A 57671-nucleotide genomic window follows, 5' to 3' on the forward strand; every position below is an offset into this window, starting at 1 on the left:
GCCGCTATACCGTTAGCGAATGCTTTCGGCACTACTTTTCTTAAGATGTTTGCTGCACCATTAACATCTGCATTTATTAATGTTTTACTATTTATACAGTAGATACCGCGTTTTAATCGTTTTCCACTGAAAATATGATTTGTATAATTCCCCGATTTGTAGGTCGGAAGTTAGTTAACTGTTTCAATGTAACGAGAAGGTTTAAGAAGGTACTTAAATTAATATTGGGTTAGTTAAGCCAGACAGTTACTTATGTTTTACCACAATCGGGTACGAATGTTTAATAAATAAATCACAAAAAATGCCCTTTTTTAGGTCCTTTTTTATTTACAAAAACAGCCATGCAACAACTCTTAGTCGTTGCATGACAACCTAGTGAGTAAAACCCTATAATAAATAATTAAGGAAACGGCACAAACGCTTATTTCTCAAGGCTTTGGCATAGTGCTACGCGAATCCAATTTGGAAAAAACACGCATAGATGCTTAAGTGTTAGAGCCTCAGGACGCGGGTTCGACTTCCGTCGTCTCCAGAGTTAAATATGGCTGATAAATATAGTCGTAACAATGATTTAAAAGATAGGGGTATTGAACGGGAGCTGAACACTCTTGGGCAATATCCCTATTTTTAAGTTATAGGTTAGATAAAACGATTATTAATAAAAGTTTTGCTAGTTCATCTAAAAGTACCAAGCACATTAGAATGAAAGTTCCTACACCATCAATCAGTAGACTACTAGAGGTAAAAGGTATACTTCAGTAAAACAGGGTACATTATATTTGTTTGGGTAGGTTCTTTTTAAAGACGAGAAAAGAAAAGTAGGTGAACAAATTGGGAAAATATATATGTACGCAAAAGAAGCCATTCCAGAATTGATAGGAATGACTTCAGCTTAAAGACAGTTCTTATTTCGATAAATGTTTTGGCAAGTAAATCATCGCTTTAAATAAATCGCCGTCTACATGGATTTCGAATTTTCCTTTTTGAATTTCAACGAGATTTTTTGCAATGGAAAGTCCTAATCCGCTTCCTTGACTGTTTCTGGATTCATCGCCTCTTTTAAAACGCTCTATTAATTCATCTGCTGTGATATTCAATTCATAGGCCGAGATGTTTTTAAAGCTAATACGTATCTCATCCCTTAAATCCTCTATATCTATATATACCCTGGACTGTGTAAGTGTATATTTAAAGATATTCGATAATAGGTTCTCGATCGTTCTCCACAATAATCTTCCATCCGCTGTAACGTACACCTTTTCTTCCGGATAATTGAGTTTGATGTCTAAACCATTTGCTTCAATTTTGTCATTCAATTCGCCAAGTCCTTGGGTAATTAAAGACACGATAGCAATTTTCTCTAAAGACACGGGGATATTTCCACTTGAGGCCTTAGAAGCTTCAAATAAATCATCGGTTAACAGTTTGAGCCTTTGTGCTTTTTGATCAAGTACCTCAATATAGTTATCGACTTTAGTTCGATCCTTTTCATTTTTCAATAAATCCACGTAGGTGATAATGGAGGTCAAAGGATTTCGAATATCATGTGATACATTGGTAATCAGCTCCGTTTTTAATCGCTCGCTTTTTAACTCGCTATCGACAGCCTTTTTCAACCCATTGGTAATGCTGTTTACATTCGTAGAAAGCCTTGCGAATTCTCCATTCCCTCCGACTTCAATCCGGTGATGTAGATTTCCTTCCTTAATAATTTCAATTCCTTCCTGAATATGTTGAAAGGCCTTCACCTTTTTAAATGCAAACCAAGCTGCGATTCCGATTGTGATCGGGAACATGAAAAATGTTAATGCGATCAATAGTGGATACCCGATGACGATGAGTACTGTCTTTACGGCCACGTTACCGCTTTTATATACCTCTCCAATAAATTTCGCTAATCGAGAAATCAACGTATACAGCAATGTATGTTTGAAAAACGTCCTATTTTTTAAATGCTTCACTAGGATTAGAACTAGGGTAAGTTCAAAGGCAGCAATAAGAAACGTGATGATTATGATCATTACAGCCATATTTCCAAAAAGATCATCTACCAAGACGATCCATAGCGGAAACAGAAGAAAACATAATGCAAGATTGACGTCATTGTACAGGTTATCTACTGGACGGAAGTGTAACGCCTGATCATGAAATGACCTTCTGCCAACGACAGTCACCAAATAAATAAACGCAAGAACGAATCCTACTAAATATCCTAATATTTGATATAAGTTTGTTGTGGCAATGGCTTTTTCTGCTTGCCACTCTTCCATTTTTTGATTTAAAAATGTTTCTGAAAATGCTATAAAAACAACGGTGTTTTCAAGTTCTAATTCATCCATTCGTTCTGTAACCCAATGCAGAATTTGATTCTTCTCTGTTACTTTTGGGTAAAACTCTCGTTTGTATTCCTCAAACAGCATATATGCAGGGTAAGTTTCGAACTGTTCCTTTTTAGTCTTTGTACTGTTCGCGAACTCATGGATGCCATCACTAGCATAAAACAATGGCTCATATTCATCGAGATTTTGCGAAAGTATATGATACTGTCTCAAATCATCTTTTATCATCTGTTCTTTCACTTGAGTAAGTTCGTTTTTATATTCTTCTTTAAAAATTTCGAAGTTCTTCTTTTCACTTAGCTCATGCTGGAATTCTCTAGAATGATGAAACTCCGAATAAAACAAGTCATTTTCAGCCGATTCCAATTCATCCTGACGAATGCTTTTGCCACTTAAAATATGTTCCTCACTCTTATACTTCCCTAACAGTAAGGTGAGATCACGAATCAAACCCTCACTTTCCTGAACGTAAGCCGAGCTCTCGAAGTAATGATCTTCAGTGATGCTGCCAAAATTTCCATCATTCACAATCTCTACCTCAACAAAAGCTTGTACAATTCCCATTACACATAAAATGGCAATGATGAAAACAACAATTTTCGTTATCATCGAATGACTATAACTTTTCAACTTTATATCCAACTCCCCACACCACCTTCAAATACATTGGTTCTGAAGGATTGATTTCTATTTTCTCTCTGATTTTTCTAATATGAACAGTCACAGTGTTTTCCGGATTAAAGGCCGGTTCCTTCCATACCTTTTCATAAATTTCCTCGATGGTGAATACCCTTCCGGCATTTGCCGTTAGAAGCTTTACGATCTTATACTGAACTGGTGTAAGATGAACTTCCTCGCCATCGACGGTGACCTTTTTACTTTCATCATCGATCACCAGTCCACCGGATTGAAAGAGATTGCTATTCTTTTCAAGTGCTCCAAATGTTGTATATCTTCGCAGCTGGGATTTCACCCTGGCAATCAGCTCCAACGGATTAAATGGCTTACCCATATAATCATCCGCACCTATGTTTAAACCTAGGATTTTGTCATAGTCCTCTGATTTGGCAGAAAGCATAATTAAAGGAATACTATTTCTTTTTCTAATTTCCATCGTTGCACGGATCCCATCCATCTTCGGCATCATAATGTCCATAATAATGAGATGAATGTCATGTTCATTGATACCTTCAATTGCCTCTAGCCCATTAAAGGCTTTGAAAACGGTATATCCCTCATTCTCTAAGTAAATGCCTATCGCATCAACAATAGCTTTGTCATCATCACAAACCAATATATTCATGCAGGTTCACTCCTATATGTACGGTTCAACATGTCTTTCACTCCTCTTAGTATTCGCTTAAAGAAATCATATCAACCAAACCTTAACAAACACCCGACGCCTTTCTTAAGATTTCCTTAACAAAAGGATTCCTCCGATAATAGTAAGGTTATATTAAGAATTCTATCAAGCATTTCTTAAGTTTTCTTATTAGAGTCATAAAAGAAGGGTAACGGGAGATGGAAAGGAAGATATAGATGAAAGGAAAAAAGATTTTTCTACTATTAACGGATACAGATACGATGTTAACGAGGCTGATTAAGGCATACACGAAAATGCCCTATAACCATGCCTCAATCGGGTTCAAGTTTATAGCTTTGAGAGGAAAACGGTTTATAACCCGTTTATAGGGGAATTTGTTAAAGAGGATATTCAATCTATTTTGTTTCAACAAATATTAGAAAGAGATTTACCGGCAAGTATATATTTTTCGATTAATACACGTTACCGTGGTAAAATGCATATATAGCTCATCGGGAGGACTCCTAAATTTGTTGATAATGAATCAGCAAATTTAAGATCGTAAAGATAAGTGTAATGAATACCATTTGGCTATGAAATATTTTACTAAGTTTTTACTGATCTTTGCAAGGTTAGGCAGTACACAAATAAAGTAAATAGGTATACTTCATTAAATAAGGTATATTATATTTGTTGAATGGATTCTCTTTAAAGACAAGAAAAGTAGGTGAACTAAATGGGAAAATATCAATTGGATACCAAAGGTAAGGTGGCTGTGGCAAAGTATCATGAAAAAAACAAGCCTGCCATATTTGATAAAAAGCAGCAACTTGAAAAAATACGTGCGGAGTATTTGAAAAAAAAGCAAAAACAAACAGATAAATAATATGAATGAAAACATAGGAAGACTAAAATTTCCCTATGTTTTTCTTATTAAAAGTTCTTTTTTTCAATTGATTATTATCCTTACTGGGTAAGTGGTGTTCATTAATGCATTCTTACTCTGCGACAATTCAAAGTGCAATGCGAAGAAATATAGTAATCCCGTTGGAAATTTTAACCTTCTTCTATACAAATATACGAGTACAATGATGTCCAAAATCAGTTGCAAGTTTCCGGTATATACAACCACAACCAATCCTCATAATACTTGAGTAACCATAACGCAAATGTTATAAATAGTTATCAGTAATCTTAAAAGATTGTCATATCAAGGGCGAAAAAGACACCTCCAAAGTGGTTATCTTAAATAACCACGCTGGAGGTGTCTTTTTTATTATCAAAGCAAGCCTATATTTGATATACTTAACACTATCGCAAGGAGGCTTTTTGAATGCAACAATATTTAGATTTATGTAAACATGTACTTGAAACGGGTACAAAAAAACAAGACCGAACAGGCACTGGTACTGTCAGTGTGTTTGGATATCAGATGCGATTTAATTTGAAAGATGGATTCCCTCTCATGACCACAAAGAAAACGGCTTTACGCCTTATTACTTCGGAACTACTGTGGTTTCTTAAAGGAGATACAAATGTCAAAACGCTCATTGAAGACAGGAATCCAATTTGGGATGAATGGGCTTTTGAACAATGGGCGACGAGTCCCGAATACACTGGGCCAGACATGAGTAATTTCGGGCGTCGAGCATCAACGGATTCAGACTTCGCGGCTGTATATAAAGTTGAAATGGATGCATTTAAAGCACGTGTTCTGGAAGATGAAAAGTTTGCAGCGAAATATGCTGACCTAGGACCTGTGTATGGTAAACAGTGGCGATCGTGGTCCGGTGGGGAAGAATCAATTGATCAGATAGCAAACTTAATTGATGGTATTAAAAACAATCCGGATTCTAGAAGGCATATCGTTACTGCTTGGAATCCTTCTGAAGTCGATGAAATGGCACTTCCCCCGTGCCATTTACTATTCCAATTCTATGTGGCAGATGGAAAGCTGTCATGCCAGCTCTATCAGCGAAGTGCGGACATTTTCCTAGGGGTACCATTTAATATTGCATCATATGCACTTCTTGTTCATTTGATTGCACATGAATGCAATCTTGAGGTTGGAGAATTCATCCACACACTAGGCGATGCACATATTTATGCAAACCATATTAATCAGGTTAATGAACAATTGACACGTGAACCACGACCACTACCAACATTAAAGCTGAATAGTAAAGGGAAATCAATTTTCGATTTGGAGACGGAAGATATTGAACTTGAAAATTATAATCCTTATCCAAAAATCAAAGCACCAATTGCTGTCTAAGAAAGGCGGAGTTTAATGATTTCTCTACTTGTAGCACATGATACGAATAAGGTTATTGGATTGAATAACGAATTACCTTGGCACATACCTGAAGACTTGGCTTATTTCAAAAAAATATCAATGGGGAAAGCCATGGTGATGGGACGTAAGACTTACGAATCGATTGGAAGACCATTGCCTGGAAGACTCAGCATTGTTGTTACACGTAATAAATCATTCACGGCTGAAGGGGCTATCGTTGTACACAATTTGAAAGATGCGATTGACAGAGCTGAAGAATATGCAGAAGAAGTGATGATTATCGGAGGGGCAGAAATATTTCGCTTGGCGATGGAAATAGCGGATCGCCTTTACATAACGGATATTCGGAAGCCTTACAAAGGGGATACTTTTTTCCCGGATTACGGTCCAGAATGGAAAATTGTATCTGCTTCAGAAGATCATTTTACAGAAGATGGAGTCCCGTATTCATTTGTAGTATATGACAAACTTTCTGCTGAGGGATAAGCCTGTGATGCGCATACTCTTTATTAAATTAATTTGAATGAGGAACTTTTAATACCCAAGGGGAGTGCTAACTATGAAAAAGATTCATATAGTCACGGATTCGACAGCCGATTTGAAAGAAGAAGATATTCTTAAGTACTCTATTCATATTGTTCCGTTAACCATCCAAATTGATGGAAGAACATATATTGATGGTGTTGATATAAAACCCGAAGCATTTCTAGGGTTGATGAAAAAGTCCACTGAATTGCCGAAAAGTTCGCAGCCTGCCGCAGGTGTTTTCAAAGAATTATATGACAGACTTGGTGAGGATGGAAGCGAAATTATCTCCATCCATATGACAGGCGGTATGAGTGGTACTGTTAAATCTGCTCAGGCGGCAGCTGAAATGACAGATTCAAAAGTGACTGTCATCGATTCTATGTATATCTCACACGCTTTGGCATTTCAGGTGATTGAAGCAGCTGAAATGGAGAAAAAGGGAAGTTCTGTCACAGAAATTATTGACCGGTTGAATACAATCCGTAAGAAGACCACGCTTTTTGTAGTAGTCGATACACTAGACAATCTGGTTAAAGGGGGCCGGGTTGGAAAGGGTAAAGCGCTGATTGGATCACTGATGAATATTAAACCGATTGCTACTTTACAGGACGGAGTCTATACGCCGGTTGCGAAGGTACGCAGTCATAAACAAGTAGTCTCACATTTATTCAAAGTTTTCAAAGAGGAAACTGCGGGGAAAATTGTTCGCGGGGTCGGTATATCTCATGCACACGGTTTGGCTATGGCAGAACCATTGAGAAAATTGATACAAGACTCAGGTATAAAAGATGTGAAACTTACATTCACTGCACCAATTATTAGTACACATACTGGAGAAGGTGCAATAGGTTTCATGTATTATGCCGATTAATAAATGATTCTTTACTGAAGAAAAGGGGAACTCTATTTATGAGAAGAGTATTCTTGATTGTGATCGCCTTCTCATTGTTTTTGTCTGGCTGTCAGCAAACGTTTACAAAAAAAACAAATTCATTCTCCGTGCGAAACGAAATTTCATTTACTGGATGGGAAATCCCAGGTTACTTCATTCCACAACAGATAAAAGTGCTTGGTTTAGGTGATTCACTGACGCAGGGTGTCGGAGACGAACTAAAAAAAGAAGGTTATTTTGGACGTGTTACCAGCAAAATGGCTGATTGGAAAGGGGTAAAGGATGTCGACGTGACCAATTTGGCGAAACGTGGTCGAAGAAGTGACCAACTTATTACCAAATTAGATGAACGCGACATTCAATTATCAATAAAAAATGCCGATTTCATTTTCCTAACAATTGGTGGAAACGATGTTATGAAGGTCGTCAAGTCTAACCTATTCAATTTAAAGATGGGTCCATTTTATATCGAACTCGGTAAGTTTGAAATTAGATTAGATGAACTCCTTAGCATCATTCGTGACTTGAATGGTGATGCAATCATTATTTTGTCTGGTCTATATAATCCTTTATCAATTGTGACAGATGAAGCAAATGAATTTGATGATATCATTGATGATTGGAATGAAGCGATTGAAGTTCGGACAAATATGGACGATAGATCTTGCTTCATTCCTGTAAGTGACCTGTTCGATTCGAATACGAACATGGTATACCATACAGACTTCTTTCATCCAAACGCCAAGGGATATGAAGAGTTGGCAGACCGTTACCTTGAAAAGCTTCAACAATGTAATTTGAAGAAACTGTCAGACGGGGAATTGGAAATGTAGGAGCTGTTCACATGTGGAAAATCAGTTTTTTTGTACTTGCAGGACTAGTGGCTGCAGCAGTCGCAGCATTAATTGTACTACTCGGGGTTTCATCAGAATCCGCACCACTTCCGAAAATGGAAGAACCAGACAGAACAGACCATGTTCTAACATTGACCGCGACTAAAGAAGATTTAGAAGGAATTGCAAATACGTATATCCAAAAAGCGGTAAATGGTGAGCCACTTCCAGTAACAATGGAAATTGGCGACGACGTAGTCCTGATTTCTGAACTGAATATATTCTCCTTTACTTTGCCAGTCTTAATGCATTTCGATCCCATTGTACAGCAAGATGGAAATCTGATTTTGAAACAATCAGCGATGGAAATTGGCCAATTGAATATCCAGCCAGCTGTTGTCTTAAAAATATTAAGGGATTCCGTGAAGCTTCCTGAATGGATGATTGTTCGTCCCTCAGAAGAAGAATTATTCATTAATCTTTCAGAAATTCCTTTATCGGGTAATTTACAAGTAAAGGCAAAAACATTCAACTTAGCGGATGACAAGATTAACTTCGAAATTTATATTCCAAAAGAATAGGGAGGTCTAACGATGACAATGTCATTAGCAACATTTGCAGGTGGATGTTTTTGGTGTATGGTGAAACCATTTGACCGATATGAAGGTGTTACTTCTGTCATTTCGGGTTATACAGGCGGAGATATCGAAAATCCTTCTTACGAACTTGTTTGTACAAATACGACTGGTCACCGTGAAGCCGTTCAAATTACGTATGATGAAAAAATAATAACTTACAATGAACTACTCGACATATTTTGGAGACAAATTGATCCGTCAGATTCAGGTGGGCAATTTTTTGACCGTGGAGAATCATATCAAACAGCGATTTACTATCATAGTTCTGAACAACAAGAAATTGCTGAAAAAACAAAATCCGAACTGGATAGTTCAGGTAAATTTGTGAAACCAATCGCAACAGAAATCCTTCCTGCTAAGGTTTTTTATAGTGCTGAAGAAGGACATCAAGACTATTACATGAAAAATCCTGTACACTACAACAGGTATGCAACCGGGTCTGGACGAGAAAGGTTTAAATCAGAAAATTGGGGTGAAGATAAATGAAAGATGAATTGAAGAGTAAACTAACTGATATTCAGTATCACGTCACTCAGGAGAACGGAACAGAAGCTCCGTTTCGTAATGAGTATGATAGTCATTACGACGATGGGATTTATGTCGATCTTATTTCCGGCAAACCACTTTTTAGTTCCAAAGATAAATATGATGCAGGGTGTGGCTGGCCTAGTTTTACAAAGCCGATTGAAACTGTAGAGGTAGTAGAGAAAATCGATACAACCCATGGAATGCAACGGATAGAAGTGCGTAGTAAAACAGCAGATTCTCATCTTGGTCATGTGTTTCCAGACGGTCCAGGAGTAGATGGACTGCGGTATTGTATCAATTCAGCCGCACTCCGTTTTGTATCTATTGACCGTCTCGATGAAGAAGGTTATGGAGAGTATTTGGAACAGTTCACCAGATAAAAGTATAGAAAAGAGATGAACGGATGGACCGGTCTTTTTACCGTTTTGCCCTCGCCTTCCGCGGTGGGGCGAAAGATGATTTGAAAGCTTCTTTTGCGGAAGCCATGTTTAAAGATTACAGTTTTCCAAAAGAAGAAAAGGCTTTTGATCCTTTATCACGCTATATTGAAGAAAAGGCGGATGCGGAAATGCCATCCGTCATTTTCGATGATTTATTCCAGTTATATGAAGAGCGGTTCTTATAAGTTGAGTTCGCATTATCATTGCAAAATGGTATAGTTAAATGTACGATAAAAAATGAAAATTTGAAAGCGAGGCTATTCAATATGAGTATACATATTAATGCAAAAAAAGGTGATATTGCTGATACAATTTTACTACCTGGAGACCCACTCCGAGCAAAATATATCGCAGAAACGTTTCTTGAAGATGTCACACAATATAATGAAGTCCGGAATATGTTCGGCTATACGGGAACTTATAAAGGCAAACGTATATCGGTGCAAGGCACAGGAATGGGCGTTCCGTCAATTTCTATATACGTAACTGAACTGATGCAAGAATATGATGTTCAAAAACTAATTCGTGTTGGTACTTGTGGCGCGATTCAGCAAGACGTTCATGTACGAGACGTGATTCTCGCGCAAAGTGCTTCGACAGATTCTAAAATGAATGAAATTATTTTTAATGGCGTTAACTATGCACCGACTGCAGATTTTGACCTACTACTAAAGTCATACAATGCAGGTCTTAAAAAAGGACTTGATTTGAAAGTCGGAAATGTATTTACAGAAGATGTTTTCTACAATGAATATGCTCAACATGAAAAATGGGCACAATATGGTGTGCTTGCGGTTGAAATGGAGGCTGCAGCATTGTATACGCTTGCTGCGAAATTTGGGCGACAAGCGCTCGCAATCCTTACTGTTAGTGATCATATTCTTACAGGCGAAGCTACATCAGCTGAAGAGCGCCAAACAACCTTCAATGACATGATTGAAGTTGCACTTGAAGCATCAATCCAAGAGTAATCAGAACGAAGGACCGCCCGCTATATAGCGGTCCTTTTTTTGAATATACTCCTTTATGAAGAGTAGAAAGTGGGGAATGAGATGAAAGAGAATACCGGTAACACGCTAGAAAGCGAACCAAATAAACAACCACCGGAAAAACGTTATATTAAAATAAAACTGTTCTCTTTTGTCATGATTGTATTTGGACTCGTTTTGGCTTCCGCAGCAGTGACTTTCTTCGTATTAACAACAGGTGATGATAAAGTCGTAGAAGTTGTTAGTCCTCAAAAACAAAATGTAAAAGACCGTAAAGAGTTTGAAAAGTTATATGACGCGTATGACCAGATGGAAGCGAACTATTTCCAGGATATCGATGAGACTGCAGTTATTGATGGAGCTATCAACGGAATGATTGATGCACTGGGTGACCCGTATTCTGATTACTTGAATGAGAAGGAAGCCCGACAATTGAACGAAAGTATCTCTTCAAGTTTCGAAGGGATTGGTGCTGAAATTCAGGAACAAAGTGGCTATATTAACGTTGTTTCTCCTATAAAAAACTCACCCGCAGAACGTGCTGGATTACTGCCAAATGATACTATAATTGCAGTTGACGGTAAAAGTATACAAGGTATGTCTTCATCTGAAGCGGTTCTTCTAATCCGAGGTGAAAAAGGTACTACTGTCACTTTAACTATTAGACGTGGCGAAGGAACAGAACCAGTTGATATCAAAATTGAGCGTGATGTTATTCCAATTGAAACAGTATATGCAGAAATGCTTGATGACGGAATCGCACACATTCATATCACGAGCTTTTCTGAAGGGACCTACGACGAACTGATAGTCGCCCTTGATGAGATGGAAGATGCAATTATGAAAGGGCTGGTTGTCGATGTAAGGCAAAACCCTGGTGGAAGACTCGATACGGCGATCGATATTTCAGATCTATTTGTAGAGAATGGGAAAAACATCTTTCAATTTGAAGGAAAAGGGACGACTCCTGAGGTATACACGGCTTCGGGAACTAGGAAAGTCAAAGTACCTGTAGCGCTCATTATTGATGATGGTAGTGCTTCAGCTTCTGAAATCCTGGCAGGCGCAATGAAAGAATCTGCTGACATCCCTCTTATTGGTGTAAAAACATTTGGTAAAGGAACTGTTCAAACACCGCAAGACCTTTCGGATGGCTCAAATTTAAAGTTAACAACAGCAAAATGGCTAACTCCTGAAGGCAACTGGATTCATAAAAAAGGAATTGAGCCTGATTTCAAAGTACCGTACCCATCCTATGCATTGCTTCCATTCCTCGATCCCACAATGGTGATGAAGGAAGGTATGCTTACGACTACTATTAAGTCTGCAGAAGAAATGCTTGAGGCTGTTGGGTATGAGCCAGGCGAAATCGATGGACAGTTCGATGAAAAAACAGAGCTAGCTATAAAAAAACTCCAAGAGGATTTAAATTTGGACACAAATGGTATTCTAACAGGGGATACTACGTACGGTCTAATGGAGAAACTACGGACTAAAATTCAAGAAGACGATCCTCAGCTGAAAAAAGCTCAAGAAGTTTTACTCAAAAAGTGATGAAATAACTAAAAAGCGTCCAGTCCTAATAGGCGGGACGCTTTTTAAATTAAAAAATGAAAGGGGTATACAGATGATTGATGTATATTTAATTAGCGGATTTCTAGGCAGTGGTAAAACGTCACTATTACTCCATACAATTGTTCAATTAAAAGAACAAGGCAAAAAACCCGCTGTATTGATGAATGAATTTGGAGCTTTGCCTTTCGATTCGAATACAGTCGAAGGAGAAGGCGGGGTTCCTCTCAAAGAACTCCTTGAAGGATGTATTTGTTGCACAGGGTCTGAAAAGACTGAAGCGCAACTGCAAGGGTTACTTGAGGAAAATCACGATATTGATGTAATTTTGATAGAAACGACGGGTGCTGCACATCCGGTGGAAGCACTGGATGCCATTTATTCTCCCTTGTTCGCGGATCGACTTAACATTAAGGGGATTGTAACGGTAGCAGATTCTAAACGCTGGTTGGAACGTGACAAACTGTCTCCGCGTATACGGGCTTTATTCATGGAACAAATTCGTCACGCCCATTTAATCATTGCAAACAAAGTAGATCTATTAACTGATGATGAAATGGCAAAAGTTACACTAGAAATTTCGAATTTTAATAATTCTGCACCTATTATTCAGACGACTGGTGCCAAAATCGCCTTTTCCAATATTGAGGATGCTCTGAGCTCATCACAAAACATTAGCAGTAAAGAGATTGTATCTGGAAAAAACCTGCCGCTCTCATCAAAACTTCTAACATTTACGAAAAGCGTTAATAAGGAAGAGTTCGAGAACTGGGTAAAATCATTACCAGAAACAGTATATAGAATGAAAGGTTATGTTCCGATTAACGGATTTAAAAACCCGTATTTATTTCAATATGCTTATGGAATGGTCAACTGGATGCCAGAATACGTTAAAATGGAGGCTCGTCTAGTTGTCATCGGTGAAGGAATAGAATCAATATATTACGAGGGTGTCAACCCCATTTCAGATGAAATATAAAGATAGTCTCCCAAAGTTATCCAATATCATGAATCATGAACTCTCTTGATTAGACACTTGATTAAGAACTGGATAGGTTGGTAATAAAAACCGAAAATCTGATTCTCTCCCGCGTTATGATAGTTTGCGAAGGGAGGAGTAATGAGATGAAAAAATCGATTGCAGTACTCATGCTCGGTTCGGCGCTATTACTGCCGAACAACAATAATGTAGAGGCTTCATATTCAGAAAACAATGTACAGGTGCAAAAAGTACAACAGTATATTCAATTGTACATAGGGGGGGAGAAACAATCTTTTTCCTATAATCCAAAGTTCGGTAAAGATATTGATTTTGAAAAGCTTTACAGCTTGTTAAAATCATATGAAACAAATAAAGAGGTCGCTGTGCCGACCAAACCAGTAGAGAAACCAGTACAGGAAAAACCGGCAGAGGAACCAGTACAAGAAAAACCGGTAGAGAAACCTGCTCCTACTAAACCAGTACCAGCACCAAAACCAGCTCCAACTCCGGCACCGGCTCCGGAAAAACCTGCTGAAGTAGCACCTACTAAACCAGTAGAATCAGCGCAAAACACATCTGTTTCCGCGATTGAAAAAGCAGTTCTTGACTTAACGAATGCGGAAAGACAAAAAGCAGGTCTTAAACCATTGCAAACAGATGATAAGTTGATGAATTCTGCACGTCAAAAGTCGACAGATATGGCTTCAAAAGGATACTTTTCACATACTAGCCCAACATACGGTTCACCGTTTGATCAGATGAAAGCAAATGGCGTTTCGTATAAATCTGCAGCAGAAAACATTGCGATGGGTCAACGTTCAGCTGAAGAGGTTGTAAAAGGATGGATGGAATCTCCAGGACATAGACAAAATATCTTAACACCTGGATTCACTCACATTGGTATCGGTTATGACAAAAACGGTAATTACTGGACACAACAGTTTATCCAAAAATAATATGATTGAAGAGTCGTCCTTTGCACTGGAAGCGTTCCGGTACTGAGGATGACTCTTTTTTATTTTGTTCTAGTTTTGGCTAACCAATAAAATTGTTTTTAACCATTTCATATTTTTCGAGTGTGATAGATAATATAGTTATGTAAACTAAATAGATTTTTGCATCCTAGACACACTTCCGGAAAAAGTTTAAAACTTTTTTACGTTGCGCATACTCTTAAAGAGGTGAGTATGATGAATGAAGTGAAGTCGAATGACAGTTTGATTTTATACATAAAAAATTTATTTCATGATTCGACGGATCTTATCGTACGGGAAGTCAATTGGAAAAATGGGCTCGGCATCGTCTGCTTTTTTAATACGATGATGGATAGTGGTGAAGTCAACAAACAAATCGAGATTATCCGGAAACGCGCGATTGATGAGCTTCCGGATTGGGGTGGAACCGCTGTATCAAGCGTAGAGGCATTTTCGGTGCAGAAATTAGTCGATAGTGTCTCGAACGGTTTTGTAGCGGTCTACTGCCCTGAAACGAATCTAATAATGACAATTACGATACCGTCTTATGAGGTACGATCAACATCCGAACCAACCAATGAATTTGTCATTCGCGGTTCTCATGAAGGGTTCGTCGAAAGCATAGACAAAAATATATCTCTCATCCGAAAACATCTTGCGATTCCAGATTTAGTCGTAAAGGATTTACGGCTCGGCAAAGAGACGAATACGAAAGTTACTTATGTATATATCGAGTCAATCGCTGATAAAGACCTTGTTCAGGACGTAAAAAGTCGTCTGGAAGCTATCGATGCACCTAAAATATACAGTCTTGGACAAATCGAAGATTATTTGGAGGACTCGGTTTGGTCCCCCTTCCCACAGTTCCTTAACACGGAAAGGCCAGATCGTGTTGTCGCGAATTTGCTGGAAGGTAAGATAGCCATTTTCACCAACCAATCACCTGCAGTTCTCGTCGCGCCGGTTACATTTTTTTCGTTTTTCGAGTCACCGGACGACTTTAATGGACGTGTCTATGTCGGAACTTTCTTTCGTATACTCAGATTATTTTGTTTCATGATAGCTATTTTCTTGCCTGCACTTTATATTGCGGTAATCGGTTTCCATTCTGAAATTTTGCCGTTTCAACTAAGTGAAAAAGTCAAAATTGCTGTACAAGAAATTCCGTACCGGCCTATTGTTGAAGCGCTTATTGTGGAGATTTTCATAGAAGTCATCCGCGAAGCGACAATCAGGCTACCGGCACCGATTGGGCCTACAATTGGTATTGTAGGCGGCCTCGTTATCGGAGATGCAATCGTTACTGCAGGACTCGTTTCAAATTTGATGGTCATTGTCGTGGCGATGACCGCAATTGCAAGTTATGTCGTACCAAATCTTGAAATGAACACGGCAATACGACTCATCAGATATCCGTTGATGGTTGCAGCAACTCTTTTTGGTTTTTTTGGCATCGCTATCGCGACACTCATCCTGTTTATCCATATGATGAATCAGTCTTCACTGAAACAACCCTATTTGTCACCGGTGATTCCATTTGACCCTTCTCGATTTAAAAATGTATTCTTTAGGGTTCCATATTATAAAAACCATAAGCAACAACAGACATTAACGCACGGAGGAGGGGGCAATCAGAAGCAGAAGCAGAAGGACGGTGAAGAAACTTGAATTTCAATTTGTCGAGGCTTCAGTTTTTTCTACTTCTTTTCATTATACAGACCGGATCGTCATTCTTTTCCTTTCCATCACCGTTCATTACTGCATCGAGCAGGGAAGCGTGGCTTGTATTTCTTGTTGCCGGAGTCCTTCACTACTTGCTACTACTCTTTTATGAACGGTATTATAAGCGTTTTACTATTGGTCCTGTCGTCGGTTGGTTGTATAAAGGTTACTGGCTTTTTGTTTCGGTATCATATCTTGCATACATCGACTATACACTTGCAGTCTGGGGGTTCCCGGAAACACCTCAAATTATCGCCCTAACGGCGATGGTTAGTGTATCGCTGTATGCAAATTTGAGCAGGGCAGAAACTGTCATTAATTTAACGGTCATTCTTATCCCGCTCATCATTCTTTTTTTGATATTTCTACAGTTTGCTTGGGATGATCTCGTATGGACGAACATTTTCCCTTTAGGGGAAGTGACTGGAAAGGAATGGGTTGGAGGTCTTTTAAAGGCACAGATTGCTTTCATAGGAATTGAATTATATTTGTTTTTCAGAAGGCACGTCGATGTAAAGGAGAAAATAAAAGGTTTCCCGTTATTCGTCTACCAAATGACGTGGTTTTCGTTCTTCTTTATGTCCATCATGATTACAATATTATATTTCACGTTCACCGGCTTGCAAACAATCCCGGAACCGCTTCTTTATATTTTGAAATCCCAGGAAGTAACTTTTGTCGAGCGTCTCGACTTGTTTTTCCTTTACATTTGGATGATTTGGAGCATCATTACCGTTGTAATCCATTCTTTTTCCGCTTTGTATGTTCACCGGCTCCATGCAAAAAAGCATCAGAAAAGGGATGTGATTATTTGGCATGTATTACTTGTTTTATTGCCCGTAATCTTTGTGTCAAAAAAGCAAGTAGAAATATTGAATGACGCACTCCTTTATGTGCATCTCCTATTTGCTATCATTATTCCAGCCATCGTCATCATTGCGAATAGGAGGAAAGAGAAATGAAGAAAATTGCAGTCATTTTCATCACATGTTCTTTCCTGTTGGCAGGATGTTGGGATGAACAATTATACAAGGAGATCTCCATCGTCCCGCTTATGGGTATTGAGGAAGAGGACGGGAAATTCACGGGATACTACTCCTTCTCCGAGATAGCCAATGAATCCATCAGTTATGCGACTGTTGAAGGAACCGGTGTTTCCGCAAGGGATACGCGATTTGATGCAAATGTAAAGACCAGTGAAACTCTTGATTTGTCGCACTTGCAAGTACTACTCATTACTGAAGGGACAGCGAAGTCGGATATAGCAAAGACTTTTGATGCAATCTACAGAACGCCAAGTAACCGGATGAGCAGTAGAGTGGCGGTTGTAGAAGGGGAAATGACTCCATATATGGAGAAGTCAGAAAAGCTTACCATAGAATTACCTGATTACTATCACGACATTTTAGAAACTGACATATCGTTATCTGTTCTGCCAGACATTGATATTCAGAACGTTGCCAGAAGGATAATTGACGATGGAATTAACCTTACACTGCCTTTCATTAAAATGTCCGAAAAGACGGGTGCTCCTGAAGTGTCGGGTATAGCTTTATTCAGTGATAAAGTTTTCACGGGACACACATTAGACAAGAAGGAATCCATAATCGTCCAAGTTCTTGAGAAGAAACCCGGAAAGTATGCGCTGTTCACATATATGTGGAAAAAAGACGGTGAATCTCATCCACTTACGGTTGAACTGTCCAGATATAAACGGAAATGGGACATTCGGGACGGCAAGATCGATGCAACTTATAAAATGAAATTCAATGTAGAGGAATTTCCTTACGATCATCTGGATGAAGAAAAAATAAGGAAAGAAGTAGAAAAATTTCTCTCGAAAGAACTAACAAAGGATTTCAACCAGGTAATCAAAAAATTGCAAGAAGCTAAAAGTGATGCCGTTGGTTTCGGCAGGACAGTTCGCGCCTTCCATCCTAACTTATGGAACAAAGGGAAATGGCATGATACGTTTTCGGAGCTCGACATAAAAGTAAAAGTCGAGGCGGAAATTACGCGGACAGGTATACTGAATTGAAATATTATAAAACCCGCGAGCTTATATGCAACCATCGCGGGTTTTATTTTTTAACTGAATTTGTGTTTTTGAATATAGACAAGCCTTGTTGTAAGTGTAACTGCACCAACCGTTAACCCGGCAATCAATCCTATCCAATAACCGTACGGCCCCAGATCGGTGTACGTCGCCGTCAAATAACCGATTGGCAAACCAAGCACCCAATAGGAAACAATCGCCATGACGAAGGTCATATTCACGTCCTTATAGCCACGTAGTGCGCCTTGTACAGGAGCTTGTATTGCGTCTGAAAACTGGAATAATGCAGCAAAGATGAAGAACTGTGTTGCTAAACCAATAATCTGTTCATCCGTCGTGTAAAGGGAAGCAATCGGCGTCCTGAAAGCAAGTAGAATTGCAATTGATACAAAGCTGAGTGCGATTGCTAAACCAACACCTAGATAACTATATTGTTTTGCATCTCGCAACTGGTTAGCACCCACGGCCTGACCCACGAGTATTGTAGCACCCATTGAAATACTTAGTGGTAGCATATATAGAAGAGATGTGAAATTAAGTGCAATCTGGTGTGCGGAAATGACTGCTGTCGAATAGTTACTCATCATCAGTGTAACAGCTGAAAAGATACTAGTCTCTACAAATATTGAAATTCCGATAGGGACACCGATGAGTAAAATCCCTTTCCATCTTTTGAACGAAACCATTTCCCATCCTTTAAAAAGCATGAACTCGTTAAATGGTTTACGCTTCCACGCGACAAAACAGGCAATGAAGAAAACGAGCCAGTAGGTTATTCCGGAAGCATATCCTGCCCCTGCACCGCCGAGTTCAGGAAAACCCCAATTCCCGTAGATGAGCAAATAGTTTATGAAGATGTTGATAGGAGCAGATAATAAAATGATGAACATCGAGACGCGTGTCGCTCCTAGTGCATCAAAAAACGATCGAAGCACTGTATAGGCAAAGAGAGGAACAAGACCAAAGCTCATTCCTTTCAAATAAGCGGCGGCAACAATACGTACTTCATCCTCGAGTGGCATTGCTTCTAGTATTGGCGCAACTGCGAACTGGATAATGGCAAAGACAATTGCAGCTAATACGACCGCGACGTATAGTCCTTGTTGAACGGATGGCCGGACCTCGTCCTTACGTCGCGCCCCAATATACTGGGCAATGATTGGCGTAAGCCCCATCAAAATTCCGGCGAGCCCTGTATAGACAGGTACCCAAAAAGAAGAACCGATTGTGACGCCTGCAAGGTGGTATGTATCATATCGACCTGTCATAAGGATGTCGAAGAACGTCATCATGTATAGAGCGACTTGTGTAACCAGTATCGGCAATACGATTGTCGCCAATCTAACTGATTTTTGCTTTAGTGGAACTGCTGTTTCCAAACAAATCACCCTTTATTCTTCAATTAAACACTATTATACCATGCTACGTTTGCTATAATAGCAAAGAGGTAACGTAAAGTTGTAGCATATTTCTTAATGTAGAAGAGGTGAGTGGACATTAAAACGCCGGTTATATTATTAACAGGGGGCGGTACAGCAGGACACGTATCTGTGAATGAAGCACTTATCCCTGTATTCAGCGAAAAAGGATATGAAATCCATTATATAGGCTCCCACGAAGGCATCGAAAAGGAATTGATTGGTGATGGTCATCCTGAAGTGATTTATCATGCCATCCAAAGCGGGAAACTGCGTCGTTATTTTTCTATGAAAAATTTCACGGATCCTTTCCGTGTCGGGGCTGGTGTTATCCAGGCATTAGCAGTCATCCGGAAAATCAAACCGGAAATCATTTTTTCTAAGGGCGGATTTGTTTCAGTCCCTGTCGTATTAGCTGCGAAAATGACGAAAGTGCCTGTCGTGATTCACGAATCTGATGTGACGCCAGGGCTTGCTAACAAAATGGCATTACCTTTTTCAAATCATATCTTTACGGTGTTCGAACAGACGCTGAATTATGTTCCTACTGGGAAAGCGACGTGTTCAGGTGCCATCATTAGACCAGAATTGTTCGATGGTATCCGAAAAGAAGGTTTGCGAATTGCGGGTCTATCAGGAGAAAAAAACGTGCTGATCATTATGGGGGGCAGTCAAGGTTCGGCCGTATTAAACGAAGCTGTCCGGCAAGATCTAACTCGAATTATGTCGAAGTTCGACATAATCCATCTTTGCGGGAAAGGGAACCTTGATGAAACGCTCGAAAGTACCTCCGGCTATAGTCAATTCGAGTATGTGACGGAAGATCTACCACATTTATTGGCGGCATCTGATTTTGCGGTTTCAAGAGCGGGTTCGAATGCAATCTTTGAATTGCTGGCATTACGAAAACCAATGCTACTTATTCCGCTCTCCGCTGCAAAAAGTAGAGGGGATCAGATTTTAAATGCTGCTTATTTCGAATCACTCGGTCTTGCGCATGTGTTGAAAGAAGAAGATGTAGGGCTTAGTCCACTATCCGAAGAATTCTTCACTTTTGTAGAAAAGAAGGGTAACTTGATAGAGAATATGAAAAAAGTTGCTACTCCTATAATACCGGAAGAAATGGTTGAAATGATCTTGTCACACCGGAAATAGTCGAAATGGAGATTCTCTCATTCTTCACTTATATCTCGAATAGTTGCAAGGCATGAAAATTCGGTGTATTCTTGTTCGTGGTAATAAAGTTAATGATTTTAACGCTAAACCCTTTCAGTTAAAGTGTTTGCGTGGTAATATTAACAAGAATTAAAATATAAACACAATATGCCTGTTGGCAAATGTGGAGGTCATTTTACATGTCGAATAATGCTGACGCCCATCGTTCCCCGTATGCTGCTTTTTCGGGTCCGAACCTTGGGTATATAATGGAAATGTACGAACTCTTCAAAATGTCACCTGAGTCTGTAGATGCTGAACTTGCCGAGATGTTCAGCCGTTTTGGTGCGCCTGAAATGAACGATTTGGGACATAACAAATCGGTGGAAGCAGTATCTACCGGAGATTTTGGAAAAGTATTATCCGCTTATCAGTTGCAGTCTGCCATCCGTACATACGGACATCTAGCAGCAGATATCTATCCGCTCAGTGATCGTCCAAAAGATTCAACACGACTGGAGCTTTCCACTTATGGACTTTCTGAAAATGACTTGAAGGCAATGCCGGCTTCACTCTTCTTCAAAAATGTCCCATCCAGTGTAGAAAACGGACTTGAAGCAGTAAACTACTTAAAGTCCTTGTATACGGGTAAAATCGCCTATGAATTCGATCACGTAATTGATGAAGAAGAACGAAACTGGATTCAATCCAAAATAGAGAACGGAAATGTATCCACAGTATTTTCCGCTGATGAGAAAAAAGCACTTCTCGAACGATTGACGAAAATTGAAGGTTTTGAGAAATTCATCCATCGTACTTTCGTCGGTGCGAAACGATTCTCTATTGAAGGTCTTGATACACTAGTCGTCTTCCTTGACGAACTCGTTCGTCTTTCTGAAGAACAAAAAATGAAAAAAGTATTGATCGGGATGGCCCACCGTGGCCGCTTGAATGTACTAACACATATTTTAAATAAACCCTATGAAATGATGTTTGCACAATTTGCGGGTGTCCCTGAAGACCCGTTCCTTCCTGCCGACGGTTCACTTGAAACGACACGGGGCTGGTTCGGTGACGTGAAATACCATATGGGTGCTCTCTATAAAGGCGAATCAGGCATGCAACGTTTTCTTGCATATAACCCGTCACACTTGGAAGTCGTCAATCCCGTTGTTACAGGGCAGACAAGAGCTGCACAGGAAAACACGGATAATCCCGGTATTCCTGTACAAGACCCTGATGCTGCGTACGCTGTGCTCATTCATGGAGACGCCGCATTCCCGGGACAAGGTATTGTTCCTGAATCATTCAATTACAGTCGTGTACGCGGTTTTAAAACAGGCGGTTCCATTCACGTCATTGCGAACAACATGATTGGCTTCACGACGGAATATTACGATTCTAGATCGACGCATTATTCATCAGATCCTGCAAAAGGGTATGAAGTGCCCGTCCTGCATGTCAATGCGGATAGCCCGGAATCAGTTATCGCGTCAGCTTCATTCGCATTTGAATACCGTAGAAAGTTTGGTAAAGATATTCTGATTGACCTTCTCGGCTATCGTCGTTATGGACACAACGAGATGGATGAGCCACTTGTTACGAACCCGGTAATGTATCATACAATACATGAGCATCCGACGGTTCGTGAACTTTACGGTTCTGAACTAGCCTCAGCTAACATCATGACTGAAGAAGATGTGACGAAACTCGATTCAGATGTTTTTGCAACGATGCAAGCTGCATACGATAGAGTTAAAGAAGAAACAGCACAAAAAACACTTCTTTCAAATGCTACACCTGAAGAAGTTCTTGCAGGATATCCAAGAGACCTTGAAACTGGTACGGATGAAGCAAACTTGCGTCGCATGAATGAAGAGTTGCTCATGTACCCTGATAGCTTCAATGTGTTCGGGAAACTGGGTAAAATTCTGAAACGCCGTGAAGAACCTTTCAACGGAAAAGGAAAAATCGATTGGGCTCATGCTGAAACGCTAGCATTTGGTGCTATTCTTCAAGATGGAAACCCAATTCGCATGACAGGTCAGGATGTGCAGCGTGGAACTTTCGCGCATCGTCACGTTGTACTACATGACGAAAAAACTGGTGATGAATTAGTACCACTCCATCATATCAGCGGTTCAAAAGCTTCATTCGTTGCATATAACAGTCCTTTGACTGAAGCAGCAATTGTCGGCTATGAATTTGGCTATAATCTAGAAGACCAAAAAGTATTATCTATTTGGGAAGCGCAATACGGGGACTTTTCAAATATGGCGCAAGTCATGTTCGATCAGTTCGTCTCGGCTAGTTACTCGAAATGGGGCCAACAGTCTGGACTAGTCTTGTTACTTCCGCATGGATACGAAGGCCAAGGACCTGAACATTCAAGTGCTAGGCTCGAACGTTACTTACAACTGTGTGCGGAAAACAACTGGACAGTTGCAAATCTCTCCAGTTCTGCAAACTATTTCCATATCCTTCGCAGACAAGCAAAAATGCTTGGAGAAAAGTCAATGCGTCCGCTCGTGATTATGTCGCCTAAATCACTTCTTCGTCACCCGCTTGTCGGTGCTGACGTCAACGATTTGACAGAGGGTCATTTCCAAACCGTGCTCGAACAACCAGGAACAGGCAAGAAGACCGACAAAGTCGAGAAAGTCCTGTTCGCAAGTGGTAAAGTGGCAATTGATCTTGCTGAACGAGTGAAAGATGGCAAAGGCTATGATCATTTGCATATCGTCCGTGTGGAACAACTTTATCCGTTCCCAGCTGAAAAAATCAGTGATATTATTGCACGTTATCCTAATGTAAAAGACCTCGTTTGGGTACAAGAAGAACCTAAGAATATGGGATCATGGCATTTTGCAAACAATTATATCCGTGAAATTGCAGGCGATAAGAAAGTTTCTTACGTAGGAAGAATTCACCGTTCGAGCCCATCTGAAGGCGACGGAGAATCTCATAAAATTGAACAGAACCGCATCTTAGATGAAGCATTGAAGAAGTAAAGTAAAGTGAAGTTATACTAAATAATAGCTATAACTCGTTGTAACGGTAGACTAGAGGAGGAATTTATTGTGGCAGAAATTATAGTACCAGAACTTGCAGAATCGATTACAGAAGGAACGGTTGCACAATGGTTGAAACAACCAGGTGATAATGTTGAAAAAGGTGAGTTCATCGTTGAACTTGAAACAGACAAAGTAAATGTTGAAATCATTTCTGAAGAAGCTGGAGTGGTTCAAGAGCATCTCGCAGCAGAAGGCGATACAGTCCTTGTAGGACAAGTCATCGCAATTGTTGGTTCTGGATCAGGCGCACCAGCAGCGGCAGCTCCAGCTGCACCGACGGCAGAAACTGTTCAAAAAGTAGAAGCAGCACCAGTTGCTCCAGCGGCTACTGAAGATGCAAGCGGTTCTGAAAGAACGATTGCCAGCCCAGCAGCACGTAAACTGGCTCGTGAGAAAGGCATCGACCTTGCAGCAGTATCACCAGTTGATCCAATGGGACGCGTTCGTGTTCAAGACGTAGAAGCTCATGGTACAACTCTGAAAGCAGCACCAGCTGCAGCAGCGGCTCCAAAAGCAGATGTAGTAGATGATGGTCGTATAACTCGTGAGAAAATGACGCGTCGTCGACAAACAATTGCTAAACGTTTACTCGAAGTAAGGCAGTCTACTGCAATGCTTACAACGTTTAATGAAATCGACATGACAAACGTTATGGCACTTCGTTCACGTAAGAAAGACCAATTCTTCGATCAAAATGATGTTCGTTTAGGCTTTATGTCATTTTTCACAAAAGCAGTTGTAGCAGCGCTTAAGAAATATCCTTACGTTAATGCAGAAATCGACGGAGATGAAATTCTTCTTAAGAACTTCTATGATATCGGTGTCGCTATTTCAACTGATGGAGGATTAGTTGTACCGAACGTTATTGACGCAGACCGTAAAAACTTTGCTGAAATCGAAGGTTCTATCGTTGAACTTGCGAAAAAAGCACGCGATAACAAACTTACGATTGCTGACATGACAGGTGGTTCATTCACAATTACAAACGGTGGAGTCTTCGGTTCATTGATGTCAACACCAATCATGAATGGAACACAAGTCGGAATCCTTGGAATGCATACAATCCAAAAACGTCCGATTGCGGTTGGAGACAATGTCGAAATCCGTCCGATGATGTATGTGGCCCTATCTTATGACCACCGTGTTATCGATGGTAAAGATTCAGTTGGCTTCTTGAAAATGGTAAAAGAATTAATTGAAAATCCAGAAGATCTTCTTCTTGGTTCTTAATTCGTAGAAATAGTTACTAATCGACCCGTTACTGTTAGCGGGTCGATTTTTCCTTATTCATTCCACAAGAAAGGCGTGATTGGCTATGACATTCAAAGATTGGACTACTGCACCTGCAATCCGTACTGTTGTTTGTAGACATGCAGAGGCTGAAAAGTATGTAGTTACAAACGTTCTGACACCTGGTAAAGAGTATGAAGTGAAAAATGAAACTGATGAGTTCATTTTTATACTTGATAATTCTGGGAAAGTCGGGGGCTATTACAAAACATATTTTGAATAATGTGATGTGAAGTCTCTATGTTGAAATTTATTTACAAGACAATAACTAAAAGTCCGCTAGCCACTCTATGGCATGCGGCCTTTTTAATAGGAGGACTACCCATGAACGCTCTCGTAGAAAAAGAAAAGCAAATTCGGTCGAAAAAAGCACATGGTCACGAAGCGATTCGATTAATACAAGAAGGGGGTTATGTATCCCCTAATCCTAATTTATGGGAAGATGTGCTAATTAGTATCGTATTAAAAAAACCTGTTCTATTGAAAGGTCCTTCTGGTTCTGGAAAAACGAAATTAGCGCAGACAATTTCAAGTTATTTCAATCAACCAATGCAGAGTATAAACTGTTCTGTCGATTTAGATGCGGAAGCGCTTCTTGGTTTTAAAACGATTATTAGTAAGGCAGGGGAGACATTTATAGAATTCGTTGAAGGTCCTGTAGTGCAAGCCATGAAAAAAGGACATATCTTATACATCGATGAAATCAATATGGCTAGGCCAGAAACGTTACCTATTCTTCATAGTGTCCTTGATCATCGCCGCATGCTGACGAATCCTTTTACTGGTGAAGTGGTTTTTGCACATGAAGATTTTACCGTTATTTCCGCTATAAATGAAGGGTATGTAGGGACCTCTCCAATGAACGAGGCCTTGAAAAATCGTTTTGTATCATTTACAGTGCCCTATTTGAGTGGAGCACAATTGGAAGCAGTCATAACAAATACTCATCCGAATGCATCGAAGAAACTTGTCGAGACATTCCTTCATATCAGTACTGATTTAAAAAAACAGGTCATGAATGGCCTGCTGTCCGATGAAGCGGCGTCAGTAAGAAGTTTGCTGGATGCAATCGGCCTAGCGGAACATATACCCACAAAACGCGCTGTTCAGTACGCTATCGCAGAAAAAATGGATGATGTTATCGAACGCAGACTTGTCATGGAGTTAGTAGATACTTGGGTGAAATGAGGCGATTAGTATGGTGAAAATGAATCGATTCATACAATTCAATGATGAAACTGTTGATGCAAAAACTCTTTTATTATATGAACGGTTAGGGCGTGCATTGGCGGATGCACCCTTTCTTGAGTTAACCGAGCGAAAGTTGCTTGAATTTCGACCTAAAGAGGCAATTATTTCAATGAGCGTATTTTGGCGTCATCGAACAGAAGAAATAATTCATGCTGGAAGACTCTCTGATATATATTTACTGACATTGGGTTATTGGAAGCATTTCAGCGTTAATGCGTGGATTAATTTCAACATAAAAAACACCTCACAACCACTGCGAAATTTCGCCTCAGAACTAGTAATGATGTTGGAAGAGTTTCGATTAAGCGATTTAATTATTAAAGAAAGAGTAGGGACTACAAGCGTTTTTGATGTGAGAAGGGAAGCGTATGTACATTACCATCGTGGTGTTTTGTTATCAAATATACATAAAAACCACTATGCAGATGCTTTGATGAACCAGCTATTTATATGCCTTCATGAAGGCATATTTACGGAGATGACGATTGACTGGAATGAGGAAATATTACCACACAGTGTCGATTTCATAACGATTCAAACTATTTTACAACAAGCATACGATTCAAGAAGTACCGAAGACAATATTATAATTGTAGAAAGAATTTTACAGATTGTTGTGATGTCTTTTAGCAAAGACTTGATGCATCAGTACTATTCAGCTGGAGACTCCATTACTCTGGATAATACGGTATTCCACTATCATAAAGGGATGGCTGACGCCGAACAGGGGGAGGAGGCTCCAAAAGAAACAATTGAAGAAGTATTCCGTTCTTGGCATCGTGAGAGCGAAAGTGAATCAGGTATTCATCTGGAATTTGAACTAGAACATGGACGCTCCGGGAAAAGTGATGCCAACGATGCTGCAAGTGGAGATGAAAGGGCTGCAATTGAAGAAACTGGATCTGGAAATTCAGAAGGTAATGATGATAACCAATGGACAGATGATACGAGTGATAAAACTGAAAAAAAGGATCACAGAATTAAAGCAGGAAAGATGTTCGGTAAAGAGCATATGAACGTGGTATACGAAGCGAAACGGATAGAAGTAGTGGATGAGGTTGACAATCGTCAAAAGTTGTCCATTTGGCGTGAAAATCAAAGGCCATATGTCCGATCTTTTGTAGTAGAAATAAAAAAACGTATCGATTTGAAAGAAGATTCGAGACGAGAGAGACTTATGAAAGGCCGGCTTTCAACAAAGTTAACGACATTAGTCGTCGATGAAAGACCCAAACCCTTTTACAGGAAAAATGCACCTTCTGTCAATTTGGATGCCGTGTTTGGTCTGCTCGTTGATGGGTCAGCATCCATGCTTGATAAATTGGACGAAACAAAGGGAGCTGTACTATTGTTTCATGACGTACTCCGTCATCTTGGGATAAAACATTTAATTTCATCTTATTATGAGGATGCATACCATGCGACGAAGGAGGTACAGCCAAATGTTTTTGGCCTAATGCACACATTTAATGATAGTTATAATGATAACGGACTTTCCATTTTGTCGTTCGATGCGAATGAAGACAATCGCGATGGATTTGCGATTAGATGGATTGCAAATCAGCTGGCAGGAAGACAAGAAAAGCATAAATTTCTGCTTGTTTTCTCGGATGGAGAACCTTCTGCATTTGGCTATGATCGTAATGGAATACTTGATACAGCAGAAGCAGTGATGGAAACTGAAAAAAAAGGTATTTCCGTCATCCATTTATTTCTCTCGACTGAAGAACCCACAGATGATGAAAAGGCTATCTTTTCAATGATGTTTGGTAATAAATCCGCATCTTCCAACTCCGTAGATAGTTTTACTGATCAGACATTACGGATATTGCGAAAACTTCTCTCGATTGTGATTAGAAATACGTAAGTTTTATAGTCAAAGCCCAGGAAGACTGTTTAGCTAGTTTATTTAATGTAAGTCTGAAATTGGTGAAATTTCAAGATAGAAGGGATACACTGTGTGGAAATATAATTTTCCGAGAAAAAAACCGCCTTCAAACTGGGCGGTTTTGTGTTTTGTCATGGACAGCAAGAAGTCGCTGTTTTAGTTCTTCTTCCATACGACCGATTTCTACTTCGGCGGCTTTTCGTTTTGCACGACCATCTGCTTGGATAACAAGCGTCTCTTCAATCGTTTGAATTAAGTTTTCTTGTGTCTTTTTCAATGTATCGATTTCAATAATACCACGTTCGTTTTCTTTTGCAGTTTCAATAGAATTGATTTTCAGCATTTCTGAGTTTTTCAGTAACAAATCGTTTGTTGTTTTGGTAACTAGTTTCTGGGACTCGACTGCTTTCATTTGTCGGTTCAATGTCAATGCAATAGCGATTTGGTTTTTCCACAAGGGAATGGATGTCATAATGGATGATTGGATTTTTTCTGCAAGTGTTTGATTTGTCTGTTGAATCATTCGAATTTGTGGTGCGCTCTGAATCGTTATTTGTCGTGATAATTGCAAATCGTACAATCGTTTTTCCAACCTGTCTAGAAATTGAGCCATGTCATTCACTTCTTGAAATGCCATTTGGTCATTGGATAATTCGGCTTCTTTACGCATTTTCGGAATAATGTCATTAGCAATTTCTTCCTGTTTTAATTCAGCCGCAGCTATAAAAATATTCAATGCTTGAAAATATGTTTTATTTTGATCATATAAATTATCAAGCATCTGAACATCGTCTAATAGGCCGCGTTTTGAATGTTCAAGTTGGATACCAATCCGGTCAATTTGTGTACTTAGTTTCTGATACTTCGTCATCATTTCTTGTACAGATCGTGTAGCCTTATTAAATAACCTGCTTAAACCGGACTTTTTCTTGTCGGACAAATCGTCTGGATCTATTTCCGAAAGTTTGTTCATCAAGTCTTTTAAAACATCACCGACAGGACCGATATCTTTACTTTGAACATGATCAAGCATCTGCGATGAGAACTTTGAGAGTTCGCCTTGTGCACTTGCTCCATACGTAATTATTGCCTCGTAATTGCCAACTGGAATTTGTTCAGCAAGCAATTTTGCTTTATCCCTTTCCTCACTTGATAAACGATCAATCAGTTTAAGACTTTTATCAGGCTCTTTATTGTTAGTTTGCATTTCTTGGGGGAGGAGTGGCTCTTTAACATCAAAAGGACTATTTAGTAAATCATCAATGGTTTTTGAAGTGTTATTTTCTGTCATTGTTTGTATCTCCTTTCAGTTCAAGCGGTGTTTTACTATTTTTCATCGAGATATCGACAAAGTCAATCTCCATTTGGAGCTGTTCAATATCAGATGATAATGCGTTCTTCAAGTCTTGCTCTAGTTGTTTGTTAACGTCGCCAAGCGTTTCGCGCGTATTTTGAAGAGCAATGCGAAGATCTTTATCTTTTAGTGGCTGATTGACCAATAAAGCATATTTTGAAGTCAGTTCAACTGCTGAATCAAGATGGGCATAAAAAAACTTTTCTACATAATAGAACTTTCTTGGGTTGGTACGGACAATACCAAGAATCCTTCGGGACAGATTATTCATTTCATGCAGTTGCTTAAATGCTTGGACTGAGCGTACTTGTCCGTATAGACTGTTTAGTTTTCTGACTTTAATTTTAGCACCTGTAATTTGGTCTTTTATATGACTGTATTCAGAACGGGACATCCCGAGTTTTTTTAAATTGGATGAATGTTGAATTTGCTTCAAAGCGAAGTTTCCGCCAAGATAAATTGCTACGAGAAGGCCAGTGGCCACAACAATATGCAAACCTAATCCCAGAACGAAAAATAGCCAGGATCCAAAGCTGATCGGTGCAGTGATAAAGTGTCTGGTTAAAAATTGTTGGATTTCTTTCATAATATGTTCAAACCTCCTTTGACCTTATACTTTATACGTTTGAAAACGAATAAAGTTTCATGTCAGTACTTCAATTATACCCGATAAATGCACTGTGTACCTACCATTTGAATTTGCATGTAAAAGCAATTTATTGGACATTAGGTAGGAGTTTGTTAAAATGAAGGACATTCACCTACGAGTTACATAGGGAGGTTTCGAAAAATGTTTGAAGTTATATATATGAAAGCTGATTATGAGCCTTGGTGGATGTTTGATGAATGGGAGGAAACAATCCGTTCACGCCATTCATTCGACGATATTGTTTTAGCCGAGGCTCATTTTAAAAAACTGACTAGCGAATTAAGAACAAAACACAAGAGGGAAGCTATGAAAGAAAATTGCTTTTATGCTTTTTGGTCTGAGGATGAAATAAATTTCTGCGATGGCTGTGATGAAGATCTACAATTATATCACGGAGTTATCTTGATGAAAGACGGGAAGCCCGATGCTTTCTGTTGAGATAAATAGAATTTATAGTACTTGGACTTAAGAAACGTACTTTGATTTAAAGAGGCGTCCTGAGAAGGGACGCCTCTTTTTCAAGCCTATTCTTCGATTGTTGACAAAGTTGAAGTAACAACGACTTCACCATCATCCATATGCATTATAGATTCCCGTTTAACTTCACCATAACCTTCAACAATATATTTTCGGTTGGTATAATCCTCAGTCTGTTCCTCAATAACTATCGCATGATCGAACTTCTTATACGGTGTATCTATCGTTGTTTCGGTATCAATAATTGTCCATGTTCCAAAAGTAGTTCCTGCTTCAAGAGGCTTTTGTAGATAAACACCAATCGGCTCTAACTTATCCAATTCTTCTTGAGAAGGGAAATCTTTTTGCAATTCCACAGTCATTTCTTCTAAGATGCTTATTTTGTCAGATTCAATTTTATAAATATGTCTAACAAGTGAACCTCCGTTGTTTTCATGGATGACAATATAATTTTCGAATGGACGTGTCACCTGGATATCAAGTTCTGCAAATTCATTTCCTTCTCCTAGATAATGCGCTTTTGAGCCATCCGGCATAAATAGGTCTGACAGGGGAATTTCACCGTCATTTTCATTTTCACTTTCGTTAACGACATTATCTCCAACTGTACCATGAGTTGATCCTGAATTATCAAGGGTAGTTGGCTCTTTTTTCGAACAACCTGAAAAGACTAAGATCATCACTAACAAAAAGATGGGAAACTTTATTCTCCTCATGAAAAACACTCCTTTCTATATGGTTATACCCATTTATACGGTTATCATACAGAATTTTTTATATTCCAATTAGACAGCAAACACCATTTAGTAGAAAAAATTGCCGTTTCCAGTAAAGAGGAAACGGCAATTGCTTATTTCTTTTTATTTTGTTTTTCTTGTAGGTCTTTCCATTCAAGGTACTCTTCGTAGTTCATTAGTTTATCAAAAATCGAACCGTCTTCACGTATTTCAATGATTCGGTTTGCGACAGTTTGAATGAACTTTTGGTCATGTGATGTGAATATCATTGCGCCTTTGAATGCAATCAGGCCGTTGTTAAGCGCTTGAATTGACTCTAGGTCCAAGTGGTTCATAGGTTCATCCAGAAGGAGTACATTTGAACTTGTTAGCATCATTTTTGATAACATACAACGAACTTTTTCTCCACCTGATAAAACGGATGGTTCCTTGTTCACTTCTTCACCGGAAAACAGCATACGTCCAAGGAAACCACGTAGGAATGTTTCGGTTTGGTCATCAGGTGAATATTGTCGTAACCATTCAACAAGTGATTTTTCCGAGCCTCTAAAGTATTCGCTGTTGTCGATGGGAAGGTATGCATGAGTTGTCGTAACGCCCCATTTAACTACACCAGAATCCGGATCAGATTCACCAGCAAGCAGTTGAAGAAGTGCTGTCTTAGCAAGTGGATCTCCAAGAAGAATAACTTTGTCTTCTTTAGAAATAGTAAATGAAGCATCTTTCAGCAACACATTTCCATCTTGAGTTTTACTAACATCCTGAATGCTTAGTACGTCATTCCCAATCTCACGACCTATTTGGAAGTTGATAAACGGATAACGTCTAGATGATGGTTTAATATCATCCAACTCTATTTTTTCTAAAGTTTTCTTACGAGAAGTAGCTTGTTTGGATTTCGAAGCATTGGCACTAAAGCGGGCAACAAATGCTTGGAGTTCTTTGATTTTCTCTTCTTTTTTCTTGTTTTGGTCTTGTGACATTCTCAGTGCAAGTTGACTTGACTCGTACCAGAAATCATAGTTACCCGGATAAACCTGGATTTTCGAAAAGTCGACGTCTGCAATTTGCGTACAAACTTTGTTTAAGAAATGACGGTCATGGGATACGACAATAAGCGTGTTCTCAAAATTCATTAGAAACTCTTCAAGCCATTGAATTGCTTTTAAATCCAGTGAGTTTGTAGGCTCATCTAGCAGAAGTACATCAGGTTTACCGAACAATGCCTGTGCAAGTAGAACTTTCACTTTATCGGAACCGTTTAGTTCAGCCATTTTCAATTGATGGAATTCATCAGCGACGCCTAGACCTTGTAATAGAATAGCGGCTTCGGATTCTGCTTCCCAACCGTTTAGGTCGCCAAATTCACCTTCAAGTTCAGCTGCACGCATGCCGTCCTCATCTGAAAAATCTTCTTTTGCATAGATAGCATTTTTCTCCATCATAATGTCATATAAACGTTTGTGACCCATAATAACTGTATCAAGAACGACACTTTCTTCGTATTCGAAGTGATTCTGTTTCAAGAATGCAAGTCGTGCTTCCTTGTCCATAATGACATTTCCTGACTGAGGTTCTAGTTCACCTGACAAAATTTTAAGAAATGTAGATTTTCCCGCACCATTTGCACCAATTAGACCGTAACAATGTCCAGGATTAAACTGTATATTCACATCTTCAAAAAGCTTGCGATCGCCGAATTGAAGACTTACATTACTGACTGCTATCATTCAAAATCCTCCTAAATTCACAATGCTCCTATTATAGCACGAAAGAAAACGCATGCGCAACAATGCTAATTCTATATGGTTTCTATAATCGATATATCTGAAATACCTTATATGATATCAACAACTCGGAGACGCTGATTAATCGTATCAGTTCTAATTACCACATAATTTAGAAGTTTAAATCTCTTAGGAATGCCACCATATTACAAACAATCATGTTGCTGACTTGAGAAATACTGACTTTGTAGGAGCACGCAAAGATTGTGTGGGATCAAGGTATATTGTAGCAATACATGCTTTCTAGATGGTAAGCTAAGGAGTATTCCACAATTGTTTTTTACTGCACATACTATTACATCATTTACACTTTCATACGAAATTATGTATTTTGGTTCAAACGGGTACAAGTCTGTAAATCTGAATTTTGAAGGAGAAATAGAAATGCCGAAACAACTGATAGATAGAAAAAATATTTATATCATTATCGCTATATTTGTTCTATCCGTTAATATGAGACCAGCAATTACCTCGATTGGTCCCATGCTGGAAACAATTCGTGAGCAATTGACGTTATCGAACGCACAGGTAAGTCTTTTGACGGCAGTTCCAGTCATTTGTATGGGGTTATTTGCCTCATTGGCCCCTATTATGAACCGTAAGTTCGGTTTAAAACGTACAATTTACTTAATGATAATTATTATTGGGATAATGACTGGATTGCGTGGTTTCGTTTCCGGTTTCCCAGTGCTTATCGTAACAGCGTTTTTTATCGGGATTGCCATCGCTATTATTGGACCACTTCTTTCTGCGATGATAAAACAGTATTTCCCCGAGCGTACTGCATCAGTTATTGGAATCTATTCGTTCGGAATGGGAGTAGGTTCTGCGGCTAGTGCAGGTTTGACTGCAGTATTTTTTGAATCAACTGGGTCTTATCCATTTTCACTAAGTATCTGGTCTATACTTGCTATTGTTGGTATAGCTGTTTGGTACCAGGCAACGAAAACAAGCATGAGCGTTATTCCGTCTAATCCCCAAATTGCCCAGCTGAATTTAAAAACGCTGAAATCTCCGTGGAAAATACGTAAAGCCTGGTTATTTTTACTGTTTTTTGGTTTACAATCATCTGCTTTTTTCTCTATCATTACATGGCTCGCTCCACTCGGTATTTCTAGCGGAATGACATTGTTACAAGCTGGACTGTTACTCTCTATAATGACAACAGTACAACTTTTTTTAAATATCATTATTCCTTTATTAATGCAAAAGTTTCCAGCCCGTAAGTTTTGGCTCTTTCTTATGCTTACTGCAGGTATGATAGCTTTAGGTCTATTATGGACCGGCATACATCCACTGATGTACGCAGGTGCGTTTATAATGGGGATACCACTTGGAGGATTGTTTCCAGTAGCACTTCTTTTACCGCTTGATGAGACAGACACAGTGGAAGAAACAAACTCGTGGACCGCTATGATGCAAACAGGTGGTTTCATCATGGGTGGATTATTACCACTTTTGATAGCCATTGTTTACGATGGTACTGCAAACCATAATTATACACTTGTCATCATTTTATCATTGTATGTGTCGATGTTCATCCTAGCATTCAAGATTGGCGATAAAAAAGTATCAAACAAATAGTAAATAAAACTTATAAAAGTGGACGATGAGCCAGATACTATATCTGATTCATCGTCCACTTTACCTATGTACATATTTGAATAGTGACATAGTTAGATTTGGTGGAAATAGCTGACGGCATTAAATTTGATACTAATGTGAAAAGAGCGCAAGTTAAGCGCTCTTATAGCAGAGAGGTTCCAATGGGTAATTCTGATTGAAATAGCTTTATTCTATTAATAGATGTAGCTGGCGCCAATAATTATCAACAGAATGAAAAGCACAACAATCAGAGCGAAAGAATTACTTTCGCCTCCTCGGTATTCACGTCCCATATCATACACCGCCTTCCTATACGAACATCTATGTAACATATGCATGAGTGCGTAAGAGGGAGTGGGGGAATTATCATTAATCTTCCTGAATAAGTGAATTTCAGGTCAATTTACCTAAATAAACGAATGTTTATTGCTAATCAAACAATAACCGTTAACACCATAGGGCTTCATGGTATAATTGAGATAGATTACTGCAACCAAGTGACCTCCTGTTCGTCCTAACTTAGATATCATTTTTTGGAGGAATTTACTTATGGAAGATAATTATGAAGGACCTATTCCTAAAAGAAGAAGAAAGAAGAAGCTTCGTATCGGCAGGGTCATTTTTTTAATAGTTACGCTCTGTTTTATAGGAATCGGGCTATATTCGTATATTGAATACAATGCAGGAAAATCGTTGGCTGGAAGCAACGGGATTGACCCAGGTCCTTTCAAGGGCGATGCGGTGGATCCAAAGTATACATCAATTGAAAACTACTTGTTACTTGGTGTAGACGATGATGGAAGTGGTAGATCCCGGACTGACACAATGATGGTCTTGTCATGGGACAAGAGTGAAGGGAAAATGCGTGTCATTTCCTTCATGCGTGATATATATGCGGAAATCCCGGGCTTTAAATCATATAAGCTAAATACCGCTTATTATCTTGGTAAATTACAGACGACAAAAGATACCATTACAGGCATGTTTGGTATACCTATTCACCATTATGCAATTGTCGATTTTGCTAATTTCGAATCAATTGTTGATATCGCATTCCCTCAAGGTGTGGAAATCGATGTCAAAAAAGAAATGTCTGAGAAAATCGGCGTTACACTATTGCCTGGCAAGAAGAATTTAAACGGTCAGGAATTGCTTGGTTATGCTCGTTTTCGCGCAGATGAAGAAGGTGATTTTGGAAGAGTTGCACGTCAACAGGAAGTGATTTCTGCGATGAAAGATGAATTAGTCAGTCCAGGAATGTTAGCCAATGTCCCAAAACTTTCTGGTGCGTTGTCAGGATTTATTAATACCGATTTATCATCAAAAGACGAAATTTCAAGAGCAATTTCACTTTTGATGAAGAAGGGTGCGAAAGTCGAAACAATGACTGTGCCTGTGAAAGGCTCGTATTCCTATAATACCTATTCACATGCAGGGTCCGTCATCGAGGTGGATATCGCTAAAAATAAAGAGGCAATCTCAAAATTCCTCTCAATGCAACTGAATTAGTAGAACAATGTTAACCAGAAAAGGGGATGTTTATGGAGTTGAATGAAGAGAAGTTGTCGACTACAGCCCTAGAAATGAAAAAGAACGATGGAATGACTTCAAAAGTAATTCGTTTTTTCGGAGGACGAAGTACATTATTCGTCCTCGTTTCAATTTTGTTAATTGGTTTAATCATTTTTATCTTCAATCGAATATCGTTCATCTTTTATCCGATAACAGTTTTCTTCTCCACTGTTGTGTTGCCTGTCATTCTTGCTGCAATTGCTTACTATTTATTGAGACCGATTCTGCGTCTGTTAGAAAAAGTGAAAATACCCCGAATTTGGGGAATACTAATCATTTTCATTGGAGTGATTGGTCTTATAACGTTGCTGGTCTTTCTGGTTTTGCCTTTTCTGAAAATACAGTTTCATAATCTTATTGAAGAATTCCCTACATATTTTGGTCAATTATTAGTCAATACGGATGCTTTTTTACGTTCATCTATCTTTGCATCTTATTATGAAGGTTTGGATATTAACGTTAATACACTCTTAGATTCCGTGCAAGGTAATATAGGCAAGTTCTTCACTGATACAGTTGGCGGAATTGCGAGTGGTGTAACATCATTCATCTCAGCGCTTACGGGTTTCATCCTTGCTATTGTGACGGTTCCTTTCATCTTATTTTATTTGTTGAAAGATGGAGAAAAGTTACCACAGCTCATCATTAAGATGTTGCCGCCTCGTATGCGTAAAGATGCTAAAGTCATTTTCCATGATGCAGATCACCAAATCAGTTCCTATATTCAAGGACAAATTTTGGTTGCGATTTGTATTGGGGTTATGGTTTCTATAGGCTTTTTAATAATTGGAATGGAATATGCATTATTGCTAGGGGTTCTAGCGATGTTTACGAGTGTAGTTCCATATCTCGGACCTCTTATCGCGATTATACCTGCCGCCATTATTGCGATTGTCACATCACCATTAATGCTTTTCAAATTAGCTGCTGTATGGACAATTGTTCAACTGATTGACGGGAAGTTTATATCACCTCAAATTATGGGTAAATCATTACGTATCCACCCTATAACGATTATTTTCGTGCTATTGACGGCAGGCTCATTGTTTGGGGTTGCGGGTGTCGTCCTAGGGATTCCGGGTTATGCATTATTAAAAGTCCTTGTAAATCATTTATTTAAATTGTTGAAATTACGGTATAATAAGTATGAAGATAATGAGAATCTGCATTATAATGATATTGTTAATCAAGAATCGGGGGAATAGACTATGGTGAGGCAATTTACGTCAACAATCGAATACGGCGAAATGACTGTTAATACAAATGTTGATGGACCAAATATTGCTTTTGGAGAAACACTATCAGGAACTGTTTATATTGAAGGTGACAACAGTGATGAACTTGTCGATTTTATCGTTATTGAATTGTTAAAGAAAACAGAAACTGAGGAAGTTATCATTGCAAAACAATCGATAGAAATGATGAGTGATATCAAATCAAAAGAAACATGGATGATTTCTTTTGAGATGGTACCTGATGAGCGTTGGGAGACAGAAGCTGAAGCCCAGCCGCTCATATTAAAAACAATCGTACATCTTAAAAATGGGATTGATATTCAAGACGAAGACGAAATTATATATGCATGACGGTGAACGCACCCTATTAAACTAGGGTGCGTTTTCTTTTTCATTTGGGCAGGTAACTTTTCTTCCTGTATAATTGCGAAAAGGGTTCATAGGGGGAGATTCATAATGGATAAGATCATTCCTGTTTTCCACTCGCTATCAAAAAGCATGCGTAACATTCATAAAACGAGTTGCTCTGCGATTTCTGTTGTTCAAAGTTCAATCCTATATGAGATATCAATACTGAAAAAGCCATCCATGCAGACAGTTGCTGATGCTGTAAGTATGGATATCACAACATTTTCCAGACAAATTGGTACGCTTGAAAAGAAAGAGATGCTCGTTAGAACACCATATACAGGAGACAGAAGAATATATCTACTTTCTTTAACAAGTAAAGGGTGGGGTATGGTTGAAACTATCAATGGTGAAATTTTAAATAAAATGGAAAATGCTCTCGCCTCTATGAACGACTTTGAGCGCGAGACAGTACTTCGTTCTATGCATGTATTGGAAGTTAAACTGCGGGATTCCTAAACCATTTCACTAATAGAGGCTCCGTTGGCAAAATGGGGATTTCCAACACTAAGCCTACTATCGTATGAATTTGGAATGGCTTTGTCGATTCGAAAAAAATACAAAAAATTCATTTGAAGTTTTACTAACATGGCAATACTAATTTTACAGAACGGAGAGGATATCACTGTGAAGATAAATCAATTAATTGCGAACAATATTAACAAATTAGATGCAGCACTACCAGTAGATAAATCGTTAGGAATTGCTGGTTTATCAGGTTCTGGTAAAACAACTTTTTGCCAAACAATTGGTGAGGAATCTAAGAAGCGTCTCGTTTCCTTATTGCCAAAGGCTGAATATCAGTATTTATTCCCCGATATTATGCAAACAAATTTCAGTGCCATCAAGATGGGAGAAATGCCTCTAGTCCTTTTTCTAGGAAAATCGTCCATATCGTCCAATCCACGTTCAACAATTGGCACACATACTGGCGTGTTTAAAGAGATTCGTGATACGCTTGCTGAAAATTTTAATCTTTCTCCAGAAGTTTTTTCCTTTAATAATGAGCTAGGCTGGTGTCCAGGTTGTAAAGGACGCGGTACTACTAAAAATGTAGAATGTAAAAAGTGTGAGGGTAAACGCTATAATCCAGACGTTTTACAGAAAAGAATAGAATTATTGGGTCAACCATATAGTGTTTCTGACATCAACAATTTAAGCATTGAATCGATTCTTTCCCTTGGAGAGGAATTACATATTGGTGAAGCGAAACAGCATATTCTTAGAAATATTATCAATATGAATATAGGTTACTTAACATTAAACCGCATTATGGGAACATTGTCAGGCGGAGAATTAACACGTCTTTACTTGGCTGAATTCATGGCAACAAGTGAAAACACCGTTATTATTATTGATGAAATCTCCGTGGGTCTTGATCACCAAACCCTATTGAAAATTTTAGAACAGATTAAACAATTAGGGTATAAGAATCAAATATGGCTCATTGATCATTCTGATACGGTACTGGACACAACGGATGAACAATTATATTTTGGACCTGGTAGTGGTAAATACGGAGGGGAAATTGTTGAAGAATCTCCACGTCCAAAACCAATCTCTTCGGAACGAAATCAGGAAATGCCAACAGAATACTATCAGTTTCAGGATTTATACTGTCGTAATATTCAAATGGCTGAAATTCAAATTCCGAGAAATAGACTTGTAACCTTTACGGGTGAGTCGGGATGTGGTAAATCTACTCTTGTCAATGAATGTATGGCCAAAGACTTTCTGAAGCGATATTCAAAAGATAAGCTGGTAATGGTAGGGCAAAATCGAAACCAATCGATTACTAGTCGGTCAACAGTTGCAACTTTTCTTGATATTAAAAGAAAACTCGCAAAGTATAGTGAAGATATTGATGATATTTTTCAACGCTCGATTGAAGATATTATTGACGAATTGCCATATGAAGATATCGCTCATAAACGCTTGAGTTTATTGGTGAAACTTGGACTCGGTTATTTGACGTTAGAAAGAAAAACACAGTCATTATCGAATGGTGAATTTCAATGTGTCCATTTAGTTTCTGAGCTATTTGCTAACTCAAGGAACCCACATACATTATTTATTTTTGACGAACCTTCAAAAGGGTTATCGCAAAATATATTAAATCAATTCATTGATAGTGTCAGGCTTATTTTGCAGGATGAATCTGTCTCGATAATTATGATTGAACATAATGCTTATATGATGGAAAACTCTGATTTCATCGTTGATTTTGGTGAAAGACAGCTTGCGCCTGTAGAGCACCTTGACGTTGTCAGTCATGATGAATATTATCGTCAACCAAACAGCGCGGATAGAGTTGCACCGGTGCAAATTTCTTCAACCATCAATCAACAACATGGAATTAACCGCTTGAATGAAAATCAAATTGCCTATTTTAAAAATGCAGAAAACGTCTATAAGGGCGGAATCTTAAAAAGTTTATCCTCAATGGCTCGTTTGATATACGGGGAGTACGAATCTGAAACAATTGCACCTGTCATTGCCATTGATCTGGAACGTCATTTGTATAGTCAATATAGTTTTCTCTATGAAATTGGCGGCTTGATCAACCATATTGTGGCGTCGCATTCTACCAATAAAGATACGCGAAGCTTCGATTTCTATTATCAAGACAATCATTGTCCAAGCTGTTCGGGCCGTGGGGTGATAGAAGAATTTGATATAGATGTTGTTATTCAGGACAAAACCGTGCCATTCTGGGAGGGGCAATTGCACCCAGACGTGATGGAGGTATTAAAATATTATCAATATCCAAGACTTGAATTCATTTTTAATGAAATTAAGAATGAGCTTGGTCACGATATGAGTAAAAGCTATAATGAAATGACAGCAGAAGAAAAGCATACTTTTTTATATGGGTATTGGGAAAAGTCATTTTATGATAAAGCAGCTAAGGCACAGAGAACATGGCAAGGATTTAATAATGTAATTGGGATGTATATGTTCATTTCGAAATCCATTATTAAAGAGCATATGAAAGCATCTAAAGAGATGATTTCATGTCCGATTTGCAAAGGTTCCGTGTTAAATCATCACAAACAGCTCAAATTTGGCGACACGGATATTCGTGAAATAATAAAGCAGCCACTTGATCAAGTTTTGAAAACAGTAGGGGAGTTACCGGAACTGGTAAAATTGAAAGCTATTGTAGGCGGTGATATGACTTTGACAGAAGATGTTTCACTGTTAAGTAGGGAAACGCAAGTCGCTTTGAAAATGCTTGAATTAGAACTAGCAAGTTTTGCTGGGTATGAAATGGTACTGCAAAATGTATTGCCATTCTGGGACAGTATTAAAGGAAATATCGAATCCATCAGCAACAATAATCAAGTAACTATCTGTGATTTTGACAATATCAATGAGACGAGAGAAAACATCATTGATAAGTATTTCACTAATAAAAAATACAAAAAACTAACATATGTTTATGAAGCGTTTGGTTACAAAAAACTTATTACCCAAATTAATAAGATAAAGAAAAGTCAGCCTTGCCCATTCTGCAAAGGGAAGAAAGTCATTACTGAAGATAATCTACATGAGGGTGTAAATAAATTAACGATACCTTGTGTGAGCTGTAATGCAAGTGGTATCAATGATGAGGGACTTCAGGAAGTTGTCGAAGGCATAACAGTAGAAACATGGCTAAATGGAAATGTAAATCATATAGTTGATGAAAGCTTATATATTGAGACTGTTGCCGATATTCCAATCTTCAATCGTATTCGTGAGTTAAATAAACAAGATTTGATGGCGGTTTATCAATGCCTTGACCACAATAATTAAAGTAGAATTATTGTGGCCGAATTTTATTGCGGGTCTAGACTCGAATTAATAGAAGAAAATCCGAAATATATAAGTATTATTCAACAATGGTTGCTTTAATAAAGTAACGGAAAAGCCCATTTTCTCTGTTTTCATTTGCAGAGAAGTTGGGCTTTTTAATTTGGAATTTACTGACGGTACCCTAAAAGAAGCTTCATATGTTAATTAATTGCACTTTACAAGTTATTGTAAGAGCTTGTAATTGCAAAATACAAGTATTGTTTTTAGAATGTTTGCATAATGCAAGTAAGAGGTGATACTAGCCTCCTAATTAAGGGTAAAACGTTTGATACTTGCATGATGCAACTAACTGTTCGTAGAAAAAGCAATAATAAATTTCCCGAACTTCAAGCTGATGTTTCAAGTCGAGAATCTAAATGCTATTGCGAAAGTTATATTGAAAGTGCATACTATTTGAGTAGCTAATTTCATTCTTATAGGGGTTAATAAACAAATGATAAATGATTTAGCATTTCAAAAGAAGATGTCACCTACATATGATCTATGGGAAGCTTATGCAATATGCGTGTGAACATTGTGCGGTAGGTTATGTATGGAGGTGTAAAGACCTAGAGTAGTTTAGGGTATAATTGCTTATGTCCAGGCTATAGGAGATCCCTCATTTGTGGTCCATAAGTATCACAGGCGACGATCCGATGTTCTCTAGAAAATCGGTAGATCGTTACGTTTTACCATTATTGACGTACACGCATGAACGTGGAGTGCGTACACAGATGAATTCGAACTTAACAATGCCGTTGGATCGCTATATGGTGATTGAGTAGGTGCTGAGGCATCTACTATTTTTTTATTGTGTATATCTTTCTCTAAGAAAGAACCTGACTGTCTGAATTGTGTAATCTACCTATCAAGTACAGATGCGGTTAATTCATATTCTTTGACAATATCTTGTCGGCTTTTTCCATTTTCATATAGGGCTACCACTTGTTTTTTGAAATCTGTAGAAAACGTTCTTCTTTTTACGGAAAAAGGAGATCTCCTCACTTCTTGTGTATTATTCTATTTTCCCTTAATTTAATTGTCCAACTATGTGGAACCTATCCAAAGGTTGAGGAGATTACTCTATGGGGTGGTGCTATTATGGTGGAGATAGGTACTCTTAATGTAGATAAGCTAATAAGGAAAGCATTGAGCCTCTAAGGTTTGGTGCTTTTTTGTTTGCTGTAAAGCGACAGATGATGCATAATGGCATCTCACATTGACATAAATTATACCCCCACTCATAATAAAGAGGTATTAATTAGATAGGAGTAGTTCATATGAATATTCAAGTTATCTCTAAATCCAAAATGTCTCCACAAAATGATCCATGGGAGGCTTATAAAGATATAGAGCAGTATGGTAGATTAACTCTTTCTAGTATAGAATTTACTACCACTTATCTCTGTAATATGAGGTGTAGACATTGTGCAGTAGGACATACTCTAAGCCACAAAGACCCTAAAGCTCTACCTATAGAGTTATTACTGCAAAGATTAGATGAGATTCCTACACTTAGAACACTGAGCCTTACAGGTGGAGAGCCTATGATGTCCTTAAAGTCAGTAGAAAATTATGTACTGCCTCTATTGAAATATGCTCACGAGAGAGGGATATACACTCAAATAAACTCTAATCTGACATTAGAATTAGACAGATATAAGCTCATAGCACCTTACTTAGATGTATTACATATCTCTCATAACTGGACTACAGAGGATGAGTTTATAGATACTGGTTTTGCTATGATGGAAAGAAAGCCTACTAGAGAACAGAGAAAGACATTACTTGACAGGATGATTACTAACTCTAAGGCTTTATCTGAAATGGGAGTATTTGTATCTGCTGAGACAATGCTCAATGGTAGGACAGTACCTCATTTAGAAAAGATACATAAGCAAGTCATAGAAGAAATGGGATGCAAAAGGCATGAGATACATCCTATGTATGAGCCAGGATACGATAGAGGGACTGCCACTAATGAGTGGCAAGATTCTCTACAAGGGATGTACCCAAGTGATTTTGCTTCACAATTAGAAGTGCTCTCTTTGGAGGAAACTAGAAATGCAATTCATGGCCTCTTGGATCACCGTAATGAAGACGTCTGGATGTTGTTTGGCACACTACCCTTTTATCCATGTAGTAATAACAAAGAAGATTTGACGCTGTTAAACAGGATTTACAACAGTAAGAATGTGTCCGTTCGTAATGACCCGGATGGCAGATCCCGTTTGAACGTAAATATCTTCACTGGTGAAGTGATTGTAACTGACTTCGGAGACACTCCACCAATGGGCAATATTCAAACCGAAGCACTTCCAATAATGTTAGACCGTTGGCTTGATCGGCCACTTGCAAAGACAATCAGTTGTCATTGTCCTGCTGTGAAATGCTTAGGACCAAATCTTTTGGTAAAAGACGCCTATTACCCTGAGATGGATTTCACGAGAACGGAAACAAATATCTAACTAAGAATACAAATTGTTAGCCTCCTACCTATAATTCCTAGGGTAGGAGGCTTTCTTAAGTTGTCGGAATTACTTCAATGGAATGGTCATATGTTATACTTAATGCCAATGCCGTGCTATTACTCCGAAAAACCTACAATTTAAAAAGGCAAGTTCATTTGTCTATGAGAGAAAGGATTAACAATGCTCAAACTTCCCTCTATTGGAGATTGAACGACAAAATAATACCCTAAGATGTATTAGAAAAGAACGAGGACACTACTAACAATCTATCGCAAGTAAGACAGCCCACAGACATTAAGTTTATGGGTGAAGAAGGGACTAATTATTATAAATAATACATATGATATCCAAAATAAATTACCATCCTTACCCATTCCGCAATTGAATGACACGAAAGATAAGCTTCTCGAATGGATTGAGCCCCTAGTAAGCGAAGAGCAATTTCATGAAACGACGAAAGTAATCACTCGATTTTTTGAAGGTAATGGAGAAGCTGAAAAACTGCAAGGAAAGTTATATGAATGGAATAAGAGCATAGAAGGAAGTTGGCTTAAACCATTTTGGAATGCATCCTATTTAAAATATAGAGGTTCTTTGTCAACTGGTATGAACTTTAATGTTTTATTAGATAATAAAAAGTATAGAGAAGACTACACAACGGCGGATTTGATTGGGAAAATTGGTTATTTGATTACTGAGCTCTACCATAGAATTATTGATGGAGAAGTAGGGCCAGTATCGATTAATGAAATCCCCCTAGATATGAGTCAATATAAGAAGTTCTTCCGATCTGTCCGTATTCCTAGGTTAAAAATAGACGAATACAAAGTTGCTGAATTTGATAAAAAAAATAATCATGTCGTTATTTTATACAAGAAAAATTTTTATAAAGTAAATGTATCGAATAACGAAGGGGTTATTTATCAAAGTAATGAAATCACAAAGGCAATCGAAAGGGCATTTTCGAATGAGAACGGCGATGGTAAAAATATTGGTATATTTACGACTGCTGAGAGGGACCAGGCTGCAAAGGCATACGAACAACTCATTGTGTCAAATGTAAATGCTGATAACCTTCAGACCATTGCAGATTCGCTTATAGTCATCTCAGTTGATGAAGAAAGTGATGATTCCAAAGAAGCAATCGAAAATATGATGTTAGATGGTACTAACAAATATTTTGATAAGACAATTCAAATTATCATTACTAAAAATGGAGAGTTAGGATACAGTATTGAACATTCTGCTGTAGACGGGACTACGATATTTGCGGTTATTAGCCATGTAAATGCCGGGCTCTGCAAAGTGGACACCGAAGTTATTTACACCAAAGAGAAGACCGAAGTAGAAAAAATGGAGTGGGAAATTTCAGAGGAACTTCAAGGAACCTTAACGAAGTTTCAAAATAATAACATTCGAACCAAGAAAGAGTTTCATGTAAGTTCGGAAACCTTTGAAAAATTTGGTTCAGATGAAATAAAGAAATTGAATATAAGTCCGGATGCCTTTTTCCATATGGCGTTGCAAATTGCGCAGTATAGAACCTTCGGTATACTGAGGAGCGTTTATGAACCGGTTGCAGTACGTGTCTTTCATGAGGGAAGGACAGAATGCGCAAGAGCTACAAGTATGGAAAAACTGAAATTGGTGACTGCGCTTGAAGCGGGTGAAAAAAGTAATGAAATCCTATATTCTTTAATGAAAAAAGCAGGTGCAGCCCATTCAAACCGAATCATAGAATGTCGAAAAGGATTAGGTGTTGAAAGGCATATGTTTGGCCTTGAACAAATGTATTATTTAAATGGAGCAAACCTAGGATTAACAGAACTACCGGAAGTTTTTAACGACATAGGTTATTTGACGATGAGGCATGATTTCATTTCAACAAGTGGCATGGCATACGACAATGTTAAATATCGGATTTTTGGACCAGTCGTTGAGGGAGGATATGGATTAGCCTATATTTTATTAGCCAAAACCATTTCCATCAACATCTCATGTAATTCTTCGGAAAAAGAAAGTGCAAAGATGCTAACCGATAATTTAGTGGTAGCATTAAATGAATTAAGACATATTGCGCAAAATGGTGTGGATCATGAAGAAACAAATGCAGATTAATTAACCTTTCAAACCAGAATAACGCCAATCCAGATGTCCGGATTGGCGTTATTTTTATTCCGTTAATCTTCCTACTTAAAGGTATTACATTTATCATTTTGTGGCTGTTGATTAGGAAAGCTCAGCTACTTCCGAAGACTTAGACAGGTTTACGTCAAAAGTCTATTCAATAAACTTTTCCTTCGACTATACTTGATAACATGAGTTGAATAATTGAAAAATACAGAAGGAGGGGAAAAATGGTTGATTATACGATGGAGGTTCAAGAGGAAATTGATTTTTGGAAGCAAAAAATGACTCGAAGGTCAGGTTTTATTAGTCGTACATCCAAGACCGCACAGAACAAGATAAATGGTTTGATTCCGGAGAAGTTTCATACAGTAATGACAGAGAGTATTAAAAACATGGTAAAAGCAACGCTCTTCGGTTCAAATATGACGACAAAAAAACCACAAACAACCGTATTAAGTTTATTTGAACGCGATGAGTTATTTAAGGAAAAACTCTCGATTTTTAGAAAAACGGCTGTTATTGAAGGAGCTGGAACAGGGGCGGGCGGCATTATGCTTGGACTTGTTGACTTTCCACTTCTATTATCGATTAAAATGAAGTTTTTGTTTGAAGCTGCTAGCGTTTACGGTTTTGACACGGATAATTACGAAGAGCGTTTGTTTCTCTTGCATGTCTTCCAACTCGCTTTTTCAAGTGAAGAAAAACGGAGAGAAACCTTGATTATTATTGAAAATTGGGAGGTTGAGAAACACCTAATTGCGGACATGGACTGGAAGGACTTTCAACAAGAGTATCGGGATCACATCGATTTAGTGAAGATGTTTCAATTAATCCCTGGCTTCGGGGCAATCGTCGGTGCGTTTGCTAACTATAATCTACTTGACCAACTTGGGGAAACGGCAATGAATTCATATCGGATACGCTTATTATAATCCTTTTGAAAGGTGGGGTAATAGTAGATGTTTTTCAAAAATAAATTGTTCATCGTTTTAGTGCTCGTGTTACTTATTATAGGTGGGATATCGTTGGTGATTACATTAGGAGATTCAACAGGAAATAATGCCCGAAAAATAGTAGTGGATGATTCCTCGTTCACGAATATTGAAATTACGGCCGGCAACGCAGCGGTGGAAATCGTACCGACCAATGATTCAGCAACAACAGTAAAATATATAGGGGAAACAAAGAAGAAATCGAAATATGTATTCAAGGCGGATATAAACGGAGACACACTGTCTATTCAATTCAAAGAAAAGCGACGAAGTTTCTTTAGCTTCGGATTTTTTAACAACGACTTAAAGTTGTTAGTAGAAGTACCGCAAAAACAATATAACAAAATCCAAGCGGAAAGCGATAACGGACGAATCAATGTGGAAAATATCCAAGCGGAAGAAATAGTGTTGGAAACAGATAACGGCACGATAGAACTGATAAACGTAGAGACTTCTACAACCGTTGTTGAAACGGATAACGGTAAAATTCTCCTTGAATCGGTCGAGGGCAAGATTCAAGGGCAAACAGACAATGGAAGAATTACACTTGTCACTGACAATTTGGATCGTTCGATTGAGTTGACGACAGATAACGGTAGAATCGAAATTCAATCCGAGAAAGAACCGACGAATGCTACGATTGATGTGAAAACGGATAACGGAAGAATCGATGTTTTTGGATATGATAACAAGCATACTAAGTTTGGTAAGGGTGAAAATTTGATTATATTAAGAACGGATAATGGGGGAGTAACTGTTACGAAATGATAGGAGACATTCTATCATTTCGTTTTTTCTATTATTTGGAGTTTTTGATAATCATCTTGTGTATCAACATCGAATACAAGCCTCTTATCAATGCAGGGCAATAGTTTTCCTTTTCGAAGAAAATCCCCATGTAATATCGCTTTCGCTTCTTTGTCCCCACGTTGTGTTAAAAGGTCATTGTAAATAACTGACGAGAAAAGAACAGGCGGCGTTATTGATTGTTCAAATGTGGTGGCGACGAACCTGCATGTCGGGTTGTTCTTCATACACGTAATCATTTCTTTAATCATTTGGACGGTAATGAAGGGTTGGTCCGCCAGCATGATGAGGGCGGCATCCGCGTGATTAGCTTGGGCCTGTTGAATCCCACATCTCAATGATTCAGACTGGCCTTCATGAGCCGTGGAACATTGTATAATTGTACATCTTGGATCCGACTTCATTTCTGCGGGCAGCCAATTTGCATCATCCGTGTCTTTTGTAATGACATAGATTTCATCGAGCGACGACTTCAAAGCTGATTCAAGCCCCAAGCTACCTACTGTCATTGTCCCGACAGGCAGAGCCAATTTATCGCTTCCCATACGGCTGCTGCTTCCGGCTGCAAGGTAAATGCCTACAATCTTCATATCTTTTTCCTCCATCTCACTGCGATCATTTCCACTACCAAGTAAGTGTAAATCCAGTTTCAATCATTTGTTTGATTAGCCACATACTCTATCTTAATTTCCTTCTATCAACTATCGCCATCCAGTCAACCTTCTATTCGTTAGTGACATTCCCGCAAAAACAGTTGTTCAACGATTGAATGAGATGAAGAGGTTGCGTCAACACAGCTCCTTACACCTGATTCGACATCTGTGACGCTGCTGCTGCCTTAGTGTAAGGTTTGCAGGCGCCAACTAGAAGTGACTTGCCAAATCGTTTGTATGGCCTGTTGCATCGTTTAACTAGGTACTGAATACTGTAAGTTGTTCAGTCGTTGTAATAGCGGCATTTAAGCATAAAAAATAACCCATCCATGAGTTGGCGGCTCAGATGGGTCATCCCGTCATTGTTCTGACAACTACTTTAGCTATTCAGCACTAACTTCTTTTCCGAATTGTAAAGTTGTCTTCCAGTAATGACCAGTTTTGAGGAAATGGATAACCAAGAACCCAGTAACTAATCCCGCGTAAATTATAGTCTTTAACCACATCAAACTTAGCTTGTGCACTTCGGGCATCTTCAAACCAGACTTCGTGATTACGCCCCTCTGCATCGGTGTATCGGTAAAAAGGGGACTGAGCTATCAAGTCATATTGAATGGCCACTCCATACTGTAGTGCACGGCGAATGGCTTCCTGTTGACTGAAGGTTTCTGCCTCTTGTCCTTCCTCGTAGGGAAGTAGCCAGTCTCGTGCATAGATTTGAAAACCAAATAAAATTTTATTTCTTGGTATCACGGTAACGGCGTAATCTAGCACTTTTTTTATTTCGTTTAAGGGTGAAATAGCTTGAGGCGGACCTAATCGATAACCCCATTCATAGGTCATCAACACAGTGAAATCAACAATTCTTCCATGTGCTTCGTAATCATGTGCTTCATATAATAACCCTTTTTGTTCACCACTAATTTTCGGGGCAAGGGCAGTTGAGACGGAATAGCCTTCGGGATGCAAACGATCAACCGCACGCTGCAAAAACTGGTTATATAACTCACGGTCCGCCGGAAACACATTTTCAAAATCAATGTTTAAACCTTGATACCCTTTTTCTTTCATGACGTTTAAAATATTGGTTAATAAAACATCTTGGATATCCGTACTTGCTAGGACTGCCTGCGCAAGAACGGATCCGGCAGCCGTGGCACTGAAGTTCGTGATAACTATCACAGGAACGACTTTCTCTGCAGCGGCGGATCGAAGCATTTCAGTATCGTCAATTGAGTTTAGTCCGCCATCTTCACGTATCGTGTAGACAAAAGGCATCCAGTACGTTAAATACCGACCAACTTCTTGAATTTCCCTCGCTCCGGTTTCTCCAGTATTGATGGTATAAGCATTTACGTCTATAACTGGTTTATGGACGGGAATGGTTATACGTGTACCCGATAAAATCATATTCGGGTTTTGGATTTGATTCGCTTGTACGATATCTTCTACAGTTGTACCGTAGCGATGTGCAATTTCGGATAAGTTCTGACCAGGCTCAACTGTATGTGTACGTGAAGCTGTGGGAATGACAAGGGCTAGACCGCTAACTAATTTACTTGGATTCGCCAATTGGTTAGCCGTTACAATTTGGCTTACTGTGACGCCGTACCGCTGGGCGATTAACCATAACGTTTCCCCTGGGCGTACCACATGGATTTGCATATAGCTCACTCCTTAGCATTCATATCTTACATGTTATTCAAAATGGCAAGGAGATATAATCATTAAAATGATTAACATCTAAACATTTCTAGTAGTAAATTAATTAGCATAATTGGATATTCGAGAGTTTTCTGCGAAATTCGACTTGACTAAACATATTATATTAATTAAAGTAATGTAATAATTGTAACAGTTTACTATAATGTGTGTTTTTAGTCAGCACAGAAAAAGGAGATTTTTGAGATGTTGTCGTTTTTGGGGTTTTGTATGATTGCTACCTTTCTTATCTTAGTTATTACTAAGCGTCTGTCAGTAGTTGTAGCTTTCATTTTTGTAGCTGTAGTTTTTGCTGTAATCGGTGGATTTTACGCTGACATGGGTGAAATGATGATGGCGGGTATTATTAAAGTTACACCTACCGCGGTCATGATTGTTTTTGCTATTCTATATTTTGGATTGATGATCGATGTCGGTTTGTTTGACCCTATGATTAACCGGATTCTACGTTTAGTAAAAGGTGACCCATTAAAAGTCGTTTTAGCCACTGCTATTATTACAATATTAGTCGGTTTGGATGGAGATGGTTCTTCAACATTTATGGTTACAGTTTCGGCGATGTTACCGCTATACAAGAGGTTAGGCATGAATCGTCTAATATTAGCATGTGTGGTCGGTTTAGGAGCAGGTGTTATGAACATCATTCCATGGGGAGGCCCTTTAGTTAGAGCCGCGGCCAGTCTTCAAGTCGAGGTTTCTGATTTGTTTATACCACTGATTCCCGTTATGATTTCAGGGATTTTGTGGACACTGTTTTCTGCCTATTTACTTGGTAGAAAAGAGAGGGAGAGATTAGGAGTTATTAAATTAGATGATTCTTTTAACGCTATTCCAGAGCTAGCGGCTACATCTATAGTAAATAAAGGAGTCACTAAAATATATTGGTTTAACTTACTGTTGACGATTGTTCTTATGGTTCTACTCGTAATGGATGTATTGCCAATCGCAATTTTATTCGCTGTGGCATTTGCAATCGCATTATTTGTTAACTTCCCTAGTGCCCAAAAGCAACAAGAACAGATTTTAAGCCATGCAAATAACTTTGTCTTGATTAGCACGATGGTTTTTGCAGCTGGTATTTTTACAGGTGTATTTACAGGAACACACATGATGGATGCGATGGCGGCGACGCTGGTTTCCGTTATTCCTGACTGGCTCGGATCACATATGCCTATCTTAGTTGCACTTACCAGTATCCCTATGGGGTTTGTCTTTTCACCTGACGCCTATTACTTTGGAATTCTTCCCATCCTTAGTGAAACCGCGGCTGGATTTGGCATAGATCCTGTTGAAATCGGACGAGCTGCCTTATTAGGCCATTCAACAGCAGGATTCCCATTATCTCCTTTAGTTCCTGCTACGTTCATACTTATTGGTTTGGTAGGGGTCGGATTTGGAGAACATCAAAAGTTCCTGTTTAAATGGGCTTTTGGAACAACCATAATCATGACCATTACGGCCGTTTTAACAGGAGCCATTTCATTATAAATTGTGGATATGGATTGAGGTAGTTAATTAAAACAAATGGTACATCACTTCTTACAGGTGGTGTACTATTTTTTGTAGGAAGACTAGAAAACTTTCAAGTCTTGTATAATTAAAATGATAAATATAATCCGTATTCATATTGGAAAGTAGAAGGGAATTGAAAGTTAAAATGATAAAAGCAGTACTCTTTGACTTGGATGGTACATTATTAAATCGTGATGCATCTGTAGAAAAATTCATAAATGGACAATACGAACGTTTATATGAGTGGGTCGGACATATTCAAAAAGAGAAGTATGTTTTAAGGTTTATTGAGTTAGATCGCCGGGGATACGTTTGGAAAGATCAAGTTTATCAACAAATGGTTGCGGAGTTTAATATAACGAGGCTAACCTGGGAACAACTCCTACAAGATTATGTAAATCATTTTAAAGAGTATTGCGTACCATTTCCAAACCTTCATGAAATGTTAGCCTCACTTACAAGTCAATCGATTTTCTTAGGGATTATTAGTAATGGAAAAGAGCAATTTCAAATGGATAATATAATCGCCCTGGGTATTGAAAAGTATTTTAAAACAATTTTAATATCCGAAAAAGTAGGCATAAAAAAACCAGATCTTCGAATATTCAAGAAAGCGCTAGAGCAACTTTCTGTATCTCCAAACGAATGTATTTTTGTCGGGGATCATCCGGAAAATGATGTGAAAGCATCAAAAGATTTAGGAATGCTAGGGGTTTGGAAGAAGGATTCAGAGTGGGAAGATGTAGATGCAGACTTCATCGTCAATGATTTAATGGAAATAAATCTTCTAGTAGAAAATAATGCCCATCAATGACGGACTTCCTCGTTCTGATAGCGAATTGCTAAGAATAGATTCTGATAAAGAATTTAGTGAAATACCCATGCCATTTTCCGAGACCAACATTAGATAAAGAGAAAGAAGATTTTTCACTCTGGGGGTGGATGGTCATGGCGAAAAGAAACCGAGGAAAAGCATTAAAAAAGCTCCCTTCAAAAGGAAGAGGAGACTGTCCGTTGTGTGACCGAAATCGCATTAAGTTATTGTACAATCATAAAACAGAAGCAAAAGAACTCATTAAGGTTTGTAAAAACTGCAGAGATAGATAATTCAACAAATTGTTCAGCGATCTTTCAATACAATGTGAGACTTCCTTTACAATAAGGGAAGTCTTTTTTAATGAAATCAAGTATTTAATCTAAATAAGCATAGCATACAATTTTATCATGCCTTGTTGAAACGTATGGTATATTTAAGAAAAAGGAGTTGCGGTGATGAATGATTTAACGATTAAGAAACTTCAATTACGTGATGAAATTTTGGAAGCATATCCGATTATGAAACAATTACGAACACATTTGGATGAAGTTACCTACTTGGAATTGGTTCTTGAAGCACAAGAAAAAGACCACTACCAACTGGTTGCATTACATATTGAAGGAGACATCGTAGCAGTAATTGGTTTCAAACCAATGATTACACTCTATTATGGTAGATTTGTATGGGTTTGTGACTTGGTAACGGACACAACTAAGCGTTCAAGCGGCCACGGAGAAAAACTGCTTACCTATGTCCATGAATGGGCAAAGGGAAATGGCTATGAAAGTGTCGCGTTATCATCAGGCTTGCAGCGTATGGATGCACATCGTTTTTATGAAGAGAAGATGGATTATGACAAGGTGAGTTATGTATTTAAAAAGTCGCTCTGATAAATATGAATAATTGAAAACAAATCAACTTACACCAATAATTGTGGATGAGTTATTTCATTATGAAATACGCGTTATTCCAAGAACATATGTATGGTATAATACAAGAGTAATAGTATAGGTGACTCAAGGGTGGTCGGCTCACTCCCGCACGAAAGGGGGTGGTGCCAATGTCAGTATTCGAATCGTTAATGTTTGCAATTGCTTTTGCAACATTGGTCGTATTGATACTTGCATTTAACCATAAAAAATAACCCATCCTTGAGTTAGAGGCTCGTAGGGATGGGTTAATTCCACTCTGTAGGTGCTGATCCCCTTGGTGGGAACCTTCTATTGCATTGATTGATCGATGCGACAACATCGATCAATCTTTTTTATTGTAATCAATCTATATCCTCATTATACGTTTGAACTTCAACTCTGACAACTAATTTGTTGTTTAACTCACTTTAAGCTATGCACATACAACAAGGGAGATACACCACGGCAGGCCGGTGACTTCTATTAAAAGGACTAATGCGTTATCATTAATACCAACAGGAGAGGCGTGTGTTTCCAAATTGACTGAACCAATCAACCAAAGAAAATCAGAGCATATTCAAATCACCTTGAATGAGAATGTAACGGGTGACACAGTCACAACCGGCTTCGAAAAGGTGAAATTCATACATAATTCATTACCCGAAATCAATTTCAGCGAAATATCCATTGATACGAAGTTTTTAGGACATGACTGCAAAACACCATTCTTAATCAGTTCAATGACTGGCGGGGCCGCATTTGCCGAAACAATCAATCAAAACCTCGCGGAAGCAGCGGAAGAAAGAGGTTGGGGCTTGGCTTTAGGTTCGACACGCGCACTGATTGAAAGTGCGGAACATCGGGCTTCTTTTCAGGTACGTAAATTTGCTCCTAGCATTCCGATAATTGCTAATTTAGGAGCTGTTCAGCTGAACTATGGTTTTGGCGTAGATGAATGTCTCCGTATCATTGATATAACAGGGGCAAATGCACTTGTCCTTCATTTAAATAGTATTCAGGAAGTGATTCAACCAGAAGGGAATACGAATTTCAAACATCTATTAGAGAAAATAGAAAGATTATGCGGTGAGTTGGATGTTCCGATTGGCGTGAAGGAAGTCGGGTGGGGCATCGATCAGGTCACAGCTAAAATATTATGTGATGTAGGTGTTTCATTTATAGATGTGGCGGGAGCTGGAGGTACGTCTTGGAGTCAAGTTGAAAAGTTCCGTTCAACATCTCCTGTGAAAAAATTAGCCGCTGAGGCGTTCAGTGACTGGGGAATCCCGACAGTTGAATGTATCACTTCAGTAAGGGGCATTATTGGAAAGCAACCGATAATCGCTAGTGGTGGAATACACACTGGTGTGGATGGGGCAAAAGCCATTGCGATTGGAGCGGATATCGTTGGTTTTGGCAGATCAATTCTAAAAGTAGCAACTTCGTCTACAGAGGAAGTACTGGTCGCGATGGAAACAAGAGAATTGGAACTTCGAATGGCGATGTTCGGCATAGGAGTCGCTTCACTCAGCGAGTTAAAAAAGACAAATCGGGTCAATTATCAAGTATTTTAACGTTCATATATTTAAATAAACCCCACACCCAGCTTAAATAAAGCAGGGTGTGGGGTTTTGATTTATCAAGTTTTTTAGTAAGTCGGCTATTAATTTATCAGACAGAATCCCGAACGTGTCCCATCTTTATTTACCATAACCAAAGTCTATAACTGTAAAACAGCACTTTTCCTATAACTTTTAATTGCAAATCCCCAATCAGTTATATAGTCTATTATTTTGATTAGTGGAATTTCCGTGAGTTTTAATAAAATTGCTAACCATGTATATATTCCGTTTACAATGAACCTCGCTAGTGCATATATAAACATATAGCTCGCAACTAGTTTACTCTAATATTATTATGTATTCCCGAACAAGTATTCAAGTGAGTGTCAAGACACAGTTTACATAATGGAAGGAATAGGGGGAAGATAGTACATATTGCAACGCATATATACCTTGATATATGAACTAGCGAGGTGTATGATTATTAAAAATATTAGGAGTGTTCAGTATGAAGATACCTTCGTTTCAACAAACAGTCGGTTTTAGTGTTGGAGATACTCTATCTTTGTTTTTATTAAGGAGTCTCTTTAATCGGAAAAATTATTCAAGAGCTCTCTATGAACAATTTAACTTGGATTTCCCAGGACGTTCCGTTTCATATGAGTACGTTGCACGTACTGCTAACACGTTAGAGAGAAACGGCTTTCTTCGATCTCAAACAGAAGGTCGTAAAAAGTTCTTTCAAATTACTGACAAAGGAAAAGAACGTCTTCAAGAATACAAAACAATTTATGCGCATAGGTTTAGGGAAGTATCTATTGTTATAGATCGATTCTATTATTTTCTAACCAAAAATGGCCAGCCACCGCAAATAGAAGTTGAGCCATTACACGAAGACTTTAGACCTTTTATATCAAAGCTGCTATCCGTCAAAGATGTTGTTCGATTTATGACACTACGATTTAGCTTAGATCGAAAATCTTTTTATATGGCTGAGGTTCAGGAGCAATTGAATAGTTTGTTTGGCTGGTCTCCATCTAATGGCTATTTATACGATATTGCACGCGAAATGGAAGAAACAAATTTGGTGGTTGGATTCTGGCCCGATGAAAGAAGAACTGTTCGCAAATTATATAAAACGGAGGAGAGTGAGCAATTCCTCATGATTGTAGCGGCTTCATTGACTGAACGGATCACTCAAGTTCGTAAATATCTACACTATATTATTAAAATGGTTTGAATTTCGCATTCATTTACGTGCAGCGTCTTTGTCATTAAAACATTAAAAATCCATGCTTGAGCTATTAACTCAAGCATGGATTTTATTTTTCCCGGTGCCTATCCCTTGTAGGGGACTAACTATAATATTATCTACTCAAATCATGTGTTTGAACACTAATTATAATATTGCTTGCATTGATAAATATCAGTATTCACTACGTTAGAAGCAAATGGATTGGCAAACGTATTTCCATTATTATTGTAGGCACTATATAAGTGCGTTACACAAATAGGTTCACCAGTTCCTTTCACAAAAACTTCAAATGAACCTCTCACTGTTTCAATGATTTGTTGTGTCCACATATAATCATTCCTCCTAATTTCCAATTGTTGATGTATAATTGAATACACAGATTATACTAAAGGCACTGAATCTATTATAAGTTAAAAAGATCTTTTAATATACACGGGGTAGTTTGGAAAAGGCAAGAATTTCAATTAAGGTAATACCTATGAAGATTCGTGTTACAAATAATTGTTAGTCATTAGGAGTGGAATTATGATGATTAGACGTTTAACCCGAATGGATGCGGAGGCTTATCTCGGTATAAGATTAGAAGGTTTAAAAAATAATCCTGAAGCTTTTGGCTCAAGCTATGAAGAAGAGAAAGACCAGCCTGTTGAAAAGTATATACTCAGGTTTCAATCAAACGATTCGCTTACTTTAGGTTCTTTTGTAGATGCTCAACTTGTTGGCGTTGTTACGTTGATTAAAGAAAAACTGGTTAATCTGCAGCATCGAGCAAATATTGTAGCCATGTATGTTACTCCTGAAGTGCGTGGGTTAGGAGTTGGAAAGTCTCTAATGGTAGAAGCAATTAAAGTGGCTAAAGTTTTGGAAGGAATAGAACAGATTTACTTAACTGTGGTGACAACAAATGAGCCCGCAAGAAATCTATATGCTTCATTTTGTTTTGAAGTTTTCGGCACAGAGAAAAGGGCATTAAGAGTTGATGATACTTATTTTGATGAAGAACATATGGT

At 38.5% G+C, this 57671-nt stretch carries 50 protein-coding genes and 3 pseudogenes (1 of these 53 running past the window's edge); 41 read left to right on the plus strand and 12 right to left on the minus strand.

What is annotated here, in order from left to right; translation table 11 throughout:
* The 3 genes and pseudogenes from AC25Y5_RS06170 to AC25Y5_RS06180 all read right to left on the minus strand — a co-directional run.
* A pseudogene (locus AC25Y5_RS06170) lies at positions 1–170 on the minus strand (RNA-guided endonuclease InsQ/TnpB family protein); the annotation flags it as partial.
* Positions 171–905: 735 nt separating this feature from the next.
* Positions 906–2981 carry a sensor histidine kinase gene (locus AC25Y5_RS06175; RefSeq protein ID WP_488139567.1) on the minus strand — a complete coding sequence of 692 codons (2076 nt, stop codon included), beginning with the start codon at positions 2979–2981 and terminating at the stop codon, positions 906–908.
* Entirely contained in the window at positions 2956–3642 is a 687-nt protein-coding gene (locus AC25Y5_RS06180) for a response regulator transcription factor (RefSeq protein ID WP_488139568.1), read from the minus strand. Before AC25Y5_RS06180 ends, AC25Y5_RS06175 begins: the two co-directional genes overlap by 26 nt.
* 736 nt (positions 3643–4378) lie before the next feature.
* Here AC25Y5_RS06180 and AC25Y5_RS06185 point away from each other — a divergent pair.
* The 16 genes from AC25Y5_RS06185 to AC25Y5_RS06260 all read left to right on the plus strand — a co-directional run bounded on the left by AC25Y5_RS06185 (position 4379) and on the right by AC25Y5_RS06260 (position 18074).
* Positions 4379–4528, plus strand: coding sequence for a hypothetical protein (locus AC25Y5_RS06185; RefSeq protein WP_482106013.1), 150 nt, complete (start codon positions 4379–4381; stop codon positions 4526–4528).
* Between the two features lie 447 nt (positions 4529–4975).
* Entirely contained in the window at positions 4976–5917 is a 942-nt protein-coding gene (locus tag AC25Y5_RS06190) for a thymidylate synthase (protein WP_488139569.1), read from the plus strand.
* A 15-nt stretch (positions 5918–5932) separates the two neighbouring features.
* Complete coding sequence (locus tag AC25Y5_RS06195) at positions 5933–6424, plus strand: dihydrofolate reductase (RefSeq protein WP_488139570.1); 492 nt, start codon at positions 5933–5935, stop codon at positions 6422–6424.
* Positions 6425–6497: 73 nt separating this feature from the next.
* Positions 6498–7337, plus strand: a complete 840-nt coding sequence (locus tag AC25Y5_RS06200) for a DegV family protein (protein ID WP_488139571.1) — start codon at positions 6498–6500, stop codon at positions 7335–7337.
* A 38-nt stretch (positions 7338–7375) separates the two neighbouring features.
* Positions 7376–8191, plus strand: coding sequence for a GDSL-type esterase/lipase family protein (locus AC25Y5_RS06205; RefSeq protein ID WP_488139572.1), 816 nt, complete (start codon positions 7376–7378; stop codon positions 8189–8191).
* An 11-nt stretch (positions 8192–8202) separates the two neighbouring features.
* A complete protein-coding gene (locus tag AC25Y5_RS06210; RefSeq protein WP_488139573.1) occupies positions 8203–8772 on the plus strand; it encodes a YpmS family protein in 570 nt (189 codons plus the stop codon).
* Positions 8773–8784: 12 nt separating this feature from the next.
* Positions 8785–9315 carry a peptide-methionine (S)-S-oxide reductase MsrA gene (gene msrA, locus AC25Y5_RS06215; protein ID WP_488139574.1) on the plus strand — a complete coding sequence of 177 codons (531 nt, stop codon included), beginning with the start codon at positions 8785–8787 and terminating at the stop codon, positions 9313–9315.
* Positions 9312–9737 carry a peptide-methionine (R)-S-oxide reductase MsrB gene (gene msrB, locus AC25Y5_RS06220; protein ID WP_488139575.1) on the plus strand — a complete coding sequence of 142 codons (426 nt, stop codon included), beginning with the start codon at positions 9312–9314 and terminating at the stop codon, positions 9735–9737. Before msrA ends, msrB begins: the two co-directional genes overlap by 4 nt.
* 23 nt (positions 9738–9760) lie before the next feature.
* A complete protein-coding gene (locus AC25Y5_RS06225) occupies positions 9761–9982 on the plus strand; it encodes a YozE family protein (RefSeq protein ID WP_482103398.1) in 222 nt (73 codons plus the stop codon).
* 81 nt (positions 9983–10063) lie between these two features.
* Entirely contained in the window at positions 10064–10768 is a 705-nt protein-coding gene (gene deoD, locus AC25Y5_RS06230) for a purine-nucleoside phosphorylase (protein WP_488139576.1), read from the plus strand.
* Between the two features lie 81 nt (positions 10769–10849).
* Complete coding sequence (locus AC25Y5_RS06235; protein ID WP_488139577.1) at positions 10850–12340, plus strand: lmo1851 family serine protease; 1491 nt, start codon at positions 10850–10852, stop codon at positions 12338–12340.
* A 73-nt stretch (positions 12341–12413) separates the two neighbouring features.
* A complete protein-coding gene (locus AC25Y5_RS06240) occupies positions 12414–13337 on the plus strand; it encodes a CobW family GTP-binding protein (RefSeq protein ID WP_488139578.1) in 924 nt (307 codons plus the stop codon).
* 146 nt (positions 13338–13483) lie between these two features.
* A complete protein-coding gene (locus AC25Y5_RS06245) occupies positions 13484–14296 on the plus strand; it encodes a CAP domain-containing protein (RefSeq protein ID WP_488139579.1) in 813 nt (270 codons plus the stop codon).
* Positions 14297–14530: 234 nt separating this feature from the next.
* The gene (locus tag AC25Y5_RS06250) at positions 14531–15982 is read left to right on the plus strand and encodes a spore germination protein (protein WP_488139580.1); all 1452 of its coding nucleotides are present in this window, start codon (positions 14531–14533) and stop codon (positions 15980–15982) included.
* Complete coding sequence (locus AC25Y5_RS06255) at positions 15979–16998, plus strand: GerAB/ArcD/ProY family transporter (protein ID WP_488139581.1); 1020 nt, start codon at positions 15979–15981, stop codon at positions 16996–16998. The genes AC25Y5_RS06250 and AC25Y5_RS06255 overlap by 4 nt, the downstream gene beginning before the upstream one ends.
* The gene (locus AC25Y5_RS06260) at positions 16995–18074 is read left to right on the plus strand and encodes a Ger(x)C family spore germination protein (RefSeq protein WP_488139582.1); all 1080 of its coding nucleotides are present in this window, start codon (positions 16995–16997) and stop codon (positions 18072–18074) included. Before AC25Y5_RS06255 ends, AC25Y5_RS06260 begins: the two co-directional genes overlap by 4 nt.
* A 50-nt stretch (positions 18075–18124) precedes the next feature.
* On the opposite strand, the gene AC25Y5_RS06265 is transcribed toward AC25Y5_RS06260, so the two are convergent.
* Complete coding sequence (locus AC25Y5_RS06265; RefSeq protein WP_488139583.1) at positions 18125–19471, minus strand: MATE family efflux transporter; 1347 nt, start codon at positions 19469–19471, stop codon at positions 18125–18127.
* 117 nt (positions 19472–19588) lie between these two features.
* Here AC25Y5_RS06265 and murG point away from each other — a divergent pair, with 117 nt between their 5' ends.
* The 6 genes from murG to AC25Y5_RS06295 all read left to right on the plus strand — a co-directional run bounded on the left by murG (position 19589) and on the right by AC25Y5_RS06295 (position 28147).
* Complete coding sequence (gene murG / locus AC25Y5_RS06270; protein WP_488139821.1) at positions 19589–20665, plus strand: undecaprenyldiphospho-muramoylpentapeptide beta-N-acetylglucosaminyltransferase; 1077 nt, start codon at positions 19589–19591, stop codon at positions 20663–20665.
* A 200-nt stretch (positions 20666–20865) separates the two neighbouring features.
* The gene (locus tag AC25Y5_RS06275; protein WP_488139584.1) at positions 20866–23676 is read left to right on the plus strand and encodes a 2-oxoglutarate dehydrogenase E1 component; all 2811 of its coding nucleotides are present in this window, start codon (positions 20866–20868) and stop codon (positions 23674–23676) included.
* 69 nt (positions 23677–23745) lie between these two features.
* A complete protein-coding gene (gene odhB / locus AC25Y5_RS06280; protein ID WP_488139585.1) occupies positions 23746–24969 on the plus strand; it encodes a 2-oxoglutarate dehydrogenase complex dihydrolipoyllysine-residue succinyltransferase in 1224 nt (407 codons plus the stop codon).
* A gap of 85 nt (positions 24970–25054) precedes the next feature.
* Positions 25055–25252 carry a DUF6501 family protein gene (locus tag AC25Y5_RS06285; protein WP_488139586.1) on the plus strand — a complete coding sequence of 66 codons (198 nt, stop codon included), beginning with the start codon at positions 25055–25057 and terminating at the stop codon, positions 25250–25252.
* 101 nt (positions 25253–25353) lie between these two features.
* Positions 25354–26217, plus strand: coding sequence for an ATP-binding protein (locus AC25Y5_RS06290; RefSeq protein WP_488139587.1), 864 nt, complete (start codon positions 25354–25356; stop codon positions 26215–26217).
* A gap of 10 nt (positions 26218–26227) precedes the next feature.
* Complete coding sequence (locus tag AC25Y5_RS06295; protein ID WP_488139588.1) at positions 26228–28147, plus strand: vWA domain-containing protein; 1920 nt, start codon at positions 26228–26230, stop codon at positions 28145–28147.
* A gap of 127 nt (positions 28148–28274) precedes the next feature.
* Here the strand turns inward: AC25Y5_RS06295 and AC25Y5_RS06300 are convergent, their stop codons facing one another.
* Positions 28275–29459 carry a toxic anion resistance protein gene (locus AC25Y5_RS06300; protein WP_488139589.1) on the minus strand — a complete coding sequence of 395 codons (1185 nt, stop codon included), beginning with the start codon at positions 29457–29459 and terminating at the stop codon, positions 28275–28277.
* Positions 29446–30108: a 5-bromo-4-chloroindolyl phosphate hydrolysis family protein gene (locus AC25Y5_RS06305; protein WP_488139590.1), complete on the minus strand. Its 663-nt coding sequence runs from the start codon at positions 30106–30108 to the stop codon at positions 29446–29448. Before AC25Y5_RS06305 ends, AC25Y5_RS06300 begins: the two co-directional genes overlap by 14 nt.
* A 204-nt stretch (positions 30109–30312) precedes the next feature.
* Here AC25Y5_RS06305 and AC25Y5_RS06310 point away from each other — a divergent pair, with 204 nt between their 5' ends.
* The gene (locus AC25Y5_RS06310) at positions 30313–30609 is read left to right on the plus strand and encodes a DUF1033 family protein (protein WP_482102587.1); all 297 of its coding nucleotides are present in this window, start codon (positions 30313–30315) and stop codon (positions 30607–30609) included.
* An 86-nt stretch (positions 30610–30695) separates the two neighbouring features.
* Here AC25Y5_RS06310 and AC25Y5_RS06315 read toward each other — a convergent pair whose 3' ends face one another.
* Together AC25Y5_RS06315 and AC25Y5_RS06320 are read right to left on the minus strand one after the other, a co-directional pair.
* Complete coding sequence (locus AC25Y5_RS06315; RefSeq protein ID WP_488139591.1) at positions 30696–31364, minus strand: hypothetical protein; 669 nt, start codon at positions 31362–31364, stop codon at positions 30696–30698.
* Between the two features lie 134 nt (positions 31365–31498).
* Positions 31499–33115 carry an ABC-F family ATP-binding cassette domain-containing protein gene (locus AC25Y5_RS06320; RefSeq protein WP_482102585.1) on the minus strand — a complete coding sequence of 539 codons (1617 nt, stop codon included), beginning with the start codon at positions 33113–33115 and terminating at the stop codon, positions 31499–31501.
* A gap of 330 nt (positions 33116–33445) precedes the next feature.
* Between AC25Y5_RS06320 and AC25Y5_RS06325 the strand changes: the two genes are divergently transcribed.
* Positions 33446–34756 (plus strand): MFS transporter, encoded by a 1311-nt coding sequence (locus AC25Y5_RS06325; protein WP_488139592.1) that lies wholly within the window; start codon positions 33446–33448, stop codon positions 34754–34756.
* A 215-nt stretch (positions 34757–34971) separates the two neighbouring features.
* Here the strand turns inward: AC25Y5_RS06325 and AC25Y5_RS06330 are convergent, their stop codons facing one another.
* Complete coding sequence (locus AC25Y5_RS06330; protein ID WP_488139593.1) at positions 34972–35070, minus strand: YjcZ family sporulation protein; 99 nt, start codon at positions 35068–35070, stop codon at positions 34972–34974.
* A 256-nt stretch (positions 35071–35326) separates the two neighbouring features.
* Here AC25Y5_RS06330 and AC25Y5_RS06335 point away from each other — a divergent pair, with 256 nt between their 5' ends.
* The 10 genes and pseudogenes from AC25Y5_RS06335 to AC25Y5_RS06380 all read left to right on the plus strand — a co-directional run bounded on the left by AC25Y5_RS06335 (position 35327) and on the right by AC25Y5_RS06380 (position 48190).
* Complete coding sequence (locus AC25Y5_RS06335) at positions 35327–36286, plus strand: LCP family protein (RefSeq protein ID WP_488139594.1); 960 nt, start codon at positions 35327–35329, stop codon at positions 36284–36286.
* Between the two features lie 74 nt (positions 36287–36360).
* Positions 36361–37554: an AI-2E family transporter gene (locus tag AC25Y5_RS06340; RefSeq protein WP_488139822.1), complete on the plus strand. Its 1194-nt coding sequence runs from the start codon at positions 36361–36363 to the stop codon at positions 37552–37554.
* Between the two features lie 3 nt (positions 37555–37557).
* Entirely contained in the window at positions 37558–37935 is a 378-nt protein-coding gene (locus AC25Y5_RS06345) for a sporulation protein (protein ID WP_482105990.1), read from the plus strand.
* 105 nt (positions 37936–38040) lie between these two features.
* Entirely contained in the window at positions 38041–38451 is a 411-nt protein-coding gene (locus AC25Y5_RS06350) for a MarR family winged helix-turn-helix transcriptional regulator (protein ID WP_488139595.1), read from the plus strand.
* Between the two features lie 168 nt (positions 38452–38619).
* A complete protein-coding gene (locus AC25Y5_RS06355; RefSeq protein ID WP_488139596.1) occupies positions 38620–41790 on the plus strand; it encodes an ATP-binding cassette domain-containing protein in 3171 nt (1056 codons plus the stop codon).
* Between the two features lie 549 nt (positions 41791–42339).
* A pseudogene (locus AC25Y5_RS06360) lies at positions 42340–42599 on the plus strand (radical SAM/CxCxxxxC motif protein YfkAB); the annotation flags it as partial.
* Between the two features lie 510 nt (positions 42600–43109).
* The gene (gene yfkAB, locus AC25Y5_RS06365) at positions 43110–44297 is read left to right on the plus strand and encodes a radical SAM/CxCxxxxC motif protein YfkAB (protein ID WP_488139597.1); all 1188 of its coding nucleotides are present in this window, start codon (positions 43110–43112) and stop codon (positions 44295–44297) included.
* A 309-nt stretch (positions 44298–44606) separates the two neighbouring features.
* Positions 44607–46418 carry a choline/carnitine O-acyltransferase gene (locus AC25Y5_RS06370; RefSeq protein WP_488139598.1) on the plus strand — a complete coding sequence of 604 codons (1812 nt, stop codon included), beginning with the start codon at positions 44607–44609 and terminating at the stop codon, positions 46416–46418.
* A gap of 239 nt (positions 46419–46657) precedes the next feature.
* Positions 46658–47362, plus strand: a complete 705-nt coding sequence (locus AC25Y5_RS06375) for an EcsC family protein (RefSeq protein WP_488139599.1) — start codon at positions 46658–46660, stop codon at positions 47360–47362.
* A gap of 27 nt (positions 47363–47389) precedes the next feature.
* Positions 47390–48190, plus strand: coding sequence for a DUF4097 family beta strand repeat-containing protein (locus AC25Y5_RS06380; protein WP_488139600.1), 801 nt, complete (start codon positions 47390–47392; stop codon positions 48188–48190).
* Between the two features lie 14 nt (positions 48191–48204).
* On the opposite strand, the gene AC25Y5_RS06385 is transcribed toward AC25Y5_RS06380, so the two are convergent.
* Both AC25Y5_RS06385 and AC25Y5_RS06390 read right to left on the minus strand, forming a co-directional pair.
* Entirely contained in the window at positions 48205–48819 is a 615-nt protein-coding gene (locus AC25Y5_RS06385) for a nucleotidyltransferase family protein (RefSeq protein ID WP_488139601.1), read from the minus strand.
* A gap of 456 nt (positions 48820–49275) precedes the next feature.
* Positions 49276–50547 (minus strand): glycoside hydrolase family 18 protein, encoded by a 1272-nt coding sequence (locus AC25Y5_RS06390; RefSeq protein ID WP_488139602.1) that lies wholly within the window; start codon positions 50545–50547, stop codon positions 49276–49278.
* Positions 50548–50790: 243 nt separating this feature from the next.
* On the opposite strand from AC25Y5_RS06390, the gene AC25Y5_RS06395 reads away from it, so the two are divergent.
* From AC25Y5_RS06395 to AC25Y5_RS06420, 6 genes are all read left to right on the plus strand, one after another.
* Complete coding sequence (locus tag AC25Y5_RS06395; RefSeq protein ID WP_488139603.1) at positions 50791–52092, plus strand: CitMHS family transporter; 1302 nt, start codon at positions 50791–50793, stop codon at positions 52090–52092.
* 169 nt (positions 52093–52261) lie between these two features.
* Positions 52262–52930 (plus strand): HAD family hydrolase, encoded by a 669-nt coding sequence (locus AC25Y5_RS06400; protein WP_488139823.1) that lies wholly within the window; start codon positions 52262–52264, stop codon positions 52928–52930.
* A gap of 134 nt (positions 52931–53064) precedes the next feature.
* Positions 53065–53223 (plus strand): hypothetical protein, encoded by a 159-nt coding sequence (locus AC25Y5_RS06405; RefSeq protein ID WP_482102571.1) that lies wholly within the window; start codon positions 53065–53067, stop codon positions 53221–53223.
* A gap of 165 nt (positions 53224–53388) precedes the next feature.
* Positions 53389–53823, plus strand: a complete 435-nt coding sequence (locus AC25Y5_RS06410; RefSeq protein WP_488139604.1) for a GNAT family N-acetyltransferase — start codon at positions 53389–53391, stop codon at positions 53821–53823.
* 560 nt (positions 53824–54383) lie between these two features.
* Positions 54384–55418, plus strand: coding sequence for a type 2 isopentenyl-diphosphate Delta-isomerase (fni, locus tag AC25Y5_RS06415; RefSeq protein ID WP_488139605.1), 1035 nt, complete (start codon positions 54384–54386; stop codon positions 55416–55418).
* Between the two features lie 496 nt (positions 55419–55914).
* The gene (locus AC25Y5_RS06420) at positions 55915–56646 is read left to right on the plus strand and encodes a hypothetical protein (RefSeq protein ID WP_488139606.1); all 732 of its coding nucleotides are present in this window, start codon (positions 55915–55917) and stop codon (positions 56644–56646) included.
* A gap of 200 nt (positions 56647–56846) precedes the next feature.
* On the opposite strand, the pseudogene AC25Y5_RS06425 reads toward AC25Y5_RS06420, so the two are convergent.
* A pseudogene (locus tag AC25Y5_RS06425) lies at positions 56847–56990 on the minus strand (alpha/beta fold hydrolase); the annotation flags it as partial.
* A gap of 196 nt (positions 56991–57186) precedes the next feature.
* On the opposite strand from AC25Y5_RS06425, the gene AC25Y5_RS06430 reads away from it, so the two are divergent.
* Positions 57187–57671: the 5' portion of an N-acetyltransferase family protein gene (locus tag AC25Y5_RS06430; RefSeq protein ID WP_488139607.1), read on the plus strand. It continues 13 nt past the right edge of the window; only the first 485 of its 498 coding nucleotides appear in the window; the start codon lies at positions 57187–57189; its stop codon lies off the right edge, out of view.

The sequence above is a fragment of the Sporosarcina sp. Y1011 genome (genome assembly GCF_057669885.1).

Bases quoted from the DNA above. Each gene is read 5' to 3' on its own strand.
- AC25Y5_RS06180 (WP_488139568.1), bottom strand. From the start codon at position 3,642: ATGAATATATTGGTTTGTGATGATGACAAAGCTATTGTTGATGCGATA.
- AC25Y5_RS06185 (WP_482106013.1), top strand. From the start codon at position 4,379: ATGGGAAAATATCAATTGGATACCAAAGGTAAGGTGGCTGTGGCAAAG.
- AC25Y5_RS06190 (WP_488139569.1), top strand. From the start codon at position 4,976: ATGCAACAATATTTAGATTTATGTAAACATGTACTTGAAACGGGTACA.
- AC25Y5_RS06195 (WP_488139570.1), top strand. From the start codon at position 5,933: ATGATTTCTCTACTTGTAGCACATGATACGAATAAGGTTATTGGATTG.
- AC25Y5_RS06200 (WP_488139571.1), top strand. From the start codon at position 6,498: ATGAAAAAGATTCATATAGTCACGGATTCGACAGCCGATTTGAAAGAA.
- AC25Y5_RS06205 (WP_488139572.1), top strand. From the start codon at position 7,376: ATGAGAAGAGTATTCTTGATTGTGATCGCCTTCTCATTGTTTTTGTCT.
- AC25Y5_RS06210 (WP_488139573.1), top strand. From the start codon at position 8,203: ATGTGGAAAATCAGTTTTTTTGTACTTGCAGGACTAGTGGCTGCAGCA.
- msrA (WP_488139574.1), top strand. From the start codon at position 8,785: ATGACAATGTCATTAGCAACATTTGCAGGTGGATGTTTTTGGTGTATG.
- msrB (WP_488139575.1), top strand. From the start codon at position 9,312: ATGAAAGATGAATTGAAGAGTAAACTAACTGATATTCAGTATCACGTC.
- AC25Y5_RS06225 (WP_482103398.1), top strand. From the start codon at position 9,761: ATGGACCGGTCTTTTTACCGTTTTGCCCTCGCCTTCCGCGGTGGGGCG.
- deoD (WP_488139576.1), top strand. From the start codon at position 10,064: ATGAGTATACATATTAATGCAAAAAAAGGTGATATTGCTGATACAATT.
- AC25Y5_RS06235 (WP_488139577.1), top strand. From the start codon at position 10,850: ATGAAAGAGAATACCGGTAACACGCTAGAAAGCGAACCAAATAAACAA.
- AC25Y5_RS06240 (WP_488139578.1), top strand. From the start codon at position 12,414: ATGATTGATGTATATTTAATTAGCGGATTTCTAGGCAGTGGTAAAACG.
- AC25Y5_RS06245 (WP_488139579.1), top strand. From the start codon at position 13,484: ATGAAAAAATCGATTGCAGTACTCATGCTCGGTTCGGCGCTATTACTG.
- AC25Y5_RS06250 (WP_488139580.1), top strand. From the start codon at position 14,531: ATGAATGAAGTGAAGTCGAATGACAGTTTGATTTTATACATAAAAAAT.
- AC25Y5_RS06260 (WP_488139582.1), top strand. From the start codon at position 16,995: ATGAAGAAAATTGCAGTCATTTTCATCACATGTTCTTTCCTGTTGGCA.
- AC25Y5_RS06275 (WP_488139584.1), top strand. From the start codon at position 20,866: ATGTCGAATAATGCTGACGCCCATCGTTCCCCGTATGCTGCTTTTTCG.
- AC25Y5_RS06285 (WP_488139586.1), top strand. From the start codon at position 25,055: ATGACATTCAAAGATTGGACTACTGCACCTGCAATCCGTACTGTTGTT.
- AC25Y5_RS06290 (WP_488139587.1), top strand. From the start codon at position 25,354: ATGAACGCTCTCGTAGAAAAAGAAAAGCAAATTCGGTCGAAAAAAGCA.
- AC25Y5_RS06295 (WP_488139588.1), top strand. From the start codon at position 26,228: ATGGTGAAAATGAATCGATTCATACAATTCAATGATGAAACTGTTGAT.
- AC25Y5_RS06300 (WP_488139589.1), bottom strand. From the start codon at position 29,459: ATGACAGAAAATAACACTTCAAAAACCATTGATGATTTACTAAATAGT.
- AC25Y5_RS06305 (WP_488139590.1), bottom strand. From the start codon at position 30,108: ATGAAAGAAATCCAACAATTTTTAACCAGACACTTTATCACTGCACCG.
- AC25Y5_RS06310 (WP_482102587.1), top strand. From the start codon at position 30,313: ATGTTTGAAGTTATATATATGAAAGCTGATTATGAGCCTTGGTGGATG.
- AC25Y5_RS06315 (WP_488139591.1), bottom strand. From the start codon at position 31,364: ATGAGGAGAATAAAGTTTCCCATCTTTTTGTTAGTGATGATCTTAGTC.
- AC25Y5_RS06320 (WP_482102585.1), bottom strand. From the start codon at position 33,115: ATGATAGCAGTCAGTAATGTAAGTCTTCAATTCGGCGATCGCAAGCTT.
- AC25Y5_RS06330 (WP_488139593.1), bottom strand. From the start codon at position 35,070: ATGGGACGTGAATACCGAGGAGGCGAAAGTAATTCTTTCGCTCTGATT.
- AC25Y5_RS06335 (WP_488139594.1), top strand. From the start codon at position 35,327: ATGGAAGATAATTATGAAGGACCTATTCCTAAAAGAAGAAGAAAGAAG.
- AC25Y5_RS06340 (WP_488139822.1), top strand. From the start codon at position 36,361: ATGAAAAAGAACGATGGAATGACTTCAAAAGTAATTCGTTTTTTCGGA.
- AC25Y5_RS06345 (WP_482105990.1), top strand. From the start codon at position 37,558: ATGGTGAGGCAATTTACGTCAACAATCGAATACGGCGAAATGACTGTT.
- AC25Y5_RS06350 (WP_488139595.1), top strand. From the start codon at position 38,041: ATGGATAAGATCATTCCTGTTTTCCACTCGCTATCAAAAAGCATGCGT.
- yfkAB (WP_488139597.1), top strand. From the start codon at position 43,110: ATGAATATTCAAGTTATCTCTAAATCCAAAATGTCTCCACAAAATGAT.
- AC25Y5_RS06375 (WP_488139599.1), top strand. From the start codon at position 46,658: ATGGTTGATTATACGATGGAGGTTCAAGAGGAAATTGATTTTTGGAAG.
- AC25Y5_RS06380 (WP_488139600.1), top strand. From the start codon at position 47,390: ATGTTTTTCAAAAATAAATTGTTCATCGTTTTAGTGCTCGTGTTACTT.
- AC25Y5_RS06385 (WP_488139601.1), bottom strand. From the start codon at position 48,819: ATGAAGATTGTAGGCATTTACCTTGCAGCCGGAAGCAGCAGCCGTATG.
- AC25Y5_RS06390 (WP_488139602.1), bottom strand. From the start codon at position 50,547: ATGCAAATCCATGTGGTACGCCCAGGGGAAACGTTATGGTTAATCGCC.
- AC25Y5_RS06395 (WP_488139603.1), top strand. From the start codon at position 50,791: ATGTTGTCGTTTTTGGGGTTTTGTATGATTGCTACCTTTCTTATCTTA.
- AC25Y5_RS06400 (WP_488139823.1), top strand. From the start codon at position 52,262: ATGATAAAAGCAGTACTCTTTGACTTGGATGGTACATTATTAAATCGT.
- AC25Y5_RS06405 (WP_482102571.1), top strand. From the start codon at position 53,065: ATGGCGAAAAGAAACCGAGGAAAAGCATTAAAAAAGCTCCCTTCAAAA.
- AC25Y5_RS06410 (WP_488139604.1), top strand. From the start codon at position 53,389: ATGAATGATTTAACGATTAAGAAACTTCAATTACGTGATGAAATTTTG.
- AC25Y5_RS06420 (WP_488139606.1), top strand. From the start codon at position 55,915: ATGAAGATACCTTCGTTTCAACAAACAGTCGGTTTTAGTGTTGGAGAT.